The following is a 54,551-nucleotide window of genomic DNA, read 5'->3' as shown; positions in this document are numbered from 1 at the left end:
CGGAGAGGTCCCTATGAAGAAACTCATCGTCCTGGCCATCCTGGGCCTTGCCACCGCGCTCCCGGCCTTTGCGCAGCGCGATCCCGACACCTACGAGCACGACCGCCTCTACTGCGCGAGCGGCCGCTCCGGCGTCGACTTCAACACCTGCATGTGGCGCATCCAGCGCGACCGCGAGGAGCGCTACGAGCGCCGCGAACAGCGCGCCTACGAAAGAGAGCAGCGCCGCGAATACGAGCGCCGCGAGCGCTGGGCCGAGCAGCCACCCCCGCCGCCGGTCTATCGCCAGTGGGACGCCCCGCCTCCCGGCGAACAGCCGCGGCTGAGCGACATGCAGCAGCGTGCGCTGGACAACTGCAACCTGCTGGCCCCGCGCGACCAGCCCCGCTGCCGCGCAACGGTGATGTCGACCGTCCGTTGACGCCATTGCTTGCATGAGGAGCGCCGCGGGCGCATGGCCGGCGCTAGGGTTTTCCATTAAGAATTCCCACGCATAGCGCCCACGCGGTCCGACGGATGCGGGTTCGAGGCTGGCGGGGAACACTCCCGGTTCCAATACCGAGGAGACATTCCCAATGCACAGCATCCGCCGCCACCTGGTGTGGCTCGTTGTGGCCGTGGTCGGCGCATTCGCGCTGGGCACCGTCGCCCTCACGCGTGGTGAAAGCGTCAACGCCCTCTGGGTGGTGACCGCCGCGATCTGCACCTACCTGATCGCCTACCGCTACTACAGCCTCTTCATCGCCGAGAAGGTGCTGAGGCTCGACGGCAACCGCAAGACGCCGGCGCACCGCCACAACGACGGGCTCGACTACGTGCCCACCGACAAGAACGTGCTGTTCGGCCACCACTTCGCGGCCATTGCCGGTGCCGGTCCGCTGGTGGGCCCGGTGCTCGCCGCGCAGATGGGCTACCTGCCGGGGCTCTTGTGGGTGCTGGCGGGCGTCGTGTTCGCAGGTGCCGTGCAGGACTTCATCATTCTCTTCATCTCCACGCGGCGCGACGGCCGCTCGCTTGGCGACCTCGTCAAGCAGGAGATGGGCACGGTGCCCGGCATGATCGCGCTGTTCGGCACCTTCATGATCATGATCATCATCCTCGCGGTGCTGGCGCTGATCGTGGTGAAGGCGCTGGCCGAATCGCCGTGGGGCACCTTCACGGTGGCGGCCACCATTCCGGTGGCGCTCTTCATGGGCGTGTACCTGCGCTTCATTCGACCGGGCCGCATCGGCGAGGTGTCGCTGATCGGCTTCGTGCTGCTCATGCTCGCCATCTTCGGCGGCCAGGCCGTGAGCCAGAACCCCGCGTGGGCGCCGCTCTTCACCTTCGACGGCAAGGCGCTCACGTGGATGCTGGTGGGCTACGGCTTCATCGCCGCCAGCCTGCCTGTGTGGCTGCTGCTGGCCCCGCGCGACTACCTGTCGACCTTCCTGAAAATCGGCACCATCATCGCGCTGGCCCTGGGCATCGTGTTCGTCATGCCCACGCTGCAAATGCCCGCGCTCACGCAGTTTGCGCAAGGCGGCGGGCCGGTGTGGGCGGGCAGCATGTTCCCGTTTCTGTTCATCACCATTGCCTGCGGCGCGGTGTCGGGTTTTCATGCGCTGATCTCCTCGGGCACCACGCCCAAGATGCTCGACAACGAGCGCCATGCGCGCTTCATCGGCTACGGCGGCATGCTGGCCGAATCGTTCGTGGCGGTGATGGCGCTGGTGGCGGCCTCGTGCATCGAGCCCGGCATCTACTTTGCAATGAACAGCCCGGCCGCGCTGGTGGGCAGCACCGCGCAGCAGGCCGCGCAAACCATCTCGAGCTGGGGCTTCGTGGTCACGCCCGAGATGCTGGTGCAAACCGCCAAGGACGTGGGCGAAAGCACCATCCTCGGACGCGCGGGCGGTGCGCCAACGCTCGCGGTGGGCATGGCCCACATCCTTCACCAGGTGATCGGCGGGCAGGCCATGATGGCCTTCTGGTACCACTTCGCGATCTTGTTCGAGGCGCTCTTCATTCTCACGGCCGTGGACGCCGGCACCCGCGCGGGCCGCTTCATGCTGCAAGATCTGCTGGGCAGCTTCGTGCCCGCGCTCAAGCGCACCGATTCGCTGCCGGCCAACCTGATTGCCACGGCGCTCTGCGTGGCGGCGTGGGGCTACTTTCTCTACCAGGGCGTGGTCGATCCGCTGGGCGGCATCAACACGCTGTGGCCGCTCTTCGGCATCTCCAACCAGATGCTGGCCGCGGTGGCGCTGCTGCTCGGCGTGGTGGTGCTGTTCCGCATGAAGCGCGAGCGCTACGCGTGGGTGGCCATTGCGCCGGCCACGTGGCTCTTGGCCTGCACACTCACCGCGGGCTGGCAGAAGATCTTCTCGCCCGACCCGAAGATCGGCTTCCTCTCGCATGCGGCCAGGTACACCGAAGGCCTTGCCAACGGCGTGCTGGTGGCGCCGGCCAAGACGCCCGAGGCCATGTCGCGCATCGTCTTCAACGACCGGCTCGACGCTGCGCTCTGCGCGCTCTTCATGTTCGTGGTGCTGAGCGTGCTGGTGTATGCCGTGAAGGCATGCCTGGCGGCGCGCGCGGCCAACCGCCCCACCGCGCAAGAGACGCCGTTCGAACCGCTCGCCGCGTCGGCGGCGCGCTGAGCGAAGCCATGGGTCTCGCATTGCCGGAGGCCGGGCGCTACTTCGCCCGCTCGCTCAAGCAGTCGCTGCGGCTCATGGTCGGCATGCCCGACTACGACGCCTACCTGACCCACATGGCGGCCACCCACCCGGACCAGCCGCCGATGAGCTACGAGGCGTTTTTTCGGGAGCGGCTCGAGGCGCGCTACGGCGCCGGCAAGGGCCGCTGCTGCTAGGGCGCAGGGCCCGTTTGTTGCTTGTTCGCTTGACCCGCGCGGAACGCGGGTGATAGCCTGCGATCGCCCGCGAGAAGCGGGCTTTCTTTCGCCCAAGCTCGAACGAACAAACAACAGAACGGACCTATGACCTTTCACAAGCGCCACCCCTTCTTCATGAAACCCGCGCCGTTGCGCACCGCCTGCCACGGCATGGTGCTGGCCTGCGCACTGCTGTCCGGCACCGCCATGGCCCAGAAGCCGCACCAGGGTGCGCTGGACGCGGCGACGCAGCAGAAGGACGAGGCGCTCAAGCTGCTGGAACGCATGGTCAACATCGACTCCGGCTCGGCCAACACCGAGGGCCTGGACAAGGTGCGCGCGATGGCCGTTGAAGAGCTGCGCAAGCTCGGCGCGCGCATCGAGACCTTTCCGGCGGAGCCGCATCCCGGCACCAACGTGGTTGCCACGCTCACCGGCCAGGGGAAGAAGAAGATCCTGATCCTCGCCCACATCGACACCGTGTTCAAGGAAGGCACGGCCGCGGCCAAGCCGTTCTACATCAAGGACGGGCGCGCCTACGGCCCCGGGGTGATGGACAACAAGGGCGGCGTGGTCGCCGGGCTGCAGGCGCTGAAGATCCTGCAGAAGATCGGCTTCAAGGACTATGGGCAGATCACCTTCCTCATCGACACCAACGAAGAGGTGGGCTCGGTCGGCACCAGCGCGCTCATCGAGCGCGTGGCCAGGCAGCACGACGTGGCTCTGAATCTGGAGCCGGGCCGCCCGGCCGACGGCCTCGTGGTGGAGCGCAAGGGCTCGGCCACGGCCCTCATCGAAGTGAAGGGCCTGGCCTCGCATGCAGGCGTGGCGCCCGACGCGGGCCGCAACGCCGCCATGGAAGTGGCGCACCAGGTGCTGCAGCTTTCAAAGACGGGGGATGCCGCAAAGAAGACCACAGTGAACTTCACGGTGCTCGCGGCCAACGGCCCGACCAACGTGATTCCCGCGAGCGCCAGCGCCAAGGGCGACGTGCGCGCCGCCACGCCCGAAGAGCTCGACCGTGTCGAGAAGGACCTGGTCCGCATATCGCAGGACAAGCTGATCCCCGACACCGAGGTGCGCGTGCGCCTCATCCGCGGCCTGCCGCCGATGCCGCGCTCGCCTGCGTCGGACAAGCTGGTCGCGATGGCCGAGGGCATCTACGGCGAGATTGGCAAGAAGCTCACCATCGAGAGCAGCGGCGGCGCGGCCGACGCCAGCCTGGTGGCGGGTGTGGGCGTGCCGGTGCTCGACGGCTTCGGCATCGTGGGCGGCGGCATCCACACGCCGGACGAATACGCCGAGGTCGAGAGCGTGGTGCCGCGGCTCTATCTGCTGTCGCGCATGCTGATGGACCTGAGCGCCAACTGAGCGTTGCGCCGGGCAACTGCCTGGCGCCCCTGGGCGAACCGACGTTTAGAATCCGCCGGTTCGCGCGATGCGATCCCCTTCTGCTGCACTCCCTGGCCACCGCGCCAGCATGGGTCGGCGAGGGCACCCAACCCAGATTTTCGAGGCAGGGCACATGCGTTTCTCCATCCGATGGATGGCGAGGCGGCATGTCGCTTCGCGATCTTGTTGTTGCCCTGAAGGAAATTTTTCATGTCCGTTCGATCGCGTGCGCCGCGCCTGCGCCACCGTCCCCTGTGTCTTGCCGTGCTGGCCGTTCTGGGCGCTGCCGCCCACGCGCAGGGCACCGACACGCTCAAGGAGATCACCGTCACCTCCGAGCAGGAGACCGGCTATGCGCCATCGGTGAGCAGCACGGCCACCAAGGGCAGTGCGCCGCTGCGCGACATTCCGCAGGCGGTCAACGTACTGCCGGCGCAGCTGCTGCGCGACCAGGGCGCCACGTCGATGCAAGACGCGCTGCGCAATGCGCCCGGCGTTTCGTTCAATGCCGGCGACGGCCAGCGCGACCAGGTGGTCATCCGCGGATTCACGGCCATTGCCGACTGGTTCGTGGACGGCGTGCGCGACGACGCGCTGTACTTTCGCGACCTCTCGGACACCGATCGCATCGAAGTGCTCAAGGGCCCGGCCGCGGTGCTCTACGGTCGCGGATCGTCGGGCGGCCTGGTCAACCGCGTGACCAAGAAGCCGATATTCGAGCGTCCCTTCGGCGAGGTGTCGCTCGGCCTGGGCACCCACGACTTCAAGCGGCTCACAGCCGACCTGAACCAGCCCATCGGCGAGAACATGGCCTTTCGCCTTAACGTGGCGCGCGAAAAATCGGGCAGCTACCGCGACCAGCAGTTCATCGACCGCTACAACATCGCCCCCTCTCTGGCGATGAAGTTCAGCCCGCAGACCGACCTGCTGCTGCAGTACACCAGCGCCTACGACCAGCGGCTGACGGACTTCGGCATTCCGGCGCTCAACGGCCGCCCGGTCAACGTGCCCATCGGCACCTACTACGGCTCCGCCTTCGCGAAGCGCGACGACACCACGACCACGCGCGTGCAGTCTTTCACAGCCACGCTCAACCATCGCTTCAGCGATACGCTCCGCCTTCGCAACACCACCCGCTACTACAGCTACAAGCTCGACCGCTTCAACACCTTGCCCAGCGGCACCACCGACCCGGTGCGGATGACCGTGGGCCGCACGCGCGGCTTCGTCGATCGCGACGAGAGCGGCTGGTTCAACCAGACCGACCTGACCTGGCGCAACGAGCTCGGCGGCTTCAAGCAGGAATGGCTGGTCGGTGCCGAGTTGGGCAAGCAGGACAAGCGCCTGTATTCGGTGTCTTCCCCCACCGGCTTCGAGCGCGTGAGCATCCTCAACCCGGTGTCCGCGCCGCCGCCCATTCCGCTTGCAAGCTACCTGGCCAACAGCGCGATTCCGAGCAACTCCACCTTCAAGACGACGGCGCTCTACGCGCAGAACCAGATCACGCTGGCGCCGCAGTGGAAGGCGCTGATCGGCGGGCGCTACGACGTGTTCGACCAGGAAACCTCCTTCGAGCGCACGCTGGCGCCCATGTCGCGCACCGACCGCAAGTTCAGCCCGCGCGCGGGCGTGGTCTGGCAGCCGACCGAAGCGCAGTCTTACTACGTGTCTTACAGCCGCTCGTTCCAGCCTTCGGCCGAGACCTTTGCACTGTCGGCCAACAACGCGGCCAACGACCCCGAGATCACGGTCAACAAGGAGATCGGCGCCAAGCTCGACTTCCTGGACGGCGCGCTCAACCTCACGGCGGCGCTGTTCAACCTGGAGCGCTCGGGCATCAAGAACACCGATCCTGCCAACCCGGCGCGCCAGATCAACGTGGGCACGCAGCGCACCAACGGCATGGAGCTGGCGCTGGCCGGCAAGCTGCCGGGCCGCTGGGACGTCAGCGCAGGCTACGCCTACCTGGACGGCCGCATGGTCAAGTCGCTGGCGACCGTGAGTTCGCTGCAGCTGCCCATTGGTGCGGCCATGCCGGTGCAGGGCAAGGTGGCGTCGCTCACGCCGCGGCATTCGGCCTTCGTGTGGCTCATGAAGGACCTGGGCCATGGGCTGAGTGCGGGCGGTGGCGTCAACTACGTGGCGGCGCGCTACGCCTCGCTCAGCAACCTGGTGACGCTGCCTTCGTATGTGACGGCCGACCTGGCCGCGAGCTACCGGACCGCGAAATACGAACTCTCGGTGAACTTGAAGAACATCACGGGCCGAAAGTACTACGTGTCGGCACACGGCAGCGTTGACAACCTCATCATGCCCGGCCCCGGACGCGAACTGCAGGTGGCCTTGACCGCGAAGTTCTGATCGTTTGGAAGAGCGCAGAAAGCGGGCGCAGGCTCAGGCGCGCACTGAGCCTGCCTGCGCGAATTCCAGTTTCTTTTTGCAAGCGCTTGCTGCCACGATGCCCTTCACACAACTCAATGGTGGAGAACATCGATGGCATCCGAACTGAATCAGATCACGAGCTGGTCGCTGCGCTGGCGCATCTTTCTTGCGGGCGCGCTGTGCCTCGGGGCGGCGCTTTCCGCGGCGCAGCCGCCCGACGCGAACGTCGTGCTGCATGCCGAGCAGCGCTTTCAGCTGGCGCTGGAAGCGCAGACCGCGCGCGACTACCGCGCGATGCTCGAGCAGCTCAGGCAGGCGGCGTTCGAGGAAAACGCCGAGGCGCAGGAGATGCTCGGCATGGTGCTGCTGGCCGGCCCTACGCTATACGGCGCAGCGGTGAAGGCCGACCGCTGCGAGGCCCGCAGGTGGATGCTGCGGGCCGCGTCGCAGGGCAGCGACACGGCCAGGGTGCAGCTCACCTTCCTGAACAGGCTGCGCCATTCTCCGGCCGGGAGAAACGCCTGCGAGTAAGCCTGCATTCCGGGGCCTGTGACGTGCGGTTACCTCAGTGTGCGCGAGGATGTCTCATCGGTGAATGCGGGGCTAGACTCCTGGTTCACGAAATCCTCGGCATGAGGCCGACTCTCATCAATGAAACTCTGGTCGATTTCCATGGCGCTTGCTTTTGCCGGCGCCGCCCACGGCGCTGAAAACTGCGAAGCCCTGCGCGCCCAGATCGAATCGAAGATCGCCGCGTCGGGTGTGACGCGTTTCAGCGTCACCACCATCGATGCCAACGCACAGGCCAATGGCCAGGTGGTGGGCAGCTGCGATCTTGGCAGCAAAAAGATCGTCTATCAGCGCGAAGGCGCTCCCGCAGCCGACGGCGCCTTGGCGCGCCCCGCGCCAGCACCTGCGAACGAACGCATCCTGACGGAATGCAAGGACGGCACGGTGACCGTCGGCGGCAGCTGCAAGCAGTAAGCCGCGGCCCTGGCATCGCACTTTTTTCCGGAGCTCACCTTGTCCCGCAAAGTCTCTCGCATCGCACTCTCGGTTTCGGCCGCCGCCATTGGCAGCATCGCGGCGTACTGGACCATCCTGGCCGCACGCCAGGGGCACATCCTGTTCAACGTCAGAAAGCATCCGGTCGTTCATCTGTCCGACCACTTTTCCACCTACTCGCACACGGTGCCGGGCGGCATGGTCCGCGGCTACGTCTATCACCCGCAGGGCGAAGACTCGCTGCAAGACCTGTTCATCTATTTCGCGGGCCGCGGCGAGGACGTACGCGCCACAGCGCAGGCGCTGCACTGGCTGCCCGATGGCTTCGGATTCGCGGCAATCAACTATCGGGGCGTGGCCGATTCGCAGGGCCATCCTTCCGAGATCGCCTCGGTGGCGGACGCGATCCAGTTTGCCAGCCACTTGCGCAAGGCTTTTCCCAAGGTACGCCTGCACGTGGTCGGGCGCAGCCTGGGAACGGGCGTGGCCATCCAGCTGGTGGCGCAGCAGCATTTCTCCAGCCTGCAACTGGTCACGCCCTACGACTCGATGCTGGAAGTGGCAAAGCGGCGCTTTCCGCTGGTTCCGCTGTCGCTGCTGCTGCGGCACCGGTTCGATTCGCTCATGCACTGCAAGGAGGTGGCCGCAAAAACACAGGTGCTGCTGGCCGAGCGCGACGACGTGGTGCTGCCCGAGCGCTCGCAAAAGCTCATCGCGGCCTGGCCGACGCCCATCAGCGTGCAGACCGTTCCCGGCTCCGATCACCACAGCATCATGGGACTCGAATCGACCTGGCTTCACCTGGTCGACTTTGCGCTGACGGCGATTCTTCCGGAGCCCGAGCCAGAACCGGTCGAGCCGGTGGCCGCCTGAGCCGGCAAGGAAGACCGCTCAGCCTGCGCTCAAGGCGGCAAACCCGCGCGCCAGGTCGGCCAGCAGGTCCGAAGGCGCTTCGAGGCCCACGTGCAGCCGCACCACGGCGCCGCGCGCGGTCCAGTCGGTCACGCTGCGCGCCGCGCGCATGTTGGCCCAGGCCACGAGGCTTTCGTAGCCGCCCCACGATGAACCCCGGCCGAACAGCGAGAGGGCATCGACCATCCGTTCGACCGCGGCGTTTCCGATGCCCGGTTGCAGCTCGAACGAGACCAGCCCGTTGGTGCCGCGGCAATCGCGCTGCCAGAGTTCGTGGCCGGGGTGCTGCGGCAGCGCGGGGCAGAACACGGCCGCCACTTCAGGTCGCGCTTCGAGCCAGCCTGCCACTGCTAGCGCATGCCGCTCGTGCATCTGCAGCCGGGCTGACAGGGTACGGATGCCGCGCAGCACCAGCCATGCGTCGTCAGGGCTCACCGTCATGCCGAAGGCGTCGCAGCGCTCGTTGAGCGGCTGCCAGGCCTCGCGCGTGGTGGCGACCGTGCCCATCATCACGTCGGAATGGCCCGAGAGGTATTTGGTGGCGGCCATCAGCGAGATGTCGGCGCCCAGCGCAAGCGGCCGGTATTGAACGCCCGAGCCCCATGTGTTGTCCGCGGCCAGGAGCGCGCCGCGTGCATGGGCCAGCTCGGCCAGGCGGGGCAGGTCGCACATCTCGTACACCAGCGAGCCCGGGCATTCGGCATACACGAGCCGCGTGTTCGGCTCGAAGCGTTCCTCCACGCCGCTGCCGTCCGCGGCAAAGAAGGTGCAGCGGATGCCGTAGGGGTCGAGAAAGGAATGCACGAGGTTGCGCGCCGGCTCGTACACGCTGTCCGACATCAGCACGTGGTCGCCGGGCTTCAGGTACGACAGCAGCACCATGCCGATGGCCGCGAGGCCGGTGGGAAAGAGGCGCGTGCGATAGCCGCCTTCGAGTTCGCTCACCGCATCTTCGAGCGCGAAGGTGGTGGGCGTGCCGCGTGCGCCGTAGCTGAAAACCCGCTCGTCGCCGCGCCGTGCGCGGGCATCGCGCATGGCGGCCACGCTGTCGAACACCACGGTGCTCGCGCGCACCAGCGGCGGGTTGACGGGCTTGCCGCCGGCGTGGAGGGACTGCTTGCCGGTGTGGGCGAGGCGCGTTTCCAGCGCCTGCGCGGCGGGATCGGTGTGCGAAGAAGCGGGCATGGTGGTGAACGAATGGCGTTGTTCGCGAGGCCTCTATGGTGCGTCAATCGGCTTTCGCGCCGGAAAGCTTGACGACGCGCGACCAGCGATCGATGTCCAGGCGCAACTGCGCGGCAAAGGCTTCGGGCGTGTTGGCCACCACCTCGCTGCCGCCGTCGGTCACGAGCTTGCTCACTTCGGGCAGGCGCAGCGTGCGCACGATGGCTTCGTGCAGATAGGCCACGCGCTCGGGCGGCGTGCCGGCGGGCGCGAAGAAGCCGTACCAGTCTTCGAAGCGGGCATTGGCGTAGCCCAGCTCCTCGAGCGTGGGTACCTTGGCGAACACGCCGATGCGGCGCGGGCTGGTGACGGCCAGCACGCGCAGCTTGCCGCTTTGCACCATGCCCGCGACCGAGGCGGTGGAGGTCACCAGCACGTCGACCTGGCCGCCGAGCAGGTCGGTGAGCGCGGGGCCGGCGCCTTTGTAGGGCACATGGGTCATGTCCACGCCGCTGTCTTTTTGCAGCACCACGCCGACCAGGTGCGAGAGCGTGCCATTGCCCGGCGTGGCATAGGTGACCTTGCCGGGGTTCGCCTTGGCGCGCGTGGCGAGATCGGCAAAGGTCTTGTAGGGCGAACCGGCTTCCACCACCAGCGCGAGCGGCGCCGCGTTGACCTGCGTGATGGGCATGAAGTTCTTCAGCGGATCGAAGCCCGGCGCCGAGTAGAGCGACGGGTTCACGGCCATGATCGACACCTGCGAGGTGAGCACCGTGTAGCCGTCGGGCTTGGCCTCGGCCACCGACCTGGCGCCGATGTTGCCGCCCGCGCCGCCGCGGTTGTCCACCACCGCGGCCTGGCCCATGATTTCCGGCAGGCGCGTGGTCACCAGCCGAGCCGTGGCGTCGTTGCCGCCACCGGGTGGAAAGGGCGAGACGAACTTCACCGTCTGCGAAGGGAAGCCGTTGCGCGCGGGCAGCGGCTCGGCCGCGGCAGGCTGCAGGGTCATGGCCGCCAGCCATGCGGCGACGACGACGGAGAGACGGGCAAGGCCCGGAAGGCGATCGGCAGACGACATGGCAGGACTCCTGGAATAGGAACGGACAACGGCAAACGAGTGGAAGGAACGATGCGAAACCGGATCAGGCGTGCGGCACGGCGGGCAGCCTGAAAGCCGCCCGCTCCTGTGCGTCGAGCTGCGCGACCAGCCCGGTTTCCCAGGCCAGGTAGCGGCGCGCCGCTTCCTTGTTGCCGTCGTGGCGGTCGTGCACGAAGAACAGGTAGTCGATGCACTCCGCATCGGCGGGCAGCTCGGGCGTGGCTTCCACCGGCAGTCCGGCACCGCGCCACGCGGCCATGCCGCCTTCGAGCAGCAGCGGGGCGGGCGAGCGGCCGGCGAACTCGGAGGCCGCGGCCCAGGCCGCGAGTGCGGCGTCGTCGGCCAGCAGCACCAGTTGCCGCGTTTCGCTTTTCACATCGTCGGCGAGGCGCGGGCGAATGGACCAGCGTGCCTGCGGAATATGGCCGGCGCGAAACTGCATGCTCGGGCGCAGGTCGATCAGCGCCACGTCGCCTCGGGCCAGGCGGGCGGACAGTGCTTGCGCATCGATGGTCGCCAGCGTGGGGGCCGCGGGAACGGCCGCAGGCGAAAGAGCAAGCCCGCTCGCAAGCCCGCCTTCGAGCACGCTCGCGTCGTGCCCCATCTGCCGCAGCCAGCTCGCAATCGTCGGCGCGCGTACGCCGTCGTTGTCGAACAGCACGAGCCGCGCGCCGCGCACGCCGACGTACTGGTCTCCGGCCTGCATCAGCTGGCCACCGGGCGTGTGCTGTGCGCCCGGCAGGCTGCCGGCCGCGAATTCTTCGGGCGTGCGCACGTCGCAGAGAAACAGGGTGCGGTCCGTATCGCCGGCCCATTGCTGCACGGTCTGCGCGCTGACCGTGGGCACGTCGAAGCGTTCGGCCAAGGCTTGCGCGGCGGGCCGAAGATCGGCGCTGCCGCTCTCCACCGGGTAGCGGCGCGTGCCGCCGTGCTCCAGCGTGTGGTCGTTCAGGTACCAGCCCTGCGTGCCGTTCTCCAGTGCATAGACCGGGTTGGGCAGGCCGAGGTTGATGAGCGTCTGCGCGCCGATGATGCTGCGCGTGCGGCCCGCGCAGTTGATGACGATGGGCGTGGTGGTGTCGGGCACCAGCCGGCGCACGCGGTAGGCGAGTTCGCCGTTGGGGCAGCAGGTGGCCGTGGGGATGTTCATCTTGTGGAACTCGCTCACGGGCCGGCCGTCGAGCACCACCACTTTTTCGTTGCGCGCCAGCATGCCGGCCAGTTGATCGGCACTGACGCGGGGCGTGTGATAGACCTCTTCGGCCAGCTCGCCGAAGGTCTTCGACGGCAGGTTGACACCCGCAAAGAGCGCCTGCCCCGAGGCCTTCCAGGCGCGGGTGCCGCCTTGCAGCACATGCACGTCGGTGTAGCCCAGCACCGCGAGTCGCCGGGCGGCGCGCTCGGCCACGTCGGAATCGCCATCGTCATACGCAACCACCCGTACGCCGCGGCGCGGCACGAGGCGCGGTGCATCGAGTTCGAGCCGGCTGAAGGGCAGCGGAATGCCGTAGAACAGATGCGCCTCGCCGTACTGGCCGTGCTCGCGCACGTCGAGCAGCGCGATCTCGCCGCCGTCGTGCAACCAGGATTTGAGGGTCTTCGGATCGATATGAGAAGTCGTCATGGGGCAGGAGAAAAATCGATGAAGCGGAAGCGGCAGGGCGAGCAGCTCCGTGCGACGCCGCATCGCGGCCCGCATCGGAAAATTGGAAAAGGGAATGCCTAGCGGCGCGTCTGCACGCCGATGCCCATCGTCTGGTACGTGCCCGCCGCGAGGTCGTACGCAGTGCGCTGGTTCAGTGTTTCGAGCGCTCGGCCGTACATGTGCAGGTGGCGAATGACCTGCTCGCCCTGGATCTCGACCGAGTGGATGTCTTCGGGCATGAGCGCGATGCCCTTGCCCGGTTCCACAACGACGAGCGCGGTTTCATCGAGCTTGCCGACGCCCGGCACCGAGCCGTCGTCGCGGCGCTCGTACACGCGGTTGTGTTCGGTGCCTTCCACCGCGGCAATGCAGGCCCAGGTGGTGTGGTTGTGCGGCACGATCTTCTTGCCTGGCCGCATCACGTTGAGGTAGAGCGCATAGCTCTGGTCCGGGTCTTCGGCGATCAGGTAGCGGGCCTGATGCTCGCCGGCCTCGGGCGCCGGAAAGTCGGTGGCACCCCAATAGTCGGTGCGCGCGGCCAGGCCTTGCAGCGCGCCGAGCACCGCATCGAGGTTTTCGCGGGTGGGTTCAGCGCCGCCAATGGCTTTCTTCATCTGGGCGATGGACGCGGCAACCGCCTCGCGGCGCTGGTCGGACAGGGTGCTCATGCAGGTTTCTCCAGTGGGGATGCTTGTCTTGGTGTGCATTCACTTTAGTGACGCGGGCGTGACTCGACAATCCAGCCGGCGCACGAAATACATCAATAAAATTAATGTATGCCCACGCTCGATCTCGACTTGTTGCGCTCTTTTGTGGCGGTTGTCAGCCACCACAGCTTTGCGGCGGCGGCCGTGCACCTGGGGCGCACGCAGTCGGCCATCACGCAGCAGATGCAGCGGCTCGAAGAGCAGGCAGGCCACCCGCTGTTCGCCCGGCAGGGCCGGCAGAAGCGGCTCACCGAACATGGCGAGCGGCTCCTGACCTATGCCCACCATCTGCTCGCGCTCAACGACGAGGCGCTGCGCAGCCTCCGGCAGGGCGAGCTCGAAGGCAACCTGCGCATCGGCGCGCCGCACGACGTGGCCGAGACCATGTTGCCGCTGCTGCTGTCCGAGATAGCGCGCACATCGCCGCTGCTGCAGCTCGACATCCACATCGGCCGCAGCCCCTACCTCATGACCTCATTGAAGAGCGGCGAGGTCGACATGATCATCTCGAACCGCGCCGATCCTCAGTTCGATGGCGTGGTGCTGCGCAATTCGCCGACCGTGTGGCTCTGCGCGGCAGGCTACGTGCACGATCCGGCCAAGCCGGTGCCGCTGATCATGGCGGACGGGCCCAGCATCTTTCGCCGCATCGGCCATGAGGCGCTTGATGCCGCGGGCGTGGCGTGGACGCCGCGCTACACGTCGTCGAGCCTGATCGGCATCAAGGCGGCATTGCGCGCGGGCCTGGGCGTGACCGCCCGCGGCGTGGAACAGCTCGACGCAGGCCTGCGCGTGCTCGGCGCGGGCGACGGCATGCCGCGCCTGCCCGACCTGGCCTACTACCTGTACGTGCGCAGCCACGTGGTGAACCCGGTCACGCGGCAGGTGTTCGAAACCTTGAAGAAGCACCTGCGGTTGCCGCGTACCGACATGCCGGCCTGAACCTGCGAAGGGCTCAGGTGGCCCAGATGCGCGGAGAACTCGCGGGCAGCTGCCACAGCTCGGCGCGCCATGCCTGCCACACCTGCCGCAGCAGCTGCATCGCGGGCTCGACCACCGGCGCGAGCACGCGCAGCACGACGATCTCGGCATGTGGGCTCGTTGCGCCCGCGTTCTCTTGCAGGCCATGCGCATCGATGGCCGTGCGTGCGAGGGCAAGCAGCGCCTCGCGCCGCGCCTTGGTGGACGGCGTGCCCGCCACGAAGAACAGCGAGGCGATGCAGCGGTGCCCGCCGAAGCCCAGCGGGCTTTGCAGCAGCCGGTGGTCCGCCGCATCGATGCGGCCGCGCTCGAGCCAGACGCCGGGCACTTCGATGTGCTGCAGATAGGTGCCGCGCTCGAAGGGCTGGTTGGCATTCGGCAAGCCGAGGGCGGTCACGTCCCAGCCGATCATCTCGGCACCGGGTTCGGCCTCGATGGTGAGCCGATTCTCGGCCTGGCATCCGCTGTAGCAGATGGCCTCCAGCGGCAGCCATTCGAGCCGCGCGCCCCTGGCGAGCCGGATGCGCGTGCGCTGCAGCGCCAGTTCGCCTTCGGAGCGGTAGAAGCGCGACGCGCCGGGCGTGGTGATGAGGCCGTGGCTTCCGTCCGCCGCCTCGATGTCGATGTCCAGCGTGTCGCCGCCCACCAGTCCGCCCGGTGGATGCACCAGCACGTTGTGGCAGATCGCATCGCCCTCCGGATACAGGCTTTGCAGAATGCGCAACGGCCCGTCGTGCCGAAAGCGCGCAACGCTGCGCCCGGTTTCGTGCCGGTAATCGAGATGGAGACGTGCGTGCCAGGACATCCAACGAGTCTATTCGCCCCCGCGCGCTCTCTTTCCTGTGGACCTAGCTACTCCACGCTCCGTGGTGGGCGGCGCTGGCTTCGTCCAACAATGCGGGCCCGATGCATTCGATCGGATGCGGAGAGGCGCGGAACACGTCGCGGCACGACAGTTCCGCATCGCGCTGGTCCTGCCGCTCGCCGCGGAATACGCGCAGCCGTTCGGCATCGATGCCGTACACCACGCGGCCGATGTTCGACCAGAAGATGGCGCCCGCGCACATCACGCAGGGCTCGCCCGATGCATAAATGGTGGCGCCGGCGAGCTCCTCGCGCGTGAGGCCGCGCCCCGCGAGCGCGCGCAGGGCGTTCACTTCCGCGTGCGCGGTGCAGTCGCCGGTCTCGGCGTTGCTGTTGCCCGCTTCGGCCAGCACTTCACCGTCGGCCGAGACGATGACCGATCCGAAGGGCCGGTTGCCGCGGCGGCGCGCCGCATGCGACCAGACGATGGCCTTGCGCAGGTAGCGCTCGTCGCGTTCGTCGAGCGTGGTTTCTTCGGGGAGTTCGGTGTGGCTGCCAGCGGGACTCATGTCTTGAATCATGTCTTGGGGAGGGTTCTTTCGCTGCGCAATGGCAGCATCGACGTATTGAAGATGGCGTCGGACGCGGGCTTGACCTTGAGGCCGAATACGTCGACGACCTCGTCGACCTGCTGCTCGAGCGTGAGCTTCTTGATGTCGCCCAGACCGTGGCTGCGCGTGTCGACGGCGCCCACATATTGCGCCGTGACGCCCCAGCGTTCAAGCTCCATCTTTTCGTCGAGGATGGGTTCGCGCTGGCGCATGGCCGCAATGCTGGGCGCGGGGTTGGCAAAGGTCTCGACGATGGCGCGGTTGGTGGCGCGCAGAAAGGCCGCAACCAGCCTGGGGTTCTGCGCGATCAGGTTGCTGCTCGCGAGAATGGCGTTGCCATACAGGTTGACGCCGGCATCCGCATACTTGAGCACCGACAGCTCCTCGGGCTTCATGCGCGCAAAGAGCGAAACCGCGGAGTCGTGAAAGTAAGTGGCGGCATCCACGTCGCCGCGCACCATCACGTTGTCGCGCGCGCTGAAGTCGGTGGTCTGCCACTGGAAGGCGTCGCTGCGCATGCCCTGCTTGCGCGCCACCATCGGCCAGGCGCGGCGGGTCGATTCGACGGCCGCGGCCGCCACCTTCTTGCCCGCCAGGCTCTTGAAATCGTTCGTCACGCCGCGGTCCTTGCGGCCGATGATCACGAAGGGCGCGCGGTTGTAGTACTGGTACACGGCCTGGACCATCGGGGTGCCGGGGTTCTGCGCATTGAACTCCACCAGCGAGCTGATGTCGCCCAGGCCCATCTGGTAGACGCCGCTCGCAATGCGCGTGATCGACGCGACCGAGCCGGCGCCGGTGTCGATGGTCACGTCGAGCCCCTCGTCCCTGTAGTAGCCCTTGCTTTGCGCCAGAAAGAACGGCGCGGTCTGCCCGTTGATGCGGAAGTCGAGCGTGAACTTGAGCGGGGTCAGCTTGCCTCCCCCCTGGGCGAACACGGCAGGGGCGGCGAGAGGGAGCAGGGTGGCGGCGCTGCCGCCAAGAAAAAGTCGACGTTGCATGTGGAGCCTCGGAATCATTGTGAGTCTTGAATCCCCCGCACAAGGCGGAGGCACTTCAAGAGCAATTTCCGGGCGAGCGCACAACGGTGGTGCGTGCGCTGCTGAACGCTTCTACTCTTGCGCGAGTTCATGCACGACCCATGCCAAGCTGCATGCCACGGTCTTTTGCCCGGGCATTGCGATCAGGACGTGGAGAGGGCTTGGAAGATGGGCCGGCCCGCGCCACAATGCGGGCGCGCAATTTGCAAGGCAAGTGGCGCAGAGTAGAAGCGTTCAGCCCCAGCGGCAGGAAATTGCTCTTTCAAGTTCGTTCGTACCCACGCGCAACAGAAGGAGTCCACGCATGCTCGTCACCCAACAACCCGTCTTCCGCAAGTTCTGGCATGCCGTCATGCCACTCACCGAACTCGCCAACGGCCCGAAGCCTTTCAGGCTGCTGGGCGAAGACATCGTTCTCTTCATCGACGCCGCCGGCCAGCCGGCCGCCTTGCGCGACCGCTGCTGCCATCGCACCGCCAAGCTTTCGAAAGGCTGGTGCGTCGATGCCGAAGGCCAGGCCTGCGGGCAGGGCGCCATCCAGTGCGGCTATCACGGCTGGACCTACGACCGCAGCGGGCAGGTGATCCGCATTCCGCAGTACGAGGCCGACCGCAAGATCTCGCCGGAGTACCGCACCACCGCCTACCGCTGCACGGCGCGCTACGGCTACGCGTGGGTGGCACTCGAAGAACCCATTGCCGACATTCCCGCCATTCCGGAGTTCGACGATCCGGGCTACCGCACCATCTTCCAGTTTTATGAAGAGTGGCAGACCAGCCCGATGCGCGCGCTCGAGAACTCTTTCGACAATTCGCACTTCAGCTTTGTGCACCGCGCCACCTTCGGCGTGGCCGCGAGCCCGAAGCCGAGCAAGTACGAACTGGTGGAAAACGAGAGCGGCTTCTACGCCGAGACGGTGATCGAGGCGGTCAATCCGCCCAAGTTTCACGCCATCAGCGGCGTGACCGAACCGATCACCACGCGCCACATGCGCAACGCCTACTTCCTGCCGTTCTCGCGCCGGCTCGACATCGAATATCCGAGCGGCGTGCGCCACATCATCATCAACTGCTTCACGCCCATCGACGACGGCCGCATGCAGCTGTGCCAATGGCTGTTCCGCAACGACACCGAGGCCGACTGCACCGCGCAGATGCTGATCGACTTCGACGAAGCGGTGACGCGCGAGGACAAGGACATCCTCGAATCGACCGACCCCGATGCGCTGGTCGACACGCGCCGGCGGGGTGTCGAGTATTCGATGGAATCGGACCGGCCCGGCATGCTGATCCGCAAGCACCTGATGCAGCTACTTGCGAAGCACGGCGAGGCGGAGGTCTACCGCGGCATGAACAGCGGGGCGATTCCGATTGCAAAAGCCGCCTGAGCGGCCGCCGCATCAAGCGTGCGCCGTTGCCGGGTTCGGGCGCGCTGCGCGCGGCGAGCCCTGCGCGTAGCGGTCCATCGCCAATCCGTCGGTGCGGATTTCCGGACGCTGGCCGGTCACGAGGTCGGAGATGAGCTTGCCTGAGCCGCAGGCCATGGTCCAGCCCAGCGTGCCGTGGCCGGTGTTGAGGAACAGGTTCGCATAGCGCGTGGCGCCGACGATGGGCGTGCTGTCGGGCGTCATCGGGCGCAGGCCGGTCCAGAAGGTGGCGCGCGGCAGGTCGCCGCCGGGGAACAGGTCGCTCACCACTTTTTCGAGCGTGGCGCGGCGGTGCGGGTTCAGCCGCAGGTCGAAGCCGCCGAGTTCGGCCATGCCGCCCACGCGAATGCGGTTGTCGAAGCGCGTGACGGCCACCTTGTAGGTTTCGTCGAGCACGGTCGATTGCGGCGCCAGCGATTCGTCGACGAGCGGCACGGTGAGCGAGTAGCCTTTGACGGGGTACACCGGAATGTCGAGGCCCAGCGATGCGATGGCGGCGCGCGAATAGCTGCCGAAGGCCATCACGTAGCGGTCGGCCGTGAGGATCTTGCCGGCGCTGGTGCGCACGCCCGTGATGCGGTCGCCCGCCATCTCCAGGCCTTCGACCGCCTGGCCGAAGCGGAAGTCCACGCCCATGCCGCGTGCGATGTCCGCGAGGCCGCGGGTGAACAGGTGGCAGTCGCCGGTCTCGTCGTTCGGCAGGCGCAGGCCGCCCGTGAGCCGGTCGCGCGCGCCGGCCAGCGCGGGTTCGACGCGCGCAAGCGCATCGCGGTCGAGCAGTTCGTAGGGTACGCCGCATTCCTCGAGCACCGCGATGTCGCGCTGCACCGCATCGAGCTGCGCCTCTGTGCGGAACAGCTGCAGCGTGCCGCCGGTGCGATGCTCGTAGTCGAGGCCGGTTTCCGCGCGCAGCTGCTGCAGGCAGCCGCGGCTGTATTCGGCCACGCGCATCATGCGTTCCTTGTTGACCGCGTAGCGCTCGGGCGAGCAGTTGCGCAGCATGGCCGCCATCCATCGCAGCTGGAACAGCGTGCCGTCTGGCCGGATGGACAGCGGCGCGTGCTTCTGGAACATCCACTTGATGGCCTTGAGCGGAATACCGGGCGCGGCCCATGGCGTCGAGTAGCCCGGCGACACCTGCCCGGCGTTGCCGAAGCTGGTTTCTTCCGCGGGGCCGGCCTGCCGGTCGAGCAGCGTCACGTCGGCGCCGGAGCGCGCGAGGTAGTAGGCCGTCGTGGTGCCGATCACGCCGCCGCCGAGAACGATGACTTTCATGGGTATTTACGCGAATGAAGGTGAATGGATGGAATCTAAAGTGCACAATGCAGTGGATTTCATCGTTTTTATTTGTTCTGCAGTGAAATCCACTGCGAAGAATCGCCTTCATGCCCCGTGCGAAGTGAAATGCCCGAACTCGACCGCATCGACCGCAAGATCCTCGACCTGCTGCAGCGCCAGGGCCGCATTTCAATGACCGAACTCGCGGAGCGCATCGGCCTGTCGGCATCGCCTTGCGCCGAGCGCGTGAAGCGCATGGAGCGCGAAGGCGTCATCAGCGGCTACCACGCGCACGTGTCGCCCGAGGCGCTGGGCAAGACGCTTCTGGTGTTCGTGGAAATCAAGCTGTCGGCCAAGTCGGGCGACGTGTTCGACAAGGTGCGCAAGGAGCTGCTGCACATGCCCGAGGTGCTCGAGTGCCACCTGGTGTCGGGCAGCTTCGACTATCTCGTGAAGGCGCGCCTGCGCGGCATGAGCGAGTACCGGCACCTCTTGGGCGACATCCTCAAGAAGCTGCCCGTGGCGGCCGAATCGCACAGCTACGTGGTGATGGAGGAGATCAAGGAAACGCTGATGCTCGCGGTGGACCGCTGAGCGAGTGGCTTGCGGGCTACGATGGCGCCGCATTCAACACCCCACAAGGACATCGGCATGAGCATCACGGTCCGGCGCGACGGCATCACGGGTACGCGTCACATCCTCAAGATCCGCAACCATGAAATCGCCATCGACGCCTCGCCGGCAGGCGGCGGCAGCGACGCTGGCCCGGAGCCCCACGACCTGTACGATGCCTCGCTGGCCGCCTGCAAGGCGCTCACCGTGCTGCTCTACGCCCGCCGCAAGGGCATGCCGGTGGAAGACATCGAGGTGGTCGTCGACCGCGACGACAGCGAGGAACGCAAGGGCGTCTACCGCCTGAAGTCGAGCCTGCGCGTAACCGGCGAATTGACCGAGGCACAGCGCGATGAACTGCTGCGCGTGGCGGGCAAATGCCCGGTGCACCGGCTCATGACCGAGGTGAAGACCGAGATCGAGACGGGCTGGGCCTGAACGCCTGAAACGGCGCCGGCTTCAGCGCAAGGTGCGGTAGGCGCGCAGGGCGCGAACCAGCGCCCACAGTCCGGCTTCAGCGGGCACGTTCTTCTCGTTGAACGACACGGCCACGTACAGATCGTCCGCCGGCACGTAGGCAACCACAGTGGTGAAGCCATCGATGCCGCCGCTGTGTCCGAGCATCAGGCCCGGACCATCGGGCACGTCGTAGAACTGCACGCCCATGCCGTAGGACGAATTGCCCCCGGTGTAGGGGCCGAGCATCGCGGGCATGCGGGTGAACATGCGGTGCACCGCATCGTCGGGCAGCACCTGGCCTCCGAGCAATGCATGCCAGAAGCGCACGAGGTCGTCTGCGGTCGATGCCAGTGCGCCGGCCGCGTAGGGCGTGGCGTACTGGTCCTGCACATCGACCGCCCGGCCGCTCGCGTGGCCGGTAGCCACCGGCAGTTCGACACCGGGCTGGCGCATCGCGGTGTGCGTGAGCGACAGGGGCCGCAGCAGGCGCCTGGCCAGCACGTCGGCCAGCGGCATGCGTTCCACCTTCTCGATGATCGTGCCCAGCATCGCGTAGCCGGTGTTGGTGTAGCTCCAGTTCGTTCCGGGGCAGAACTGCGGCGGCTGGTCTGTGCCGAGTGCGATGACGTCGGCCGGCGGGCGGTATTTCGTCCCCAGCGACGGCAATGCGTTGAAGCTCACCAGTCCGTTGGTATGCCGCAGCAACTGCTCGATGGTGATGAGCCGCGCGTTGGGTGCATCGGGAAACCAGGTCTCGATGGTGTCCTCCAGCTTCAATCGTTTCTCTTCGACGAGCTGAAGCACCATCGCGGCCACGAAGGTCTTCGTCGTGCTCCCCACCTGGAAGGGCTGGTCCGCGACGGCCCGCGTGGGCGGCTCCTTGCGCGCCAGTCCGCGCGTGGCGGACCAGGAGCCTTCGCCAGGAATGGCGATCGCGGCGCTCGCGGCGGGAACATGGGCGAGCATCTTGTCCAGAGCGCCGCTGAATGCAGCCTGCAGGTCGGGAGGCAGTTCGCCGTCGATGGGGCGCCGGAAGTCCTTCTTCCAGACGACCTCGGGAACCGAGCGCATCGGCGGACCTGCGTAGACGGACGACGGTGTGCACGCCATCTGGGCGTGTGCAAGGCCAAGAGAAAGAGAGAGCGAGGCGGCCAACAGGGCGGCCGCCGGGATTTTCAGCAACGACATTCGGTTCTTTCTGTTTGCACCGCTACTTCGATGCCTCGACCTGCTTGCGCGCGGTTTCCACGCGCCTGGCGTAGCGGTCGCCCCAATCGGCCAGCGGCCCGAGCGCTGCATTGAGCGTTGCGCCCAGTTTCGTCTCCGAGTAAACGACTCGCGGCGGCACTTCGTGGAACGCCTCGCGGTTGACGATGCCGTCGGCCTCCAGCTCGCGCAGCTGCTGGATCAGCATCTTCTCGCTGATGTCGGGCAAAAGCCGTTTCAGCTCGCCGAAGCGGTGCGGCTGCGCGTGCAGCTCCCACAGGATCACCGCCTTCCACTTCCCGCCGATCACTTCGAATGCGGGCCCTATGCCGCAGTTGTAGGGCTTTTTTGCCTTCATCCGCCGTTCCAATACATGCGTTTTGGTAAGTACCACACTTTATGGTAGGTACTTGACCATTGGCAAGTGCAATTCCTACGATGCAGGCCTCGTCACAACCTGCAAGATCTGCATTGGAATCGCCATGAGCAACAAGGAAGTTTCCGTTCTGGGCCTGGGCTCGATGGGCATCGCCATCGCGCGGCTCTATCTCGACCAGGGCTACAAGGTCACGGTGTGGAACCGCACGGCGGAGAAAGCCGATGCGCTGCTCGCGAAGGGTGCGGTGCTGGCGCGCAGCGCAGCCGAAGCGGTGCGCGCCGCCCGGACGGCGGTGATGTGCGTCTACGACTACCGGGCCGCCGATACGATCTTTGCATTGGACGGCGTCGCGGCGGCGATGGACGGCCGCCTGCTGATCCAGCTGACCACCGGCAGCCCCCGTGACGCACTCGCGGCCGAGGCCTGGGCCCATCGGCATGGCGCCGCCTACCTCGAAGGCGCGATCCAGGCCGCGCCGGACCAGATGGGACAGCCCGACACGCCGATCCTCGTGTCGGGCGCGCAAGCCGTTTTCCGCGAAGCAGAGCCGCTCCTGAGGGCGCTGGCCGGCGGTATCGTGTACCTGGGCGAGAAGGCCAGCGCCGCGGCGGCCATGGACCTGGCGACGCTCTCCACTATCTACGGCACGTTGCTCGGGTTCATGCATGGCGCGCGCATTGCCGAGCACGAAGGATTCGCCGTCGCGGAGTACGGCCGCATCGTGGCCGGGATCATGCCGACCTTCGCCGCGTTCCTTCAGCACGAGGGCGCCGTGATCCAGTCCGGCGACTTCGCGGTCTCGCAGAGCCCGATGCGCATCTCGGTCGAGGCGACGCAACGCATCCTGCAGACGGCGCAGGAGGCGGGCATCAACACCGAGTTCCCGGCTTTCGCCGCGGGCCTTTTCAAGCGCGCCGATGCGGCGGGGCTCGGCGGCGAGGAGATCGCGGCGCTGATCAAGCTGCTGCGCTGACACGGCGGGCGACCCGCCCCGGCCCATGCGGCGCAACCTGAAACCTCCGTCGGGGCACGGCCAAAAGGCGTGGTCAGGTCCAATTTGGGGCGACGATTTACACTACCCGGTTAGCCCCGGCGCCGTCTACAGGACACTTTCAACAATGAAGTGGGTCATTCTTGCTATCTTCGCGCTCAGCGCGCTCTACGTTCATTTTCGCGGCCAGGTCCGGCATCGTTTCTTCAGGCAGCTGTCTGATCACTCGACCTTCCTGGCGCCGTTGAACGCCTTCATGTACATCTTCTCGAAGGTGCCGAGCACGCCGTACCTGTCGCCCGCGCAGTTTCCCGAGATGCGCGTGCTCGAGGAAAACTGGCAGGTCATCCGCGAAGAGGCGCTCGCCATGCGCAACGGCGGCAGCATCAAGGCCTCGAGCCAGTTCAACGACGTGGGCTTCAACTCCTTCTTCAAGAGCGGCTGGAAGCGCTTCTACCTGAAGTGGTACGACGAGGCGCATCCCTCGGCGGCCGTGCTGTGCCCGCGCACCACCGAGCTGCTCAAGGGCATCGGCACCATCAAGGCGGCCATGTTCGCCGAGCTGCCGCCGGGCAGCCGCCTCGTGCGCCACCGCGACCCGTTCGCCGGTTCGCTGCGCTACCACCTGGGCCTGTGGACGCCGGGCGTCGAGGGCTGCTACATCGACGTGGACGGCCAGCGCTATCACTGGCGCGACGGCGAGGCCGTGGTGTTCGACGAGACCTACATCCACTATGCCGAGAACACGACCGACCACGACCGCGTGATCCTGTTCTGCGACATCGAGCGCCCGCTGAAGTACCGCTGGGCCAGCGCCGTGAACCGCTGGTTCGCCAAGAACCTGCTCGCCGCCGCCAGTTCGCCCAACGAGGCCGGCGACAAGACGGGCGGCATCAACCGCGCGTTCAAGTACATCTACCAGATCCGCGTCATCGGCAAGCGCCTCAAGGCCTGGGACAAGCGGGCCTACTACCTCGTGAAGTGGTCGATCTTCGGCGGCCTTGCGCTCTGGATCTTCTGGTAAGGCGCAAGCCTGCTGCGCGAACGCGCCTCACCGATGCGGCCGCATGCCAAAGGCCGCAGTGAAAGCTTCAGCCACAGCCTCGACATTGCGGTTGCCGGCGTCCGAGCTGCGCCAGACCAGGGAGAGCTTGCGGACCGGGGCGCGGCTTCCGAGGCTCACCTCTCGCACCGCATAGGCCTCGATCAGCGGCCGCCTGGGTTGGGGAACGACGGAAACCCCCAGGCCCTGGGCGACCATCGCCACGATCGCGTCCATCGAGCGCAGTTCCATGGCGCAGCGTGCATTAGGGATCTGGCTGCGCACGTAGCGCGCGGCCACGCGGCCTCCCGCAAGAGACAGGTCGTAGCCGATCCAGTCATAGGCCTCCAGCAGTTGCGTGGCCGTCTTGCCGGAGGCATTCGGCGGCGCCAGCAGCACATAGGGCTGGCGGTGCAACTCGCGCCAGACGAGCCGGCGCGAACCGCCGGATTCCGGCCGGACAAGCAATGCAAGGTCGAGCCGCGCCGCCTTCAGTTCTGAAATCAGCTCGCCGCTGTCGTTCAGCGGCGGCACCACGATCTCCAGCGACGGATGCCGCTGGCGAAGCGCATGGAGTGCCTGCGGCAGCACGTCGCTCTGCATGCTGGTGATCACACCCACCTTGATGCGGCCCGCCACTTCCACGACCGGACGGAAGCGCAGCATCTGGAGCCTGTGGGAAAAATCGCCCACGGCGTCCACCACCTCGCGGGCAAAGGCCGTGGGTACCACCACGCGGGTGGAGCGATCGAACAGCGGCTTGCCGAAATACTGCTCCAGTTGCTTGACCTGCAGGCTCACCGCGCTCGGACTGCAGCCCACCACGCCGGCCGCCGCGGTGAAGCTGCCTTGTTCGAGGATGGTTTTCAATGTGACGAGCATCGCGAGATTCATGAGAAAACCTCACAGTTGATATTTGTACATATCGCTTTACTCATTCTATGGCGCGCCTAGGATCGATGGCTTCTGCTCCGGCTTCGTCCCGATCCTTTAACCTGCACGACCGACACCCTCACCATGAACGACACCCGACACCACTCTTTCGCACGCGCCAGGTGGCTGGCATGCATGCTGGGGCTCGCGCTCGCCGCGTGGCAGGCGCACGCGGCCGATGCGTGGGTACCCGAGCGCACCATCCACCTGGTCTCGCCGAGCCCGCCGGGCGGCGGCACCGATGCCGTCTGCCGCCTGCTTGCGGCCAAGCTCGGCGAGCAGGCCGGATGGCAGGTCGTCGTCGATACGAAGCCAGGCGCGGGCAACAACATCGGCCTGGATTTCGGCGCGAAATCGCCGCCCGACGGCTACACCGCCGTACTGGGAGAAACCAGCAACCTGACGGTCAATCAGTTTCTCTACAAGAAGCTCAGCTTCGATCCGGTCAAGGATCTCGCGCCGGTAGCGCTGGTGGGCACTGGCGTGTCGGTGCTGGTCGTGCGGGCCGACAGCCCGTTCGACAACCTGGCCTCGTTGCTGGCGGGCTCGAAGAAGAAGCCGCTCGCCTATGCCTCGTCCGGCAATGGAACCGTCGGGCACCTGGTGTCCGAGAACCTGCGCGTTACCGTGGGCGCAGATCTTTTGCACGTGCCCTACAAGGGCGGCGGCCCCGCCATGGCGGACATGCTGGGGGGACAGGTCGACTTCTACGTCTCGTCGCTGGTTTCGGCACTGCCGCTGATCAAGAGCGGCAAGCTGCGGGCGCTCGCGGTGACCTCGGGCACCCGGGACGTGTCGCTGCCCGATGTTCCCACCTTCGTCGAGAGCGGCTTCAAGGGATTCGAGTACTACACCCTCTACGGCGTCGTGGTGCCTGCGAAGACGCCGGCGCACATCGTGCGGACCATGAACAAGGAAATCAATCGCGTGCTCGACACGGCGGAAGTCCGGGCCAACCTGGCGGCGCGCGGCATCTATGTGCGTACCGGCACGCCCGAAAGTTTCGATGCGTTCCTGAACAGCGAGAGAAAAAAGTGGGCAGCGCTCGTGAAGGCCACCGGAGCGACCGCCGAATGACGCAGGCCGCAACAACGATGGCGGACGGGGCGGAACAACCGCCGGTGGACCTTCGCAGCGACACGGTGACGCGGCCCACGCCGCAGATGTACGAGCGCATGGCCTCGGCACCGCTGGGCGACGACGGACTCGACGGCGACCCGACCGCGCAAGAGCTGGAGGCAACGGCCGCGGCCATGCTCGGAAAGGAAGCCGCGCTGTATGCGCCAAGCGCCACGATGGCCAACCTCCTGGCCATCCTCGCGCAAGTCCAACGCCAGGAACTCGTGCTTGCCGAAGCCGCATCGCACATCTACGTGGCCGAGCGGGGCGCCGCGGCGCTGACCGGGGCGTTCTACCAGGACATTGCGGGCGTCGATGGCGCCATGGACCTGGAGCTGCTCCAGGAGGCCCTCGCGCCGGGCCGCAACAAGCTGCGAACCGGCGTGGTGTGCCTGGAGACTTCCCACAACAACGCCGGCGGCGCGGTGCTGCCGCTTGCGCACATGCAGGCCGTGTTCGAGGCGTCCAGGCAAGCGGGGGCCGCCGTCCACCTCGACGGTGCGCGGCTGATGAATGCGGCCGTGGCCCTGGACGTGCCGGCGGAACGTATTGCCGCTTTCGCCGACACCGTTTCGCTCTGCCTGTCCAAAGGCCTGAGTGCGCCCATGGGCGCCGTGCTCGCGGGGCCTGCCGAAACCATCGAACGTGCCCGGTGGCTCAGGAAATTGCTCGGGGGCAGCCAGCGGCAAGTGGGCATTGCCGCGGCGGCAGGGCTGGTGGCCGTTACCACCATGGCGGAACGGCTTGCACAGGACCACGCCAACGCAAGCCGGCTCGCCGGCGGGACAGCCCGGATTCCAGGCCTCACCGCCAATACGCCCCAGACCAATATCGTGCAGGTCGACGTGAAGGCCACGGGGCTCGATGCCGTTCAATGGGAGGCCGCGCTCAAGAGCCTGGGCGTCTTGGTCCGTCCGTGGAGCAGGCATCGATTGCGCTGCGTCACCCATCGCCACATCGGCGAGCATGAGGTCGATCTTGCCCTGGAGGCTTTCGCCGCGGTTGCCGCATCGGCACCGGCCAGGGCTTGATCCCGACAGGCCTGCTGAAGCGCCGACAATCGGCAGGTGCCTGCCATGCTTCTTTCTGAACAAGACCTTGCTTCTCCGACCGATCTCGCCAGCGCCCAGGCGCTGATCGAGAGCGTCCAGTCGCTTCTCCGGGCCCGAGGCCTTGCCTTGCGCGTGCCGCCGCCCGAGCCCACCACCTGCTGCGGGCGCGGCTGCAACGGCTGCGTGTGGGAAGGCTGGCTGGCGGCCGTGGCCTACTGGCGCGACGAGGCCACGCTGCTGCTGGCCTAGCGTTATCTAACGCGCTTCCCAGAAGCCGCGGTGCGTGGCGATCATTTCTTCCGCCACTTCGGCTACAGGGCCGATCACTTCGATCTTCTTCTGCCCGCGCGCGAACACCTCGCGGCAGGGCAGGCTGAGCGTGGGGTTCTCGGGGTGGTCGCCCGTGAGCGCGAGCAGCGCGCTTTCCTCGGCGCCGTAGACGATGCGGCCGATGTGGGCCCAGTAGCTGGTTCCCGCACACATCGCGCAAGGCTCGAAAGTCGTGACCAGCGTGCATTGCCACAGGTAGTCGGCCGGCCAGTTCTGCGCGGCATGGCGCGCCAGCGTGGCTTCGGCGTGATTCACCGTGTCGATGTTTCCCTGCTCGGCGAGTATGGTTTCGCCGTCGGGCGCAACGAGCACGGCGCCGAAGGGGTGCCGGCCCATTGCCATGGCGCGGCGGGCGACCTCGTCGGCGCGCCGCAGCGCGCGGATGATCTGGTCGCGTGTCATTCGCAGCGCATCACTGGTTTTGCGAGCCGCGGTGCGCCCAGCCGGTCGTGTGCTTTTCGATCACGCTGAAGAGTTCGTACATCAGCATGGCCATGGCGCCGACCACCATCAGGCCCGCGAAGGCCAGGCCCATCTGCATGGCCGAACCGGCCGAGATCAGCAGGTAGCCGATGCCTTCGTTGGCAGCGGTCATCTCGCTCACCGTGGTGCCGACGAACGCCAGCGTGATCGCGACCTTCAGCGAGCCGAAGAAGTAGGGCATGGAGCGCGGCAGGCCGATCTTCATGAGCACGTCCCAGCGCTTGGCGCCGAGCACGCGCAGCACGTCTTCCAGCTCGGGCTCCAGGGTGGCAAGGCCGGTCGCGATGTTGACCATGATCGGGAAGAAGCTGATCAGGAAGGCCGTGAGAATCGCCGGGCCCACGCCGATGCCGAACCACACCACGAGGATGGGCACGAAGGCCGCCTTGGGCAGTGCATTGAACGCAGTCATCAGCGGATAGATCGCCGCATACGCGATGCGCGAACTGCCGATCACGAAGCCCAGCAGTACGCCCACCACGATCGCGAGGCCGAAGCCCGCCATCGTGACCCAGAAGGTGCGCCACGCATGGCCTGCGATGATTTCCTTGAACTCCCAGAACTGGTTCCAGATGCGCAGCGGGCTCGGAAAGATGAAGTCCGACACGCCGAAGCCCGCGCAGATCACCTGCCACAGCAGGATGACTGCGATGAGCAGCAGCCAGGGCGACCAGCGTTCGAGTTGCTTGGTGTTCTTCATGGCGCGCCTTCAGTGAGACACGGCGGCAGCGGCGGTTTGCGCCGCGCTGATGCCCGTGTTGCGGATGGCGCCGATGTGACCGCGCAGCTCCAGCACGATGTCGGTGAACTCCTTGGTGTAGGTCAGTTCCAGCTCGCGCGGACGCGGCAGCTCAATCTCGCGCTTGACCACGAAGCGGCCCGGGCTCTTGCTCATCACGTACACCGTGTCGGCCAGGAACACCGATTCGCGCAGGTCGTGCGTCACCAGGATCACGTTGAACTGCTGCTCGGTCCAGAGGTCGCGCAGGATGCACCAGAGTTCCTCGCGCGTGAAGGCGTCGAGCGCGCCGAAGGGCTCGTCGAGCAGCAGCATCTTGGGTTCGTGGATGAGCGCGCGGCAAATGCTTGCGCGCTGCTGCATGCCGCCCGAGAGCTGCCACGGAAACTTGTCTTCGTAGCCCGCGAGGCCGACTTTCTGCAGCAGCTTGCGCGCGCGCTCGACGTATTCCTTGCGTTTGGCCTTGAAGTTCGAGCGGTAGGGCTCGACGATTTCAAGAGGCAGCAGCACGTTGTCGACCGTGGTGCGCCACGGCAGCAGCGAAGGCGCCTGGAAGGCCATGCCCGAGATCTTGAGCGGCCCGGTCACGGGCTGGCCGTCGATGCGGATCTTGCCCATAGAAGGCATCTTGAGGCCCGTGGTGAGCTTCATGAAGGTCGACTTGCCGCAGCCCGAGGGACCGACGATGGCAATGAACTCGCCGCGCTTGACCTTCAGGTCGATGGCCTCGACCGCGAAGTGGTTGGCGCGCAGCAGCTCTTCGTTGTAGGCGAGCCAGACGTCCTGGAAATCGACGAAAGGAGCAGCGTCCGCGCTCGATGCGTCCGCCATCACTTGCGCAGCACGCCGTTGAGTTCGGCCGCCGGCGGCAGCAGCGCAGCGGTCCACACGGCGTCGGGGCTCACGCGCGTCTTGGTGTTGAACGCGTCCGATACCTGCGAGGCCATCAGCGACATGCGGCCCGCGTTCACCGCACCGAAGCCTTCGCTGCGCGCGTCTGGGCTGTTGATCACGGTGTCGATGGCCAGCTGCAGGCGGCGGGTTTCGAGCTTGCTGTCGATGATGCCGTCGCGCGCCTTCACCGATTCGATGGCCACCGCCGGGTTGGCGATGACTTCCTTCGCGCCCTTGGCAAAGGCCGAGAGGAATTTCTTCACCGCCTCGGGGTTCTCCTTGATGAGCTTGGGCGACGCGATGATCACGTTGCCGTAGAGCTTCACGCCGTAGTCGGGGTAGGGCAGCACGACGATGTCGGCCGCCTTGGCGCCGCGCGCCTCCAGGTTCAGGAGCGAGGTGAAGGTGAAGCCGGTGATCGCGTCGATGTCGCCGCGGATCAGCATGGTTTCGCGCAGCGTCGGGTCCATGGCGGTCCAGTTGACGGCGCCGATGTTGTTGGCCTTGGCGAAGATCGGGAACGCGCGGCGGCCCGCGTCGAACACCGGGGCGCCGAGCTTTTTGCCGGCCAGGTCGGCCGGCTTGGCGATGCCGCTCTTCTTGAGCGCCATGACCGAGGCCGGCGTGTTGTTGTAGACCATCATCACCGCGACCGGCTTGTTCGGGCTGTCGGGGTTGTTGGCGTGGAATTCCATCAGCGCCGCCAGGTCGGCAAAGCCCATGTCGTAGGCGCCCGAGGCCACGCGCGTGACCGTGCCGCCCGAGCCATTGCCCGCGTCGATGGTGACGTCGAGGCCCGCGGCCTTGAAGTAGCCCTTGGCGGCGGGGTGCAGGAACAGCGCGGCCGGTCCTTCGAAGCGCCAGTCGAGCTGGAACTTGATCGGCGTCGTGGTCTGGGCAAAGGCCGGGGAAAGGCCGAAGCTGAGGGCCGAGGCGGCGAGGAAGGACTGGAGAAGTTGGCGCTTGTTCATGCGGGATCCGTAGAGGTGAATGCTTCAGCATTCAAGCAAAAACGGTGCCCGCACGCGATTGGTGCGAACCCTTCCGCGGAACTGTCGCGGTGCGCAACCGGGGCAATGGCGCACCCTCCTTGGGAGTTCTTGCGGATTTCAGCCGGAACCGGCCCGGGGCTTGAACCAGCATGGGGCGCAAGCGCGCATGCCGGCCCCCGGGGGACCCTGGCTCAGAGCGCCGCGCCGATCTTTCGCAGTTCGGCGATCTGCGGCGCCTTGGGCAGCCAGATCTTGTCGAATTCCGCAATGATCGGCGCAGGGTTGTAGCCGGCGTCGCTCTTGATGGTGATGCCGCTGGCCTTGAACTTGTCGACCAAGCCGAGTTCGGTGGTCACGATGTCCCTGATCTGCGCGTCGAGTGACTGCTTCACCAGGTCGGTGACGAGCGACTTGTCCTTGGCGTCGAGCGTCTGCCAGATGCGGCCCGACACCAGCGGCGCGAAGGGCATGAACAGCGCGTTCATCGGCAGCATCGTCTTGGCCACGCGGTCGAAGCGCTGGTTCCACGAGAACTCGATGTCCGCCTCGAGCCCGTCGACCTGGCCGTTGGACATGGCGTCGAAAACGCCGGGGGTCGGAATCGGCGTGGGTGCGGCGCCCAGCAGCTGGTAGAAGTCGCGGTACACCGGCGTCGGGTTGATGCGCAGCTTCATGCCCTTGAGGTCGGTGGGCGTCGAGATGGGCTTGGTCGCAAACACCACGCGCATGCCCGTGATGCCCCAGCCCAGCCCGATGGTGCCGGTTTCGCGCGGCAGCACGTCGAGCAGCTTCAGCGCGGCGGGTGTGCGGACCAGCGAGGCCACGTTGGTGGTCGAGCGCACGAGATACGGCGCGTTGATGGCCGCCACGCTGGACACGCGCGAGCCGAGTTCGGCCGCCTGGATCCAGCCCATGTCCAGAGCGCCGGACTGCAGCTGCTGCATCATGGCCGACTCGTTGCCCAGCTGACCCGAATGGAACACGGTGGCGCTCAGGCGGCCGTCGGTCGCCTTCTTCAGCGCCTCGCCAAAGCCCAGTGCGGCGCGGTTCCACGAGTGGCCGGCCGGCGTGATGAGGCCGAGCCGGAATTCCTTGGCGGCCGCTGCGCGCGACACGGTGGTGAAGAGGGCGGACGACGCGGCGGCGGTTCCGGCGGCGGCCTGGACGACGAATTTGCGGCGGGAAAGGGACATGCGAGGCTCCGGTTGAGTGAAGGGGAAGGACGAGAGGCGGGGACTTACTTGATGAGCGCGAGCGACAGGCTCGGGTACAGCGACAGCAGCACCAGCGCCGCGCAGCAGATCAGGAAGAACGGCAAGGTGACGATGAACATCTTTCCGGGCTTGGCGCCGGTCACGGCGGAAGCCACGAAGAAGCTCAGGCCCACGGGCGGCGTCATCAGCCCCAGCACGAGGTTGATCACCACCACCACGCCGAAGTGGCGCGGGTCGATGCCGTAGATCTCGGTGGCAATGGGCAGCAGGATGGGCACCGTCATGATCAGCCCCGGAATGCCGTCGATCACCGTTCCGATCACCAGCAGGATCAGGTTCACCAGCAGCAGGAATGCGATCGGGTCCTTCGCCACGGTCTGGATCCATGCGGCCGTGGCCTGCGGCACCTTGCCGTAGATCAGGAGCCACGAGAACACCGCGGCGGCCGCCACCAGGAACAGCACCACGGCCGAGTAGATCGCCGACTTCAGCAGGATCTGCGGAATCATCCCGAAGCGGAATTCCTTGGTGACGTAGCGGCCCACCAGCACCGCGGCCACCGCGCCCACGGCGGCGGCTTCGGTGGGGTTGGCAAAGCCGCCCAGAATCGAGCCGACGATGACGATGGGAATCAGCAGCGTGGGGCAGGTCGTGAGCATCGTGTAGAGCCGCTGCCTGATGGTCCGCTTCGCGGTGCGCGGGTAGTCGTAGATGAACCCCATGCACGCGATCACGATGAAGAACAGCACCGTGAGAATCACGCCCGGAATGATGCCGGCAATGAGCATGTCGCCCACCGCCACCTGCGCCAGCACGCTGTACACCACGAACATCACCGAGGGCGGAATGATCGGCCCCAGCATGCCGCCGTACACCGTGATGCCGGCCGCGAAGGTCTTGTCGTAGCCCTGCTTCTCCATCTCGGGCACCATGATCTGGCTCATGATCGCCACCTGCGCGGTGGCCGATCCGATGATCGACGACACCAGCATGTTGGCCAGGATGTTCACGTAGGCGAGGCCGCCCTTCACCGAGCCGATGAAGGCCAGCGCGAGGTCGACCAGCCGCTTCGTGATGCCGCCTCCGTTCATGACTTCGCCGATCAGGATAAACAGCGGAATCGCGATGAGGCTGTAGCTGTCGACGCCGCCGAACATCTGCACCGGAAACGACTGGAACAGCACCGTGTCGCCCGACTCGAGGATGTAGACGATGCCCGCAAGGCACAGGCAGGCGCCGATCGGCACGCCCACCAGCATGATCAATAGAAAGAATGCGGAAGTCAGCATGTCAGTTCACCGCGTCTGCGTTGGTCACGTGGAACTCGGTGTGCGTGCGCCGGGGCTGCAGGCCCAGGTCTTCGACGAGATTGGCCAGCGCATGCAGGCTGAGCGTGGCCGAAAAAATCGGCAGGATGAGCTGGATGGCCCAGGTCGGCCAGTTCAGCGTCTGCGTGCGCTCGGTATAGAGAAAGTTGAATGACTCGGCGGCGTATTCCTTGGCATCGAAGCCCCAGCGCACGATGCCCACCGGGTCCATGTAGAGCCAGCACATCGCCAGCAGCGCAAGGCCCAGCAGCAGCACGCCGCCGGAGGCGCCGGCCTTGGCGATGCGCGCGGCTTTTTCGCCCAGCTTGTCGGTGAGCAGCGTCACCGCAAAGTCGAGCCGCAGCCGTGTCATCGCAGAGGCGCCGATGAAGGTGAGCCACACCACGCAGTACACCGAGGCCTCGTCGACCCAGTAGAGCGGCACGCCGCCGTAGCGCGTGACCACGTTCAGCAGCACCAGCACGATGAGCAGGCCCATCAGGCCCGAGAGAAGGCGGCGCTCGCAGCCAAGGACGAAGTCCGACGCGTCGAGCACGCGGCGGGAGAAGCCCCCGCGTTCCAAGGTGTGTTCTTCCATGGTGAGAAGAGAATCGCGCCTTCAGGCAACCGACTGGTACTGCACAGGCCGCGTGGCCAGCGCCTTCTTCACGATCGCCTGCACGGCCGCGCGCTCCTCGCCCACCAGCGGCAGCCGCGGGCGGCGCATGTGCTCGCTGCCCACGCCCACCAGCACGTCGATCAGCTTCAGGTTCTGCACCAGCTTGTTCGATACATCCAGGTGCAGCATCGGCGTCATCCACTGGTACAGCGCCAGCGCCTCGGCGAACTGGCCCGCCTTCATCAGGTCGTACAGCGCCACGGTTTCCCGCGGGAACGCGCAGCCCACCCCGGCCAACAGGCCATCCGCGCCCAGCGCCAGCCCTTCGTACGCCAGGTCGTCCACCCCCAGGAACAGCTGGTAGCGGGTCCCCACCGTGTTGCGCAGGTCCGTGATGCGGCGGATGTCGCCCGTGCTCTCCTTGATCGCCGCGATCCATTCGCAGTCCGCCAGCTCCAGCATGTGCTCGGGCTTCAGGTCCACCCGGTAGGCCACCGGGTTGTTGTAGACCATGACCGGCTTCTGGGCCGCATGGGCGATGGTGCGCACATTCAGCATAGCCTCGCGCGCATCGGCCACGTAGATCACCGAGGGCATCACCATGAAGCCCGCCACCCCCAGCTTGTTGGCCCCGTCCACATAGCGCAGCGCTTCGCGGGTGCTGGTTTCCGACACATTCGCCAGCACCGGGATGCGGCCGTCGGCCGCTTCCAGCGCGATCTGGGCCACCTGGAGCTTTTCCTCCAGCGTCAGCGTGCTCGCCTCGCCCAGCGAGCCGCAGGTCACCAGGCCGTGGATGCCGTTGCGGATCTGGAAGTCGATGTGGCGCGCGGTGCCCTCGGCATCGATGCTTTCGTCGGCGTGGAACTTGGTGGTGATGGCGGGGAAGATGCCTTGCCAGCGGGGATGGGTCATGGGTTGCTTCCGGAATCGGAGAGGGTGGATGGAGAGCCCAAAGGGGGTCGTTGCTTCTGTAAATATATTAATAAGATATTTAAAATATCTGCTCAGGGTATTAGCAGATTGCATGCCAGCCCAAAAAATGATGGACAGGCGGAAAACGGCTTCAGCGGCGGCTGCGGCGCTCCCGGCGCGCCCTTCTGGCGCGTGCGGGCGCCGCATCGAGGCACGGCGTGCACCTGATCGGCCCGCAATGAAAAACGCCCCGCTGCGTTGCGCAGCGGGGCGTTCGGGCGAAGAGAAGAAAGCGGGGAGCGCCTACTTCAGCGCCGTGGTCGCATTTGCCACAGCCAGCGCCGTCATGTTGACCACGCGCCGCACCGTCGACGACGGCGTGAGCACGTGCGCCGAGCCCGCGGCGCCCAGCAGGATGGGGCCGACCGTGATGCCGTTGGCACCGGTCATCTTCAGCACGTTGTAGAGGATGTGGGCCGAGTCGAGGTTCGGGCACACCAGCAGGTTGGCCTCGCCCGTGAGGGTGCTTTCGGGCAGCGCGGTGCGGCGCACTTCTTCCGACAGCGCCGCATCGCCGTGCATTTCGCCGTCGCATTCGATGTCGGGCGCCATCTGCGCGAACAGGTCGCGCGCCATCCGCATCTTGCGCGCCGAGCCGCGGCTCGAGGTGCCGTAGTTCGAGTGCGAGAGAAAAGCCACCTTCGGCGGCAGGCCGAAGCGGCGCACCTCTTCGGCCGCCATCAGCGCAATGCTCGCCAGCAGCTCGGCGCTCGGGTCTTCGTTCACGTTGGTGTCGGTGATGAAGACCGTGCGCTTTTCGAGCGTGAGCGCGTTCAGCGTGGCAAAGCCCGGCGCGCCGCGCTTCAGGCCGATGAGGTTGCGGATGTGCTCCAGGTGCACGTCGAAGCGCCCGACCAGGCCGCAGATCATGGCGTCGGCATCGCCCAGGTGCATCATCAGCGCCGCGATGGTGGTGTTGGAGCGGCGCACCATGGTCTTGGCGGCCTCCGGCGTCACGCCGCGGCGGCCCATGATCTTGTGGAAGCTCTCCCAGTAGATGCGAAAGCGCGGATCGTCCTCGGGGTTGACGATCTCGAAGTCGGTGCCCGCGCGGATGTGCAGCCCCGCCTTCTGGATGCGTGCCTCGATCACGGCGGGGCGTCCCACCAGGATGGGCTGGGCCAGGCCCTCGTCGATGGCCCATTGCGCGGCGCGCAGCACGCGCTCGTCCTCGCCCTCGGCGTAGGCCACGCGCTTGGAGGCGGCGATCTTGGCGGCGCCGAACACCGGCCGCATGAACATGCTGGTCTGGTAGACGAAGCGCGTCAGGTGCTGGCGGTAGGCATCCATGTCCTCGATGGGCCGTGCGGCCACGCCGGAGGCGGCGGCGGCCTTGGCCACGGCCGGCGCGATGCGCAGGATGAGCCGCGAATCGAAGGGCTTGGGAATGATGTAGTCGGGCCCGAAGGACAGCTCCTGGCCCGCATAGGCCGTGGCCACCTCTTCGCTGATGTCGGCCTTGGTGAGCTCGGCGATCTCGCGCACGCAGGCCAGCTTCATTTCTTCCGTGATCTTGCTGGCGCCGCAGTCGAGCGCCCCGCGGAAGATGTACGGGAAGCACAGCACGTTGTTGACCTGGTTCGGGTAGTCCGAACGGCCGGTGGCAATGATGCAGTCGGGCCGCACGGCCTTGGCGAGCTCGGGGCGGATTTCAGGCTCGGGGTTGGCCAGCGCCAGGATGATCGGCTGGCCGGCCATGGTTTTCACCATGTCGGCGCTCATCACGCCGGGCGCGGAGCAGCCCAGGAACACATCGGCGTCCTTGACCACGTCGGCCAGGGTGCGGGCGCCGGTGTCTTTCTGGGCGTAGCGCGCCTTGGATTCGTCGAAGCCGCCCGCGCGGCCCATGTAGATCAGGCCCTTGGAGTCGCAGGCGTAGATGTTGGCGGGCTTGACGCCCAGGCCCACCATCACGTCCAGGCAGGCAATGGCGGCCGCGCCGGCGCCCGAGACGGCGACTTTCACCTCATCGATCTTCTTGCCGACCAGTTCCAGGCCGTTGATGAGCGCCGCGGCCGAGATGATGGCCGTGCCGTGCTGGTCGTCGTGGAACACCGGGATGTTCATGCGCTCGCGCAGCTTCTTCTCGATGTAGAAGCACTCGGGCGCCTTGATGTCCTCGAGGTTGATGCCGCCCAGCGTGGGCTCCAGCGCCGCGATGATGTCGACCAGCTTGTCGGGGTCGTTTTCGGCCAGTTCGATGTCGAACACGTCGATGCCGGCAAATTTCTTGAACAGGCAGCCCTTGCCTTCCATCACCGGCTTGGCGGCCAGCGGGCCGATGTTGCCCAGGCCCAGCACCGCCGTGCCGTTGGTGACCACGCCCACCAGGTTGCCGCGGGCGGTGAAGTCGGCGGCCAGCGACGGATCGGCCGCGATGTCCAGGCAGGGGTAGGCCACGCCCGGCGAATAGGCCAGCGACAGGTCGCGCTGGTTCAGCAAGGGCTTGGTCGGCGTGATCGAGATCTTGCCCTTGACGGGCGAGCGGTGGTATTCGCGCGCTGCTTCGCGAAGAGCTTCTTCTGCGGGCGAGAGAGGTGCAGCCATGAAAAGTCTCCTTGTTTCTGACGGGCAATGAGGCTACCGCAAAAGCGGGGCCTGCTCAGAGAGGGGGAATGCCGAAAGCGCCTGAATCCATAGCTTGGATGGAACGCCACGCCGGTTCGCTAAACTCCGAAAGTGTTAACCAAGGTGAACCAAGGTTAAACAAGGCAATGCAAGGCTCCGCAGCCAGCGGGCCGGCCATCGTCAACCCAAACACACAAAGACAACGGAGGGGTAGCGCATGACACCCGGAGCTTTCACCACCACCGACCCCGACGTCGTGGTCATCGGCGGCGGGCCTTCGGGCTCCACCGTGGCCGCGCTGCTGGCGGACAAGGGGCACGACGTGGTGCTGATCGAGAAGGCGCAGCACCCGCGCTTTCACATCGGCGAGTCGCTCTTGCCCATGAACATGCCGCTGTTCGACCGGCTGGGCGTCCGCACCGAGGTCGAGGCCATCGGCCTGCGCAAGCACGGTGCGGAGTTTGTCTCGCCCTGGCACGACCACAGCAGCCACTTTCACTTCGCCGAGGCGATGGACAAGAGCTTTCCGTACGCCGTGCACGTGCGCCGCTCGGAATTCGACGAACTGCTGTTCCGCCATGCCGGCAAGCGCGGCGCGCGCACTTTCGAGGGACAGCGCGTCACCGGCGTCGACATGGACGCCGGCAAGGGCAGCCCCCACAACCGCCCGCTGGTGAAGGTGAAGGCCGACGACGGCACCGAAACCAGCTGGCGCCCGCGCTTCGTGATCGACGCGAGCGGGCGCGACACGCTGCTGTCGAACCAGTTCGATGCCAAGCAGCGCAACCGCAAGCATGCGAGCGCGGCGCTCTATGGCCACTTTGCCAATGCCGAGCGCAGGCCCGGCCGCTTCGAGGGCAACATCACGCTGTTCTGGTTCGACCACGGCTGGTTCTGGTACATCCCGCTGAAGGACGGCACCGTGAGCGTCGGCGCGGTGGCCTCGCCGGCCTACTTCAAGCGCCGCAAGGGCTCGCTCGAAGAGTTCTTGATGGAAACCATTGCGCTCGCGCCCAAGCTGGCCGAACGCCTGAAGAACGCCACGCTGATGGAAGGCGCCACCTCCACCGGCAACTACGCCTACGACAGCAAGTTCTGCCGCGGCGACCGCTTCATGATGGTGGGCGACGCCTATGCCTTCGTCGACCCGATGTTTTCGTCGGGCGTGTACCTGGCGATGAACAGCGGCTTCGAGGCGGCCACGGCGGCCGACCACTGGCTCAAGGGCGAGGCGAAGGAGGCCGAGCGCGCCTTCCGCCACTACGAGAAGGTGATGAAGCACGGACCGAAGATGTTCTCGTGGTTCATCTACCGCATCACCTCGCCGGCCATCCGCCGGCTGTTCATGGCGCCGCGCAACATCTGGCGCATGCAGGAGGCGCTCTTGTCCATCCTGGCCGGCGACCTGTTCCGCAACACGCCCATCGGCCCGCGCTTCTGGGGCTTCAAGGTGACCTACTACGCCTCGTGCCTCGGCATCCTGCCGCAGGCCGTGAAGACCTGGGCGTGGCGCCGACGCAACCTCAAAGAGTCCCTGGAGGCGGCAAAGACCTGAGCCGGAGGCTCAGTCTGGCGCGACGGTGTGCTGGGCGAGCGCTTCGAGCGCGCGCACCAGCGCGGAATGGTCCTGCTGGCCATGGCCCAGCGCCGCGCAGGCGTTCATGAGCTGCGCCGCGCCGGCCGTCTGCGGCAGGGCCACGCCCAGCGCCCGGGCGCTCTGCAGCGCCAGGTTCAGGTCCTTCTGGTGCAGCGAGATGCGGAAGCCCGGCGCGAAGGTGCGCTTGATCATGCGCTCGCCGTGCACCTCGAGGATGCGCGAACTCGCGAAACCGCCCATCAGCGCCTGGCGCACCTTGGCCGGATCGGCGCCCGCCTTGGAGGCGAACAGCAGCGCCTCGCCCACCGCCGCGATGTTCAGCGCCACGATGATCTGGTTGGCCACCTTGCAGACCTGGCCGTCGCCCACGTTGCCGACCAGCGTGACATTCTTGCCCATCCTCTCGAGCAGCGGCCGCACCTGGCCGAAGGTTCCTTCGTCGCCGCCGCACATGATGGTGAGGCTCGCGGCCTTGGCGCCCACTTCGCCGCCCGAGACCGGCGCGTCGATGTAGCCGCAGCCGAGCGCGATGATGCGCTTGGCAAAACCCTTGGTGGCAATCGGATCGATGGAGCTGCAGTCGACCACGATCTTGCCGCGCGAGTCCTTCAGGCCTTCGGCCACGCCCTGCGTGCCCGGCTCGCCGAACAGCACCTTTTCCACGTCGGGCGTGTCCGGCACCATGATGAAGATGATGTCGGCCTGGCGTGCCACCTCGGCCGCCGAGGCGCAGATGGTCGCCTTCGAGATGAAGGGCTCGGGCGTGTTGCCCTGGGTATTCACGAAAAGCTGGTGCCCCGCGTCGAGCAGGTGGCCCGCCATGGGCGCGCCCATGATGCCGAGGCCGATGAATCCGATTTTTTGCGATTGCGACATGTCTTCAGTTTCCTTGGATGCTGTTGTCTTCTTCGTTCACTTCTGCTGCGTCAGGGCCTGCCGCCAACCCAGACCGTCGACGGTGTCGCTGCGCGGCTTGTATTCGCAGCCGATCCAGCCGTCGTAGCCGATCGAATCGATGTGCCTGAAGAGCCACGGGTAGTTGATCTCGCCCGTGCCCGGTTCCCCGCGCCCGGGGTTGTCGGCCAGTTGGATGTGGCCGATGCGCGCGAGGTTCTTCGACAGCGTGTTGCCGAGCTCGCCTTCCATGCGCTGCGCGTGATAGATGTCGTACTGCACCCGCAGGTTGGAAGACCCCACCTCGTCGATCAGCGCCAGTGCCTGGTCGGTACGCGTGAGGAAGAAGCCCGGAATGTCGAAGGTGTTGATCGGCTCGATCAAGAGCCGCAGGCCGGCCGCTTCGAGTTCACTGGCGGCCAGGCGCAGGTTCTCGACCACCGTCTTGTGCGCGGCCTCGGTGCCCACGCCGGCCGGCACCTTGCCGACCAGGCAGTTGAGCTGCGGGCAGCCCAGCGCGGTGGCGTAGTCGATGGCCATCGCGATGCCTTCGTGGAACTCGCCGGTGCGGTCCGGATGGCAGGCGATGCCGCGCTCGCCCTTGTCCCAGTCGCCGGCCGGCAGGTTGTGCAGCACCTGCTGCAGGCCGTTGGCGCGCAGGGCCGCGGCGAGTTCCTTCTTCTCGAAGGGGTAGGGGAACAGGTATTCCACCGCCTCGAAACCGGCCTTGGCGGCGGCCTCGAAGCGTTGCATGAACGGCAGCTCGGTGAAGAGCATCGTGAGGTTGGCTGCAAACTTGGGCATGGTGCGTGTCTCCGTGCTCAGTCCAGCATCTCGGCCGCCACCGCGGTCGGCGCATCGGCCGGGTGCTCGGCCAGGGGCTCGAACTCGGTGATGTTGTCGATCTCGGTGCCCATCGCGATGTTGGTCACGCGCTCCAGCATCACCTCGATCACCACCGGCACGCTGAACTCGGCCATCAATGCCTCGGCGCGCTGGATGGCCGGCGCAATCTCTTCCTGCTTGTTCACCCGGATCGCCTTGCAGCCCAGGCCTTCCACCACCTTGAGGTGGTCCACGCCGTAGCTGCTCTCGATGCCGGCGTCGGGCCCCGCATTGATGTTGTCGAACGCGAGCTGCACGCAATAGTCCATCTCGAAACCGCGCTGCGCCTGGCGGATGAGCCCGAGGTAGGAGTTGTTGACCACGATGTGGATGTACGGCAGCTTGAACTGCGCGCCCACGGCCAGCTCTTCGATCATGAACTGGAAGTCGTAGTCGCCCGAGAGCGCGACGATCTTGCGCGACGGATCGGCGGCCCGCACGCCCAGTGCGGCCGGAATGGTCCAGCCCAGCGGGCCGGCCTGGCCGCAGTTGATCCAGTGGCGCGGGTTGTACACGTGCAGGAACTGCGCGGCCGCGATCTGCGAGAGCCCGATGGTGCTCACGTAGCAGGTGTCGTTGCTGAAGTTGTTGTTCATGCACTGGTACACGCGCTGCGGCTTCATCGGCACGCTGTCGAAGTTGGTCTTGCGCAGCATGGTCTTCTTGCGCTCGATGCACGACTTGGCCCAGGTGCGGCGGTCGGTGAGCTTGCCCGCGGCCTTCATCTCCTCGGCGATCTGGACGAAGAGCGTGAGCGCGACCTTGGCGTCCGACACGATGCCGAAGTCGGGCGTGAACACGCGGCCGATCTGCGTGGGCTCGATGTCCACGTGCACGAAGGTGCGGCCCTTGGTGTAGACGTCCACCGAGCCCGTGTGCCGGTTGGCCCAGCGGTTGCCGATGCCGAGCACGAAGTCGCTCGCCAGCATCGTCGCGTTGCCGTAGCGGTGGCTGGTCTGCAGGCCGCACATGCCGGCCATCAGCGGATGGTCGTCGGGGATCGAACCCCAGCCCATCAGCGTGGGGATCACCGGCACGCCGGTGGCTTCGGCAAAGCGCACGAGCAGGTCGGACGCATCGGCGTTGATGACGCCGCCGCCGGCCACGATCAGCGGGCGCTCGGCCGCGTTGAGCATGGCAATCGCCTTCTCGATCTGGGCCCGCGTGGCGGCCGGCTTGTAGGGGGTGAGCGGCTCGTAGCTGTCGATGTCGAATTCGATCTCGGCCATCTGCACGTCGAAGGGAAGGTCGATCAGCACCGGGCCCGGGCGGCCCGAGCGCATCAGGTGGAAAGCCTGCTGGAACACCTGCGGCACCTGGCCGGGTTCCCGCACCGTGACCGACCACTTGGTGACCGGCTTGGAGATCGACTCGATGTCGACCGCCTGGAAGTCTTCCTTGTAGAGCCGTGCGCGCGGCGCCTGGCCCGTGATGCAGAGGATGGGAATCGAATCGGCCCAGGCCGAATAGAGCCCCGTGATCATGTCGGTGCCCGCGGGCCCCGAGGTGCCGATGCACACGCCGATGTTGCCGGCCACCGCACGCGTGTAGCCCTCGGCCATGTGCGAGGCGCCCTCGACGTGGCGCGCGAGGATGTGGCCGATGCTGCCGCGCTGGCGCAGAGCCGAATACATCGGGTTGATGGCGGCACCGGGCACGCCGAAGGCCTGCGTCACGCCTTCTTTTTCCATCACCAGCACGGCGGCCTGGACCGCTTTCATTTTTGCCATGGGACTGTCTCCTTGAGTGAGGTCCACTGTAGGAAGCGGAGGCCATTCGAAGAAGACGGCTGCGGACCATAAAGCCTATTCCGGATTGGAATAAGTGATTACGATCCGGCCATGGACAGATTGTTGGCAATGGAAATGTTCGTGCGCGTGGTCGAGACCGGCAGCTTCTCGAAGGCGGCGCTCGAGTTCCACACCACGCAGCCCACCGTGACCAAGCAGGTCGCGGCCACCGAGGCGCGCCTGAAGGTGCGGCTGCTCAACCGCAACACGCGCGGCGTGAGCCTCACCGAGCCGGGTGCGCTCTACTACGAGAAGTGCAAGAACATCGTGCGCGAGGCCGAGGAGGCCGAGAGCATCGTGCAGCTGCGCCAGAACCAGGCGCAGGGGCTGCTGCGCATCGGCACCTCGGTGGCCTTTGGCCGCCGCGTGGTGGTGCCGCTGGCGCTCGAGTACATGCGCCGGCATCCGCAAGTGCAGCTCGACCTGAGCTTCGAGGACCGCTATGTCGACCTCATCGCGCAGGGCATCGACGTGGCCATCCGCATGGGCAAGCTGGCCGATTCATCGCTGGGCGCGCGCTATCTCGGCACCAACCCCTGGGCCATGGTCGCGGCGCCCGGCTACCTGAAGAAGCACGGCACGCCCAAACGCGCGCAGGACCTGAGCGCGCACGTGGCGCTCATCTACAGCAGCGTGGTGGGCGACGAGTTCTGGCGCATGCACACGCCCAAGGGCGATGCGGTGACGGTGCCCGTCTCGGGCCGCTTTCGCTCCAACAACCTTTCCGCCGTGTTGGCCGCGGCGCGCGACGGCCTGGGCATTGCGCTCATGCCGCGCTACGTGGCGAGCGAGTCGCTGGCTTCGGGCAAGGTGGTCGAAGTGCTCGGCGACCATAAGCTGCCCGAGCAGGAAATCCACGCCGTCTTTCCCTCGCCCAAGCTGGTGCCGGGCAAGGTGTCGGGTTTCGTGGCCTTCCTGCAGGGGCGGTTTGCCGAAGGGTGGTGGGCGGCCTGAACGCGCTCGCGATGCGCTTCAGGCCGGCACGAAGGCGCCGTGCAGGCCCAGCGGCAGTGCGTAGGGCAGCGTGGCCTGCGCCACCGGACCCGCCGCCAGGTGGTCGGCCGCGAAGCACGACAGCACCGTCTTCTGCCGGCCGAAATCGAGCACCGTGCCCAGCACCCAGCCCGGCCTGGTGCCGTCCGGCACGAAGACATGCTCTTCCACCATGGCCCGGGTGCCGTAGCTGAAGCGCTGGCTGCGGCCGGTTTCGACATCGGTTCGCGCGATCGCGCCGAAGCCCGGCACGTCGAGGCGCGTCTGTGTGGCATGCACCACCTGGCGATGGCGCAGGCCGACGCGGCGCGGATCGATGCGCGGAAACTCGGCCTCCAGCGGCAGCGCCTGCTGCGTGGCCTGGCCGGTGCCGAGGTTCAGCGTGGCGACGGTCAGCCGCGGGTCCGTGCTCTTCACGCGGCGCGCGCGCATCACTTCGCGGTTGGTCCTGAACACCGAATCGGCGTTGTCCGATCGCACGTAGTCGATGTGGACGAGCGTGCCGCGCGGCGTGTCTTCTTCCCAGGCATTGCCGACGTGGAACAGGAAGCCCGCCGGCAGCGCGAGCATCTGGCGCCGTTCCCAGTTCTGCTTGTCGACTACCAGCGCGCGCATGCCGAGTTCCGGCCGCCAGACGTGGGCATCGAGAAAGCTCGCGCCGGCCTCCTTGCGCTTGCCGTCGTAGACCAGCGGCGGCATCAGGAACACCATGTGCCGCTCGGTCACGGCGAAGTCATGGATCATCGGCATGTCGGCCACCGGCACCACGGTTGCGCGCCGCAGCGTGCCTTCGGGCGCAATCTCGTACAGCGCCAGCAGGCCCTGGCCGGAACTCACGCCAAAATTCCACACCGTGCCGTCCGGGTCGACCTTGGGATGGGCCGAGAACGGCATGCCCGCGAGGTCGGCGCGCCAGGTCTTCACGCCCAGCGTGTCCAGCGTGCGCGCGTCGACGCGTGTGGCCGAGCCGCCTTCCCACAGCGCCAGCACCTCGCCCTGCATCGGTAGCACGCTGGTGTTGGCGACGTTGATGCTGTCGGCCGAGGTCGGCGGCTCGACGCCCGGCGGCATGGTGCCGAAGGCCTCGAACAGGCGGCGGCCGGCCCGCACCTCGGCCACGCGCTTGGGCGTGGCGACATAGCGCCCCTGGTGCCGCACGTCGGCCCCGTCGATCACGAAGCGGTGCACCATGCCGTCGCCGTCGAACCAGTGGTGGTAGCGCTCGCCGCCCAGGTCGTGGCCGGCCGGGCCGATGCGAAACAGCGTGCCGGCCACCGCATCGGGGAAGCGCCCGCGCACCGTGGCGCGGGTCAGCGGCAGGTCGTCCGGGGGCGTGGCGAAGCCGGTCTTCCAGGGCGTGGCGGCGGCTTCGAAACGGGCTTGCCAGTCGTCGGCCGTACCGGCCGCGCGGGCCAGCGGAGTCAGCGGTGCCAAGAGGGGCAGGGCGCCGGCCGAAGCCAGCAGGCGCAGGAGTTCGCGTCGTTCCATGGCGGCGTCTCCTCAGCGCAGGTGAATGACGGTCTGCAGGTCGGCCTCGACGCTGATCGCCGCGGCTTCGAAGGCGGGCGCGGCGCGGTTGCCCTTCGCGTCGTTCGAGAAGCCGTAGCGCTCGGTCGGCATGCCCATGAGGTTGGCGTCGAGCTTGCCGTTGCCGTTCTCGTCGGCGAACGCCCGCAGCGCGTAGCGCCCCGGCGCCAGTCCCGTGAACACGAGGCGGGCGTTGCCGCCCAGCATCGGCGCGGTCTGCGAGGCCACGGCCTTGCTGTCGGCGTAGCTGGCGGCGTCGTTGTACAGTGCCACGTAGAGCGTGGCTTCGGCGGCCGGGCCGTCGGCCACGTTCAGGCTCAGGTCGGCCGCCAGCGCGGCCAGCGGGGAGAGGAGTGCGGCGGCGCACAGGGCGCGCGCATCCGGTCGGGGCAGTGGAAAGTTCACGGGCAGACCTCTTCTGGAAGTTGGAGGCCTCGACGATCTCGCAGCCGGCACGCGCTCGCCAGCGCCATGCGACGGAATGCGAAAACGCGCGCGCGAAATGCACGCGGCAGGCGCGGGGCGCACCCGCCTCGGTGCCCGCGGCCGCCTCGCCTGGGCGGCCTTCAAGGGCTTGCTTCAGCTGTTGTTGTTCTTGTCGTCGCCGGCGCTGGTTTCGAGCTGGCCCGACTCCACGAACAGGCTCCACGCCGCCATGAACAGCGCCGCGATCACCGGCCCGACCACGAAGCCGTTGATGCCGAAGATCGCCATGCCCCCGATGGTCGACATCAGCACGATGTAGTCGGGCATCTGCGTGTCCTTGCCCACCAGCACCGGGCGAAGGACGTTATCGACCAGCCCGATCACGAACACACCGATGAAGATCAGGATGCCGCCCTGCCAGAAATGGCCGGTGGCCAGGTAGTAGATGGCCACCGGGCCCCAGATGAGCGCCGCGCCCACGGCCGGCAGCAGCGAGAGAAAGGCCATCAGCACGGCCCACAGCAGCGCGCCCTGCACGCCCAGCAGCCAGAACGCAATTCCGCCGATGGCGCCCTGCGCGATGGCCACCGCCACGTTGCCCTTGATGGTGGCGCGGATCACGGTCGTGAACTTGTTGAGCAGGTAGTGCGTGTGCGGCTTGGCCAGCGGCACTGCTTCGCGCATCATCTTGGACAGCGCCGTGCCGTCGCGCACCAGGAAATACAGCAGGTACAGCATCACGAAGAAGCTGATGACGAAGTCGAAAGTGTTCTGGCCGATGGTGAGCGCCTGGCCTGCGATGAGCTGGCTGCCTTGCGCGGCGCCCGCGGAAATGCGGTCCTGCCAGGCCTGCATGTCGCCGAGGTTTAAGCGGTCGAAGATGCTCACCAGCCATTGCGGCAAGGCATTGAGGATCTGCTGGAAGTAGGCCGCGAAATTGATCTGCCCGGACCGGATGTTCTGCGTGACCTGCACGATTTCCTGCACCAGCGACACCCCGACCATGGCCAGCGGAAGAATCACGATGAAGAGGCAGATAGTCAGCGTGGAAAGCGCCGCGGCGTTGTGCCAGCCGGGCATTTTCTTGAGCAGCCGCTTGTAGAGCGGCGTGAACAGGATCGCCAGCGCAACGCCCCACAGCACTGCGCCGAAGAACGGCATCAGCACCCAGAGAAAGGCCACGGTGACGACGGCGAGCAGGGCGAGGAACACGCCGCGCTGGAGTTGGGGTGAGTTCATAGGTGATTCGGACTGTAGCCGAGCCGGAACACACGCCCGTGTCGGCCGGCATGCACTTGTCCTTGTCCTTGTCCTTGTCGCCCCGCTGGCGGGCCGGGCGCCGCCGCCCGCTGCCCGCCGCGGCGGCTTCAGCGCCGGGCGCGCGGCAGCGCCACCGGCGCCAGGGTGGCGCGCAGCCGGGCCGGAGCGTCGGGCTCGGCCGCGGTTTCCACCTCGAGCGAGCGTTCGACATTGCCGATGTGCTCGATCATCAGCGTGCGCGCCCTGGCCGTGTCGCCGGCCTCCAGCGCGGCGACGATGGCGCCATGCTCGGCACACGATTGCCCGGCTTCGTGCTTCGACTGGTAGAGCGTGGCGGCCAGCGTGGTGCGGGCCGTCAGGTCGCGCAGCACGTCGACCAGCAACTGGTGCCCCATCTGCTCGGCCAGGCAGACATGAAAGTCCGCCAGCAGGAAGGCGCGGGTGGCGGCGTCGGCGGCCTCGATGGCGCGCCGCTCGTCGGCAATGTGGTCGCGCAGCTTGCGGATCACCTTTTGCAGCGGGCGGCCTTCGCTTTCGGCCAGGATGCCCGCCTCGACGATGCGCCGCGCCGAGAAGGCATCGCGCGCTTCTTCGGCCGAGGGCTCCACCACGTACCAGCCGCGGCGCGACTGCACCTCGACGAAGCCGCGCGCCTGCAGCTGCATGAGCGCTTCGCGCACCATGGTCCGGCTGACCGCGAAGTTCTCGGCCAGCGCCTGTTCGCCAAGCCGCTCGCCGGGTGCGAGCTTTTGCGCCAGGATGGCCTCGACCACGCGCTCCGCGATGGAGGTGGGAGTGACGTCGGTGCTCATCGGCTTCAGTGGCCGCCGATGCCCGCGCCCAAGGGCGCCGCCGGAAGCTCGGGCTCGGCCAGCGGCTCGTCGTCGGGCGAGTCGGTACCGTTGAGCACCGCATGCGCGCGCTCGCGGTCGATGTCGCCTTCCCAGGCGGCGATGGCCACAGTGGCCACGCAATTGCCGATCAGGTTGCCCAGCGCGCGGGCGATGCCCATGAACCAGTCGACCGAAAGCACCAGCACCAGCCCGATGGCGGGAATCGCCGGAATGGCGTGCAGCGTGGCCGCCAGCACCACGATGGCCGAGCCCGGCACCCCGTGCGCGCCCTTGGAAGTGACCAGCGCAATGGCCAGGATGGTCAGCAGGTCGGCCATCGAGATCGGCGTGTTGGTGGCCTGCGCGATGAACACGGCCGCCAGCGTGATGTAGATCGAGAACGCGTCGAGGTTGAACGAGTAGCCGGTGGGAATCACCAGGCCCACGGTTGAATCGCGGATGCCCATGCGGCGCAGCTTGGCCATGATCTGCGGCAGCACGCTGTCCGACGAGGTGGTGGCGAACACGATGGCCAGCTCTTCGCGCAGGTAGCGCAGCAGCTTCCACAGGCTGAAGCCCGACATGCGCATGACCAGCCCGAGCACCACGAACACGAAGACCAGCACCGCGCCGTAGAAGAGGGCGACCAGCATGCCGAGCTGCTTGAGCGAGCCGATGCCGTATTTGCCCACGGTGAAGGCAATGGCGCCCAGCACGCCGAGCGGCGCCAGCTTGATGATGATGCCCATGATCTTGAACAGCACCAGCGACAGCGCGTCCACCACCACGCCCACCGGCTTGCCGCGATCGCCCAGCAGCGCCAGCGCGCAGCCGAACAGCACCGCGAACAGCAGCACCTGCAGCACGTCGCCGGTGGCAAAGGCGTTGACCACCGTGGTGGGGATCAGCTTCATCAGGAACTCGACCGTGCCGCCGCTCGTGAGCTTGTCGGCGTTCGAGGCATAGGCGCTCATGGCGTTGGCGTCGAGCTTGCCCGGATCCACGTTCATGCCCACGCCAGGCTGGAACACGAAGGCCAGCACCAGGCCCATCGCCAGCGCGATGGTGGTCAGCACCTCGAAGTAGATCAGCGCCTTCACGCCGACCCGGCCCACGCGCTTCAGGTCGCCCGCGCCCGCGATGCCGTGCACCACCACGCAGAACACCAGCACCGGGATGATCATCTTGATCAGCTTGATGAAGCCGTCGCCGAGCGGCTTGAGCTTGACGGCGAATTCCGGCACGAAGAGGCCGGCCAACACGCCGAGCACCAGCGCGATGACGACCTGGCCGAAGAGGGATTTGGCAAAGCGAGGCATGGAGTCTCCTGTCTGTCTGTCTGTCTTGTCTGGGTTTGCATGCATGCAAGTCAGGCCTTGTCTTGCATACAAGCAATGTTGCCTACGGGGAATTAAGTCGTGGACTGGGGAATAAAGTGCTGGACCGGGGAACAAACCGGTGGACTGCAGGCGCAGGAGGCCTCCAACCGAGGGCTGTGCCACACCCGCCCCCGGCGCGATCCGCAGGCGTTCTGCGCCGGGAAGTGCCGCAGCATCCATGACCTGGCAGGATTTACCGGCGAGCCTTCTTGATCCGCTGTTCCCTCAGGGCGATCTCCAGGACTGAAATCGAATCGAGACAGTCCCGCACCGATGCGTCCTCGAGCCTCTTGTGCAAGGCCTTGATCTCCAAGCCTACCTTGGAATGAACCAGCGTAGCAAAGAGTTCATCGGCCGCAGCCGAGTTGGCAACACTCTTTCTGATCAACCTCAGCCCGGCAGATGTGAGCGCGTAGAACCTGCGACCTTCGCGAAGCGGCCGGCGTGGTTGCGTGGGCTTGAGATTCACAGGCTCGATCAATCCTTTGCGTCGCATTGTCGAGAGCTGCGTGACGATGCGCGTTTGGGGACACATCATGAGCGATGCGAGTCGCTTCGGGCTCATTGGGATGCGCTCAGCTTCGGATGCGTCCTTGTCGAGATGAAACGCGATGAGCCACTGTGTCGCGTTCAGTTTCGACTTGCCGGCGACCTCCGTGATGAAGCGGGTTGCAAGCTCGCCTATCGCCGCTAGGCGCGGCAATAGCAAAGGGCTGTGAGAGGGGCGCACGGATGAAAACGGTCAGCAAGAGATCGACGTGGACCGACGCGGCGTGACCCACTTGTATTAGGCGCAATTACAACACCAAGAAAAATGACCGATCTTTGCTTTGACGCCGAAAAGAAATTCAAAAATGAATCAGAGCGTCCAGATTTCGCCATGTCAGAAGGCCGTCGAACTTGGTCTTCGAGCGGCTTCGGCGCTCTGCTTCGGATGAAGTTGCGCACGGGGGAGATTTGCACAGACGGGCCTCGGAGCAAGGTGGAAAGCACCTTGTTTTTTGACGATCTGCTGTGGAATTCTTGGTTTCGCGCAGTACTACTGCACGAAGGAAATCAGGCCTTCGAGGCCTACTTGCGCTGGTTCTTGGCCCTGCACGATCATGGGGGATGACCTCGAACCAGACCGATGTTTTGATGCCGGATCCGACGCAGAACGGCTGTGCCGCCGCACCTGCGCAGCAGCGCATCGAATCGTTCCTCATGTCGCGCTACGGACCGGTGATGGATTCGCCAGTGCTCGCCGAAGTGCTGCGATTCAAGACCGTCGCTGCGCTGGAAAAAAGCATGGAGCGAGGGCATGTGCCCATCCGCTGCATGGACACACCGCACCGGCGAGGCAAATATTTCCTGACCGCAGATGTTGCCGCCTACCTAGTGGCGCAGTTTGCAGAGTCACCCACAGAACCGCAGCCCGGTGAGCCGCCCGCGACGGTGGGGCACTTGGCCGGAAAGGAGCACGAGAAGACCCCCAAGCACTAACAGGCCACTGATGGCAGAAAGCCCGCACGCAGGTTCAGAACTGCGTACGGGCCCTTTGAAGTCTGCACTCCTAACCGAAAGCTGACTTTACTGCCGCTGGCGCGAGGTTTCAAGACCTTTCGCGCTGGGGAGACGCACGTCTTCAATTTGGTCGCGATCTGTCGTTCCTGGTCGCGCAATGCGTATCGCCGCTGCAACAGCAGCGGTGTGCGCGTCCGCGCGCCGGACGGACAGTCGCCGAGGGGCTTCCCGTGCAAATGGGCCCGAAAGGGCGTTTTGCAAAGAGGAAGTTAATGAACCATTCCATATCCGATCCACTGTCGTCCCAGTGGAAGTCATGTGCCTCGCCAAGCTCGGCAGGCTCTTCAGTTGCGACCTCATCCCAACGCAGTCGCCGTTGGCCAGCCGCAATGGAGGTGCATCTTGGCTAAGCACCGATACGCGATGGACGAAGACAAGATCGCCAGGTTCATCGAAGAGGGGCGAGGTCAAGGCGAAGGGGCTGACTACAAACCCTTCCTCACCATCCACGATGTGCCTTCCAACGGCTTGTCGTCGCGAGTTCCCGGCCGCAAGACCGGGCGGCTGCATCACACGCTGTCCAAGATCGAGCGAGCGCTGATCTTGATCTACGACTGGGACGATAACGTGAGCGACTTGCGCGAGCAATTTCCGCTCGATCGCGAAGTGACGCGGCAGATCGCCGCGAGCATGGGGGTCAAGCATCCCCAGGACCCAAAAACCGGCGTTGACATCGTCATGACCACCGACGTTGTCGTGACCTACGGCAAGGATGCGGCAAAGCGGCTCTTGCCGCGGGCGGCCAAGACCACGAAAGAGCTCAACGACAGTGCGCGCGTGATCGAGAAGCTCGAGATCGAGTCACGTTACTGGGAAATGCAAGGAGCGCCGTGGGCCCTGATCACCGAGCGTGAAATTCCCGCCGTGCGCGTAGGCAACCTTGAGTGGCTCGCGGAGATGCGAAGCCTGGAGCACCTGGTCACGCCTCATCCGGACTATTGGCGCGACAGGTGCCAGCAGTTCATTCACGCTCTGGCGCGTACGCAGGGCGCAAGCATGCAGTGGTTGTGCCAGCAGCTTCAGAACGACTGCGGATTTGAGGTGGGCGAGGCGCTGACCGCGCTGCGTCACCTTGCGTCGAACAAGCGCCTGGTCTATGACCTTGATCGCCCGTTCGATATCAAGGAGTCCGCGGGCGTCTTCTGGTTGGCGGATGACAAAGTTGCGGCTTCGATGAATCTGCGGAGGGCCGCCTGATGCTATTCGTCAACACGGTCCTGGTGTATTCAGGCGCGGACCCAGATAAGCCACAGCGGCTGCGATTGCTCTGGCTGCATCCGTCCAACAGGGTCTGGTTCGTGGTCGACATCGATGATCGACATGCATTTCCTACGATCCGCGAATCGGAAGAGCTCTCCGATGACGTACTGGCAGGCCGGGCGCTTCTTCTGAAGCCAGAAGAGGACCCATTCTTGCCTGTCACGTCGACAGCCTCGCCGAGCGATTCGCAAGTTCGCGTGCGCGACGCGGCCTGGAACTCCATAGCGACGATGGTGGTCATGCTGCCGGAGATATTCCATCCGCAGCGGCGTTCTCGGGAGATCACGCTGCACATCGAGAGCAAGGGAGGCAGCAAGCAGGCGATCTACGACAACCTTCGCCGCTACTGGCAGCGCGGTCAAGTCAAGAATGCCTTGCTGCCGGACTTCCCCAACTGCGGGGCCAAGGGGAAGGAGCGTAACTACACGGAAGGGGTGAAGCGGGGGCGGCCGCGCAAGTACGGCACCGAGGTTGGCACCAACGTCTCGAAGGCAATGCGCAAAATATTTGCGGTGGCCGTGGGCGTCTATACCAGTGAGAACGGATTCACCATCAAGGGCGTTTATGACGACATGGTGGCGAGGTTCTTCACGCGCCGCGTCAGGAATGAGGAGACACAGCGCGAGGAAAGCGTCGGCCGAACACTCGACGCAAAGTCCGGCGAATGGCTGCGCCCCACGCTCGATCAGTTCAAGTTCTGGTTCTACAAGGAGCTCGACCGCTTCGACATAAGGCGGCGGCGCGTAGGCGCCAAGATCTACGACAAGGACATGCGCGGCTACATCGGGACGGCAACGCAGGGCGTGTGGGGGCCTGGCGCGCGCTATGCGATCGATGCCACCATCGCCGACGTCTACATCGTGTCGCGGCTCAACCGCAAGAAGATCGTAGGTCGACCCGTCGTCTACGTGGTGATCGATGTCTTCTCACGCATGATAGTGGGTATTTACATCGGTCTGGAGGGGCCATCCTGGGTGGGCGCGATGATGGCCTTGGCGAACACCGCTACGGACAAGGTCGCCTTCTGTGCCCAATACGGTCTGGAAATCAACCCCGAAGACTGGCCGTGCCGACACCTTTGCACATTCCTTCTCGGAGATCGTGGCGAGTTGGAGAGCGAGAAGGTGGAAATGCTCCAGGCCATGTTCGGAGTGATCGTGGAAAACACGGCGCCCTACCGGGCCGACTGGAAGGGCGTCGTCGAAACCCGCTTTCGGTTATTGCCCGCGAAGTTCAAGCCATATACCCCGGGGTACGTGAAGAAAGACTTCCGTGCCCGCGGCGGCAGCGACTACCGGTTGGACGCGACGCTCGATCTGGATCAGTTCACCAAGATCATCATCGGCTGCGTCCTCTACTTCAACAACCATCACGAACTGAAGGACTACGACGCCGATCGCGGGGTCGTCGAGGATGAGGTCTTGCCGGTGCCCTGCGATCTGTGGGAATGGGGCATCGCGAACCGCAGCGGGCAGTTGCGTCAGTACCCCGAGGACCTCGTCAAGTTCGCCCTCATGCCGACCGGTTCCGCGAGCGTCACGAAGGAAGGGGTTCTTTTTCGCGGGCAGCACTACACCTGCGAACGGGCGATGGCCGAACATTGGTTCGACCGGGCCCGGCAGGAGGGGCGTTGGTCGGCCAAGGTGTCCTACGACTCGCGCTGCATGGAGCGCATCTATCTGCATCGCAACGACGAAAAGAAGTTCGATGTGTGCACCTTCACACCGCGCAGCCGAGCGTTCCTGGGGCTCTCCGAATGGGAAATCGGCGAGCAGGGCGAGTCCGCGAAGAACGCTTCGGCCAACCATCGCGCGAATCAGCAACTCGCAGACTCGGCGCTCGTGACTCTGATCGACGAGACCATTGCCGATGCGCAGGCACAGGCGGGAGCACCTTCGACGGAGAGCAATCGCGCCCGGGTGGCCCAGATTCGTACGAATCGTGCCGAAGAAAAGCAGGAGCGTCGAAGCGACGAAGTGTTCACCCCTTCCGACGGGACGGCGCACGCAGTTGCATCACCTGCCAAGCGGCCCCCATCCAACGGAGGCGAAGTCCTCCAATTCCCCACCCCGGCGCAACAGGAAGACGCCGAGCCGAGCATTCTTGAAATCATGCAAATCGGAGTTGCCAAATGACCCAGTTCAATTTTGAAGCCGCCAATCTCCCCGAGTACGAGGGGAATCCGTTCATCGCAAAGCTGCCGCCGATCCTCTCCATGCAGGAATGGGCCGCGGTCCTGCGCGGCAATGTGATCTTTGATCCAAGGGAGCGTAACTACCCCGCGAAACTGAGAAAGCACTGCGTCATGCGGTTGCTGCGGTACTTCGAACCCATGGACCGGCAGATCCGGCTGGCAGAGCGGCTGGACATGATGATCCGGCAGGGGTACATGGGGCGCAATCCGGCAGCACAGGGCTACGCTGCTCGTCTGGCCGGAGGGGTTCGCAGTGCCATCGAAGACATCGAGGCAAGCAACGTCATTCCTTTCTTCCACCCGACCGCGCTGAGCTTTGCGTTGACGGGGTGTTCGGGCGTGGGAAAGACGCGCGCGGAAGAGCAGGTTCTCCTGCAGTACCCGCAGATCATTGTTCATCCCGAACTGAACATGGTCCAGTTGGTATGGCTCAAGCTGGAAAGTCCTCAGAAAGGGGGGCCTAAGCAACTGTGCATCGATTTCTTCACCGCCGTGGACCAGTTGCTCGGCACGAAATACTTCAAGCTCTACGGCAAGGGTGGTGAGGACGAGATGGTCGTGCACATGGCGCAGGTTGCCACGCTTCACGGGATCGGCCTTCTGGTGATCGATGAAATCCAGCATCTGAAGCACGCGCGCTCCGGTGCCGGCGAAGAGGTGCTCAGCTTCCTGGTGAAGCTGGTCAACACGATCGGCATTCCCGTCGAGTTGA

53 protein-coding genes (1 of these 53 cut by a window edge) are annotated in these 54,551 nt (G+C 66.1%); 24 read left to right on the top strand and 29 right to left on the bottom strand.

Annotation, left to right across the window (positions count from 1 at the left end; genetic code table 11):
• The first annotated feature begins 13 nt into the window (after positions 1-13).
• From ACJ7Z0_RS10555 to ACJ7Z0_RS10520, 8 genes are all read left to right on the top strand, one after another.
• Positions 14-421, top strand: a complete 408-nt coding sequence (locus ACJ7Z0_RS10555; protein ID WP_434789824.1) for a hypothetical protein — start codon at positions 14-16, stop codon at positions 419-421.
• 154 nt (positions 422-575) lie between these two features.
• On the top strand, positions 576-2,642 hold the full coding sequence (locus tag ACJ7Z0_RS10550; RefSeq protein WP_434789823.1) for a carbon starvation CstA family protein: 2,067 nt from the start codon (positions 576-578) through the stop codon (positions 2,640-2,642).
• An 8-nt stretch (positions 2,643-2,650) separates the two neighbouring features.
• Entirely contained in the window at positions 2,651-2,857 is a 207-nt protein-coding gene (locus ACJ7Z0_RS10545) for a YbdD/YjiX family protein (protein WP_198086834.1), read from the top strand.
• Between the two features lie 156 nt (positions 2,858-3,013).
• The gene (locus ACJ7Z0_RS10540) at positions 3,014-4,249 is read left to right on the top strand and encodes a glutamate carboxypeptidase (RefSeq protein ID WP_434792645.1); all 1,236 of its coding nucleotides are present in this window, start codon (positions 3,014-3,016) and stop codon (positions 4,247-4,249) included.
• Between the two features lie 231 nt (positions 4,250-4,480).
• The gene (locus ACJ7Z0_RS10535; RefSeq protein WP_434789822.1) at positions 4,481-6,631 is read left to right on the top strand and encodes a TonB-dependent receptor; all 2,151 of its coding nucleotides are present in this window, start codon (positions 4,481-4,483) and stop codon (positions 6,629-6,631) included.
• A 132-nt stretch (positions 6,632-6,763) separates the two neighbouring features.
• The gene (locus tag ACJ7Z0_RS10530; RefSeq protein WP_434789821.1) at positions 6,764-7,183 is read left to right on the top strand and encodes an SEL1-like repeat protein; all 420 of its coding nucleotides are present in this window, start codon (positions 6,764-6,766) and stop codon (positions 7,181-7,183) included.
• Between the two features lie 120 nt (positions 7,184-7,303).
• Positions 7,304-7,636, top strand: coding sequence for a DUF1161 domain-containing protein (locus tag ACJ7Z0_RS10525; RefSeq protein ID WP_434789820.1), 333 nt, complete (start codon positions 7,304-7,306; stop codon positions 7,634-7,636).
• Between the two features lie 39 nt (positions 7,637-7,675).
• Positions 7,676-8,530, top strand: a complete 855-nt coding sequence (locus ACJ7Z0_RS10520; protein WP_434789819.1) for an alpha/beta hydrolase — start codon at positions 7,676-7,678, stop codon at positions 8,528-8,530.
• 18 nt (positions 8,531-8,548) lie between these two features.
• Here the strand turns inward: ACJ7Z0_RS10520 and metC are convergent, their stop codons facing one another.
• From metC to ACJ7Z0_RS10500, 4 genes are all read right to left on the bottom strand, one after another.
• Positions 8,549-9,754: a cystathionine beta-lyase gene (gene metC / locus ACJ7Z0_RS10515; RefSeq protein WP_434789818.1), complete on the bottom strand. Its 1,206-nt coding sequence runs from the start codon at positions 9,752-9,754 to the stop codon at positions 8,549-8,551.
• A 43-nt stretch (positions 9,755-9,797) separates the two neighbouring features.
• Positions 9,798-10,811: a Bug family tripartite tricarboxylate transporter substrate binding protein gene (locus ACJ7Z0_RS10510; protein WP_434789817.1), complete on the bottom strand. Its 1,014-nt coding sequence runs from the start codon at positions 10,809-10,811 to the stop codon at positions 9,798-9,800.
• A gap of 64 nt (positions 10,812-10,875) precedes the next feature.
• On the bottom strand, positions 10,876-12,456 hold the full coding sequence (locus ACJ7Z0_RS10505) for a rhodanese-like domain-containing protein (RefSeq protein WP_434789816.1): 1,581 nt from the start codon (positions 12,454-12,456) through the stop codon (positions 10,876-10,878).
• Positions 12,457-12,554: 98 nt separating this feature from the next.
• A complete protein-coding gene (locus ACJ7Z0_RS10500; protein ID WP_434789815.1) occupies positions 12,555-13,145 on the bottom strand; it encodes a mercaptosuccinate dioxygenase in 591 nt (196 codons plus the stop codon).
• 108 nt (positions 13,146-13,253) lie between these two features.
• Here ACJ7Z0_RS10500 and ACJ7Z0_RS10495 point away from each other — a divergent pair, with 108 nt between their 5' ends.
• Positions 13,254-14,126 carry a LysR substrate-binding domain-containing protein gene (locus tag ACJ7Z0_RS10495; RefSeq protein WP_434789814.1) on the top strand — a complete coding sequence of 291 codons (873 nt, stop codon included), beginning with the start codon at positions 13,254-13,256 and terminating at the stop codon, positions 14,124-14,126.
• A 13-nt stretch (positions 14,127-14,139) separates the two neighbouring features.
• On the opposite strand, the gene ACJ7Z0_RS10490 is transcribed toward ACJ7Z0_RS10495, so the two are convergent.
• The 3 genes from ACJ7Z0_RS10490 to ACJ7Z0_RS10480 are packed head-to-tail and all read right to left on the bottom strand — an operon-like array spanning position 14,140 to position 16,581.
• On the bottom strand, positions 14,140-14,970 hold the full coding sequence (locus tag ACJ7Z0_RS10490) for an urease accessory protein UreD (protein ID WP_434789813.1): 831 nt from the start codon (positions 14,968-14,970) through the stop codon (positions 14,140-14,142).
• A gap of 43 nt (positions 14,971-15,013) precedes the next feature.
• Positions 15,014-15,538 (bottom strand): nucleoside deaminase, encoded by a 525-nt coding sequence (locus ACJ7Z0_RS10485; RefSeq protein WP_434789812.1) that lies wholly within the window; start codon positions 15,536-15,538, stop codon positions 15,014-15,016.
• 8 nt (positions 15,539-15,546) lie between these two features.
• Positions 15,547-16,581 carry an ABC transporter substrate-binding protein gene (locus ACJ7Z0_RS10480; RefSeq protein ID WP_434789811.1) on the bottom strand — a complete coding sequence of 345 codons (1,035 nt, stop codon included), beginning with the start codon at positions 16,579-16,581 and terminating at the stop codon, positions 15,547-15,549.
• 343 nt (positions 16,582-16,924) lie between these two features.
• On the opposite strand from ACJ7Z0_RS10480, the gene ACJ7Z0_RS10475 reads away from it, so the two are divergent.
• Complete coding sequence (locus ACJ7Z0_RS10475) at positions 16,925-18,007, top strand: aromatic ring-hydroxylating dioxygenase subunit alpha (protein ID WP_434789810.1); 1,083 nt, start codon at positions 16,925-16,927, stop codon at positions 18,005-18,007.
• A gap of 12 nt (positions 18,008-18,019) precedes the next feature.
• Here the strand turns inward: ACJ7Z0_RS10475 and ACJ7Z0_RS10470 are convergent, their stop codons facing one another.
• Complete coding sequence (locus ACJ7Z0_RS10470) at positions 18,020-19,321, bottom strand: D-amino acid dehydrogenase (RefSeq protein WP_434789809.1); 1,302 nt, start codon at positions 19,319-19,321, stop codon at positions 18,020-18,022.
• A 129-nt stretch (positions 19,322-19,450) separates the two neighbouring features.
• Here ACJ7Z0_RS10470 and ACJ7Z0_RS10465 point away from each other — a divergent pair, with 129 nt between their 5' ends.
• On the top strand, positions 19,451-19,918 hold the full coding sequence (locus tag ACJ7Z0_RS10465; protein ID WP_093015244.1) for an Lrp/AsnC ligand binding domain-containing protein: 468 nt from the start codon (positions 19,451-19,453) through the stop codon (positions 19,916-19,918).
• Positions 19,919-19,975: 57 nt separating this feature from the next.
• Positions 19,976-20,374 (top strand): OsmC family protein, encoded by a 399-nt coding sequence (locus tag ACJ7Z0_RS10460; protein ID WP_431128629.1) that lies wholly within the window; start codon positions 19,976-19,978, stop codon positions 20,372-20,374.
• 21 nt (positions 20,375-20,395) lie between these two features.
• On the opposite strand, the gene ACJ7Z0_RS10455 is transcribed toward ACJ7Z0_RS10460, so the two are convergent.
• Positions 20,396-21,583: a serine hydrolase domain-containing protein gene (locus ACJ7Z0_RS10455; RefSeq protein ID WP_434789808.1), complete on the bottom strand. Its 1,188-nt coding sequence runs from the start codon at positions 21,581-21,583 to the stop codon at positions 20,396-20,398.
• 22 nt (positions 21,584-21,605) lie between these two features.
• Positions 21,606-21,959, bottom strand: coding sequence for a winged helix-turn-helix transcriptional regulator (locus ACJ7Z0_RS10450; protein ID WP_434789807.1), 354 nt, complete (start codon positions 21,957-21,959; stop codon positions 21,606-21,608).
• Between the two features lie 124 nt (positions 21,960-22,083).
• Between ACJ7Z0_RS10450 and ACJ7Z0_RS10445 the strand changes: the two genes are divergently transcribed.
• A complete protein-coding gene (locus tag ACJ7Z0_RS10445) occupies positions 22,084-22,953 on the top strand; it encodes an NAD(P)-dependent oxidoreductase (RefSeq protein WP_434789806.1) in 870 nt (289 codons plus the stop codon).
• Positions 22,954-23,098: 145 nt separating this feature from the next.
• Positions 23,099-23,995, top strand: a complete 897-nt coding sequence (lpxO, locus tag ACJ7Z0_RS10440; protein ID WP_431128638.1) for a lipid A hydroxylase LpxO — start codon at positions 23,099-23,101, stop codon at positions 23,993-23,995.
• 27 nt (positions 23,996-24,022) lie between these two features.
• Here lpxO and ACJ7Z0_RS10435 read toward each other — a convergent pair whose 3' ends face one another.
• A complete protein-coding gene (locus ACJ7Z0_RS10435; protein ID WP_434789805.1) occupies positions 24,023-24,907 on the bottom strand; it encodes a LysR family transcriptional regulator in 885 nt (294 codons plus the stop codon).
• Between the two features lie 123 nt (positions 24,908-25,030).
• On the opposite strand from ACJ7Z0_RS10435, the gene ACJ7Z0_RS10430 reads away from it, so the two are divergent.
• Genes ACJ7Z0_RS10430 through ACJ7Z0_RS10420 form a run of 3 tightly spaced genes read left to right on the top strand, consistent with a single transcriptional unit; the run spans position 25,031 to position 27,366 of the window.
• The gene (locus ACJ7Z0_RS10430; protein WP_434789804.1) at positions 25,031-26,023 is read left to right on the top strand and encodes a Bug family tripartite tricarboxylate transporter substrate binding protein; all 993 of its coding nucleotides are present in this window, start codon (positions 25,031-25,033) and stop codon (positions 26,021-26,023) included.
• Positions 26,020-27,096, top strand: a complete 1,077-nt coding sequence (locus tag ACJ7Z0_RS10425; RefSeq protein WP_434789803.1) for a threonine aldolase family protein — start codon at positions 26,020-26,022, stop codon at positions 27,094-27,096. The genes ACJ7Z0_RS10430 and ACJ7Z0_RS10425 overlap by 4 nt, the downstream gene beginning before the upstream one ends.
• 45 nt (positions 27,097-27,141) lie before the next feature.
• Complete coding sequence (locus ACJ7Z0_RS10420; protein ID WP_434789802.1) at positions 27,142-27,366, top strand: oxidoreductase-like domain-containing protein; 225 nt, start codon at positions 27,142-27,144, stop codon at positions 27,364-27,366.
• Positions 27,367-27,372: 6 nt separating this feature from the next.
• On the opposite strand, the gene ACJ7Z0_RS10415 is transcribed toward ACJ7Z0_RS10420, so the two are convergent.
• The 9 genes from ACJ7Z0_RS10415 to ACJ7Z0_RS10375 form a co-directional block, all read right to left on the bottom strand.
• Positions 27,373-27,849: a nucleoside deaminase gene (locus tag ACJ7Z0_RS10415; protein ID WP_018905309.1), complete on the bottom strand. Its 477-nt coding sequence runs from the start codon at positions 27,847-27,849 to the stop codon at positions 27,373-27,375.
• A 10-nt stretch (positions 27,850-27,859) separates the two neighbouring features.
• On the bottom strand, positions 27,860-28,630 hold the full coding sequence (locus tag ACJ7Z0_RS10410) for an ABC transporter permease (RefSeq protein WP_307580775.1): 771 nt from the start codon (positions 28,628-28,630) through the stop codon (positions 27,860-27,862).
• A 9-nt stretch (positions 28,631-28,639) separates the two neighbouring features.
• Complete coding sequence (locus ACJ7Z0_RS10405; RefSeq protein ID WP_093015272.1) at positions 28,640-29,500, bottom strand: ABC transporter ATP-binding protein; 861 nt, start codon at positions 29,498-29,500, stop codon at positions 28,640-28,642.
• The gene (locus ACJ7Z0_RS10400) at positions 29,500-30,534 is read right to left on the bottom strand and encodes an ABC transporter substrate-binding protein (protein WP_431128648.1); all 1,035 of its coding nucleotides are present in this window, start codon (positions 30,532-30,534) and stop codon (positions 29,500-29,502) included. The genes ACJ7Z0_RS10405 and ACJ7Z0_RS10400 overlap by 1 nt, the downstream gene beginning before the upstream one ends.
• Before the next feature lie 212 nt (positions 30,535-30,746).
• On the bottom strand, positions 30,747-31,748 hold the full coding sequence (locus ACJ7Z0_RS10395) for a TRAP transporter substrate-binding protein (protein ID WP_434789801.1): 1,002 nt from the start codon (positions 31,746-31,748) through the stop codon (positions 30,747-30,749).
• Between the two features lie 44 nt (positions 31,749-31,792).
• Entirely contained in the window at positions 31,793-33,058 is a 1,266-nt protein-coding gene (locus tag ACJ7Z0_RS10390) for a TRAP transporter large permease (protein ID WP_434789800.1), read from the bottom strand.
• A gap of 1 nt (position 33,059) precedes the next feature.
• Positions 33,060-33,674, bottom strand: coding sequence for a TRAP transporter small permease (locus ACJ7Z0_RS10385; RefSeq protein WP_434789799.1), 615 nt, complete (start codon positions 33,672-33,674; stop codon positions 33,060-33,062).
• Positions 33,675-33,695: 21 nt separating this feature from the next.
• Complete coding sequence (locus ACJ7Z0_RS10380; RefSeq protein ID WP_434789798.1) at positions 33,696-34,610, bottom strand: dihydrodipicolinate synthase family protein; 915 nt, start codon at positions 34,608-34,610, stop codon at positions 33,696-33,698.
• 303 nt (positions 34,611-34,913) lie between these two features.
• A complete protein-coding gene (locus ACJ7Z0_RS10375; protein WP_434789797.1) occupies positions 34,914-37,217 on the bottom strand; it encodes an NADP-dependent malic enzyme in 2,304 nt (767 codons plus the stop codon).
• Positions 37,218-37,455: 238 nt separating this feature from the next.
• Here ACJ7Z0_RS10375 and ACJ7Z0_RS10370 point away from each other — a divergent pair, with 238 nt between their 5' ends.
• On the top strand, positions 37,456-38,793 hold the full coding sequence (locus tag ACJ7Z0_RS10370; RefSeq protein ID WP_434789796.1) for an NAD(P)/FAD-dependent oxidoreductase: 1,338 nt from the start codon (positions 37,456-37,458) through the stop codon (positions 38,791-38,793).
• 9 nt (positions 38,794-38,802) lie between these two features.
• Here ACJ7Z0_RS10370 and ACJ7Z0_RS10365 read toward each other — a convergent pair whose 3' ends face one another.
• From ACJ7Z0_RS10365 to gcl, 3 genes are read right to left on the bottom strand one after another with little or no spacing between them, the layout of a single operon-like run.
• On the bottom strand, positions 38,803-39,711 hold the full coding sequence (locus ACJ7Z0_RS10365; RefSeq protein ID WP_434789795.1) for a 2-hydroxy-3-oxopropionate reductase: 909 nt from the start codon (positions 39,709-39,711) through the stop codon (positions 38,803-38,805).
• Positions 39,712-39,747: 36 nt separating this feature from the next.
• Entirely contained in the window at positions 39,748-40,533 is a 786-nt protein-coding gene (hyi, locus tag ACJ7Z0_RS10360; RefSeq protein WP_434789794.1) for a hydroxypyruvate isomerase, read from the bottom strand.
• A gap of 17 nt (positions 40,534-40,550) precedes the next feature.
• On the bottom strand, positions 40,551-42,344 hold the full coding sequence (gene gcl, locus ACJ7Z0_RS10355) for a glyoxylate carboligase (protein WP_434789793.1): 1,794 nt from the start codon (positions 42,342-42,344) through the stop codon (positions 40,551-40,553).
• A gap of 111 nt (positions 42,345-42,455) precedes the next feature.
• On the opposite strand from gcl, the gene ACJ7Z0_RS10350 reads away from it, so the two are divergent.
• On the top strand, positions 42,456-43,358 hold the full coding sequence (locus ACJ7Z0_RS10350; RefSeq protein ID WP_434789792.1) for a LysR family transcriptional regulator: 903 nt from the start codon (positions 42,456-42,458) through the stop codon (positions 43,356-43,358).
• Positions 43,359-43,376: 18 nt separating this feature from the next.
• On the opposite strand, the gene ACJ7Z0_RS10345 is transcribed toward ACJ7Z0_RS10350, so the two are convergent.
• The 6 genes from ACJ7Z0_RS10345 to ACJ7Z0_RS10320 all read right to left on the bottom strand — a co-directional run bounded on the left by ACJ7Z0_RS10345 (position 43,377) and on the right by ACJ7Z0_RS10320 (position 49,552).
• Positions 43,377-44,885 carry a carotenoid oxygenase family protein gene (locus tag ACJ7Z0_RS10345; RefSeq protein ID WP_434789791.1) on the bottom strand — a complete coding sequence of 503 codons (1,509 nt, stop codon included), beginning with the start codon at positions 44,883-44,885 and terminating at the stop codon, positions 43,377-43,379.
• 12 nt (positions 44,886-44,897) lie between these two features.
• Positions 44,898-45,329: a DUF2141 domain-containing protein gene (locus ACJ7Z0_RS10340; RefSeq protein ID WP_434789790.1), complete on the bottom strand. Its 432-nt coding sequence runs from the start codon at positions 45,327-45,329 to the stop codon at positions 44,898-44,900.
• Between the two features lie 174 nt (positions 45,330-45,503).
• On the bottom strand, positions 45,504-46,589 hold the full coding sequence (locus tag ACJ7Z0_RS10335) for an AI-2E family transporter (protein ID WP_434789789.1): 1,086 nt from the start codon (positions 46,587-46,589) through the stop codon (positions 45,504-45,506).
• 128 nt (positions 46,590-46,717) lie between these two features.
• Positions 46,718-47,422, bottom strand: a complete 705-nt coding sequence (locus ACJ7Z0_RS10330) for a GntR family transcriptional regulator (RefSeq protein WP_369655047.1) — start codon at positions 47,420-47,422, stop codon at positions 46,718-46,720.
• A 5-nt stretch (positions 47,423-47,427) separates the two neighbouring features.
• Positions 47,428-48,762, bottom strand: a complete 1,335-nt coding sequence (locus tag ACJ7Z0_RS10325; protein ID WP_434789788.1) for a C4-dicarboxylate transporter DctA — start codon at positions 48,760-48,762, stop codon at positions 47,428-47,430.
• A gap of 253 nt (positions 48,763-49,015) precedes the next feature.
• Positions 49,016-49,552, bottom strand: a complete 537-nt coding sequence (locus ACJ7Z0_RS10320; RefSeq protein WP_434789787.1) for a hypothetical protein — start codon at positions 49,550-49,552, stop codon at positions 49,016-49,018.
• A gap of 84 nt (positions 49,553-49,636) precedes the next feature.
• On the opposite strand from ACJ7Z0_RS10320, the gene ACJ7Z0_RS10315 reads away from it, so the two are divergent.
• The 5 genes from ACJ7Z0_RS10315 to ACJ7Z0_RS10295 form a co-directional block, all read left to right on the top strand.
• Positions 49,637-49,936 carry a hypothetical protein gene (locus tag ACJ7Z0_RS10315; protein WP_434789786.1) on the top strand — a complete coding sequence of 100 codons (300 nt, stop codon included), beginning with the start codon at positions 49,637-49,639 and terminating at the stop codon, positions 49,934-49,936.
• Positions 49,933-50,304, top strand: a complete 372-nt coding sequence (locus tag ACJ7Z0_RS10310; protein WP_434789785.1) for a hypothetical protein — start codon at positions 49,933-49,935, stop codon at positions 50,302-50,304. The genes ACJ7Z0_RS10315 and ACJ7Z0_RS10310 overlap by 4 nt, the downstream gene beginning before the upstream one ends.
• A gap of 444 nt (positions 50,305-50,748) precedes the next feature.
• Positions 50,749-51,582: a TnsA endonuclease N-terminal domain-containing protein gene (locus ACJ7Z0_RS10305; protein ID WP_434789784.1), complete on the top strand. Its 834-nt coding sequence runs from the start codon at positions 50,749-50,751 to the stop codon at positions 51,580-51,582.
• On the top strand, positions 51,582-53,780 hold the full coding sequence (locus tag ACJ7Z0_RS10300) for a TnsB C-terminal domain-containing protein (protein ID WP_434789783.1): 2,199 nt from the start codon (positions 51,582-51,584) through the stop codon (positions 53,778-53,780). The genes ACJ7Z0_RS10305 and ACJ7Z0_RS10300 overlap by 1 nt, the downstream gene beginning before the upstream one ends.
• Positions 53,777-54,551, top strand: partial view of an ATP-binding protein gene (locus ACJ7Z0_RS10295; protein ID WP_434789782.1) — the beginning only. 953 nt of this gene lie beyond the right edge of the window; only the first 775 of its 1,728 coding nucleotides appear in the window; the start codon lies at positions 53,777-53,779; the stop codon falls past the right edge of the window. The genes ACJ7Z0_RS10300 and ACJ7Z0_RS10295 overlap by 4 nt, the downstream gene beginning before the upstream one ends.

This window comes from Variovorax palleresanus (genome assembly GCF_051144945.1).
Taxonomy (GTDB): domain Bacteria; phylum Pseudomonadota; class Gammaproteobacteria; order Burkholderiales; family Burkholderiaceae_C; genus Variovorax; species Variovorax paradoxus_S.
Note: the sequence above shows the minus strand (reverse complement) of the source record. Positions and strands in the feature narration are given on the sequence as shown.

What these genes read in the sequence shown, in the direction of transcription:
- ACJ7Z0_RS10390 (WP_434789800.1), bottom strand. Translation starts at nt 33,058, where the DNA reads ATGCTGACTTCCGCATTCTTTCTATTGATCATGCTGGTGGGCGTGCCG.
- metC (WP_434789818.1), bottom strand. Translation starts at nt 9,754, where the DNA reads ATGCCCGCTTCTTCGCACACCGATCCCGCCGCGCAGGCGCTGGAAACG.
- ACJ7Z0_RS10395 (WP_434789801.1), bottom strand. Translation starts at nt 31,748, where the DNA reads ATGTCCCTTTCCCGCCGCAAATTCGTCGTCCAGGCCGCCGCCGGAACC.
- ACJ7Z0_RS10425 (WP_434789803.1), top strand. Translation starts at nt 26,020, where the DNA reads ATGACGCAGGCCGCAACAACGATGGCGGACGGGGCGGAACAACCGCCG.
- ACJ7Z0_RS10310 (WP_434789785.1), top strand. Translation starts at nt 49,933, where the DNA reads ATGACCTCGAACCAGACCGATGTTTTGATGCCGGATCCGACGCAGAAC.
- ACJ7Z0_RS10335 (WP_434789789.1), bottom strand. Translation starts at nt 46,589, where the DNA reads ATGAACTCACCCCAACTCCAGCGCGGCGTGTTCCTCGCCCTGCTCGCC.
- ACJ7Z0_RS10385 (WP_434789799.1), bottom strand. Translation starts at nt 33,674, where the DNA reads ATGGAAGAACACACCTTGGAACGCGGGGGCTTCTCCCGCCGCGTGCTC.
- ACJ7Z0_RS10370 (WP_434789796.1), top strand. Translation starts at nt 37,456, where the DNA reads ATGACACCCGGAGCTTTCACCACCACCGACCCCGACGTCGTGGTCATC.
- ACJ7Z0_RS10525 (WP_434789820.1), top strand. Translation starts at nt 7,304, where the DNA reads ATGAAACTCTGGTCGATTTCCATGGCGCTTGCTTTTGCCGGCGCCGCC.
- ACJ7Z0_RS10490 (WP_434789813.1), bottom strand. Translation starts at nt 14,970, where the DNA reads ATGTCCTGGCACGCACGTCTCCATCTCGATTACCGGCACGAAACCGGG.
- hyi (WP_434789794.1), bottom strand. Translation starts at nt 40,533, where the DNA reads ATGCCCAAGTTTGCAGCCAACCTCACGATGCTCTTCACCGAGCTGCCG.
- ACJ7Z0_RS10450 (WP_434789807.1), bottom strand. Translation starts at nt 21,959, where the DNA reads ATGAAGGCAAAAAAGCCCTACAACTGCGGCATAGGGCCCGCATTCGAA.
- ACJ7Z0_RS10305 (WP_434789784.1), top strand. Translation starts at nt 50,749, where the DNA reads ATGGACGAAGACAAGATCGCCAGGTTCATCGAAGAGGGGCGAGGTCAA.
- ACJ7Z0_RS10410 (WP_307580775.1), bottom strand. Translation starts at nt 28,630, where the DNA reads ATGAAGAACACCAAGCAACTCGAACGCTGGTCGCCCTGGCTGCTGCTC.
- gcl (WP_434789793.1), bottom strand. Translation starts at nt 42,344, where the DNA reads ATGGCAAAAATGAAAGCGGTCCAGGCCGCCGTGCTGGTGATGGAAAAA.
- ACJ7Z0_RS10350 (WP_434789792.1), top strand. Translation starts at nt 42,456, where the DNA reads ATGGACAGATTGTTGGCAATGGAAATGTTCGTGCGCGTGGTCGAGACC.
- ACJ7Z0_RS10470 (WP_434789809.1), bottom strand. Translation starts at nt 19,321, where the DNA reads ATGAAAGTCATCGTTCTCGGCGGCGGCGTGATCGGCACCACGACGGCC.
- ACJ7Z0_RS10300 (WP_434789783.1), top strand. Translation starts at nt 51,582, where the DNA reads ATGCTATTCGTCAACACGGTCCTGGTGTATTCAGGCGCGGACCCAGAT.
- ACJ7Z0_RS10430 (WP_434789804.1), top strand. Translation starts at nt 25,031, where the DNA reads ATGAACGACACCCGACACCACTCTTTCGCACGCGCCAGGTGGCTGGCA.
- ACJ7Z0_RS10325 (WP_434789788.1), bottom strand. Translation starts at nt 48,762, where the DNA reads ATGCCTCGCTTTGCCAAATCCCTCTTCGGCCAGGTCGTCATCGCGCTG.
- ACJ7Z0_RS10405 (WP_093015272.1), bottom strand. Translation starts at nt 29,500, where the DNA reads ATGGCGGACGCATCGAGCGCGGACGCTGCTCCTTTCGTCGATTTCCAG.
- ACJ7Z0_RS10500 (WP_434789815.1), bottom strand. Translation starts at nt 13,145, where the DNA reads ATGAGCACCCTGTCCGACCAGCGCCGCGAGGCGGTTGCCGCGTCCATC.
- ACJ7Z0_RS10480 (WP_434789811.1), bottom strand. Translation starts at nt 16,581, where the DNA reads ATGCAACGTCGACTTTTTCTTGGCGGCAGCGCCGCCACCCTGCTCCCT.
- ACJ7Z0_RS10415 (WP_018905309.1), bottom strand. Translation starts at nt 27,849, where the DNA reads ATGACACGCGACCAGATCATCCGCGCGCTGCGGCGCGCCGACGAGGTC.
- ACJ7Z0_RS10375 (WP_434789797.1), bottom strand. Translation starts at nt 37,217, where the DNA reads ATGGCTGCACCTCTCTCGCCCGCAGAAGAAGCTCTTCGCGAAGCAGCG.
- ACJ7Z0_RS10530 (WP_434789821.1), top strand. Translation starts at nt 6,764, where the DNA reads ATGGCATCCGAACTGAATCAGATCACGAGCTGGTCGCTGCGCTGGCGC.
- ACJ7Z0_RS10420 (WP_434789802.1), top strand. Translation starts at nt 27,142, where the DNA reads ATGCTTCTTTCTGAACAAGACCTTGCTTCTCCGACCGATCTCGCCAGC.
- lpxO (WP_431128638.1), top strand. Translation starts at nt 23,099, where the DNA reads ATGAAGTGGGTCATTCTTGCTATCTTCGCGCTCAGCGCGCTCTACGTT.
- ACJ7Z0_RS10550 (WP_434789823.1), top strand. Translation starts at nt 576, where the DNA reads ATGCACAGCATCCGCCGCCACCTGGTGTGGCTCGTTGTGGCCGTGGTC.
- ACJ7Z0_RS10505 (WP_434789816.1), bottom strand. Translation starts at nt 12,456, where the DNA reads ATGACGACTTCTCATATCGATCCGAAGACCCTCAAATCCTGGTTGCAC.
- ACJ7Z0_RS10465 (WP_093015244.1), top strand. Translation starts at nt 19,451, where the DNA reads ATGCCCGAACTCGACCGCATCGACCGCAAGATCCTCGACCTGCTGCAG.
- ACJ7Z0_RS10330 (WP_369655047.1), bottom strand. Translation starts at nt 47,422, where the DNA reads ATGAGCACCGACGTCACTCCCACCTCCATCGCGGAGCGCGTGGTCGAG.
- ACJ7Z0_RS10345 (WP_434789791.1), bottom strand. Translation starts at nt 44,885, where the DNA reads ATGGAACGACGCGAACTCCTGCGCCTGCTGGCTTCGGCCGGCGCCCTG.
- ACJ7Z0_RS10495 (WP_434789814.1), top strand. Translation starts at nt 13,254, where the DNA reads ATGCCCACGCTCGATCTCGACTTGTTGCGCTCTTTTGTGGCGGTTGTC.
- ACJ7Z0_RS10380 (WP_434789798.1), bottom strand. Translation starts at nt 34,610, where the DNA reads ATGACCCATCCCCGCTGGCAAGGCATCTTCCCCGCCATCACCACCAAG.
- ACJ7Z0_RS10510 (WP_434789817.1), bottom strand. Translation starts at nt 10,811, where the DNA reads ATGTCGTCTGCCGATCGCCTTCCGGGCCTTGCCCGTCTCTCCGTCGTC.
- ACJ7Z0_RS10545 (WP_198086834.1), top strand. Translation starts at nt 2,651, where the DNA reads ATGGGTCTCGCATTGCCGGAGGCCGGGCGCTACTTCGCCCGCTCGCTC.
- ACJ7Z0_RS10475 (WP_434789810.1), top strand. Translation starts at nt 16,925, where the DNA reads ATGCTCGTCACCCAACAACCCGTCTTCCGCAAGTTCTGGCATGCCGTC.
- ACJ7Z0_RS10555 (WP_434789824.1), top strand. Translation starts at nt 14, where the DNA reads ATGAAGAAACTCATCGTCCTGGCCATCCTGGGCCTTGCCACCGCGCTC.
- ACJ7Z0_RS10435 (WP_434789805.1), bottom strand. Translation starts at nt 24,907, where the DNA reads ATGAATCTCGCGATGCTCGTCACATTGAAAACCATCCTCGAACAAGGC.
- ACJ7Z0_RS10445 (WP_434789806.1), top strand. Translation starts at nt 22,084, where the DNA reads ATGAGCAACAAGGAAGTTTCCGTTCTGGGCCTGGGCTCGATGGGCATC.
- ACJ7Z0_RS10460 (WP_431128629.1), top strand. Translation starts at nt 19,976, where the DNA reads ATGAGCATCACGGTCCGGCGCGACGGCATCACGGGTACGCGTCACATC.
- ACJ7Z0_RS10315 (WP_434789786.1), top strand. Translation starts at nt 49,637, where the DNA reads ATGACCGATCTTTGCTTTGACGCCGAAAAGAAATTCAAAAATGAATCA.
- ACJ7Z0_RS10485 (WP_434789812.1), bottom strand. Translation starts at nt 15,538, where the DNA reads ATGAGTCCCGCTGGCAGCCACACCGAACTCCCCGAAGAAACCACGCTC.
- ACJ7Z0_RS10535 (WP_434789822.1), top strand. Translation starts at nt 4,481, where the DNA reads ATGTCCGTTCGATCGCGTGCGCCGCGCCTGCGCCACCGTCCCCTGTGT.
- ACJ7Z0_RS10540 (WP_434792645.1), top strand. Translation starts at nt 3,014, where the DNA reads ATGAAACCCGCGCCGTTGCGCACCGCCTGCCACGGCATGGTGCTGGCC.
- ACJ7Z0_RS10400 (WP_431128648.1), bottom strand. Translation starts at nt 30,534, where the DNA reads ATGAACAAGCGCCAACTTCTCCAGTCCTTCCTCGCCGCCTCGGCCCTC.
- ACJ7Z0_RS10455 (WP_434789808.1), bottom strand. Translation starts at nt 21,583, where the DNA reads ATGTCGTTGCTGAAAATCCCGGCGGCCGCCCTGTTGGCCGCCTCGCTC.
- ACJ7Z0_RS10365 (WP_434789795.1), bottom strand. Translation starts at nt 39,711, where the DNA reads ATGTCGCAATCGCAAAAAATCGGATTCATCGGCCTCGGCATCATGGGC.